Consider the following 57,671-nt stretch of genomic DNA (forward strand, 5'->3'; position numbering starts at 1 on the left):
AGGAATTTCCGTTTCATCTCGTGCCAAAACATGAGTTTGAACAAAGGAGGTGAATTGTCATGAATGTAAAAAATCTCGTTTTAAAAAATCATAGTTTTATGACCGAAGATCACCGATTGGACTCATTACATTACGCAGCGGGTTCTTGTTCTTGTTCTTGCTCTTGCTCCTGTTGTTGCTCATGTTCTTCATCTTCATAATGGTACTTACAAAAAAATGTGGGACGGTGCATTGGTCACCGTCTCATTTGTTAAAATGGGTTATTCGACATTTTCCGAGGTGATCTTTCCATGAATATAAAGCAAATATCGATTTCCTTTATTTTATCAATTGTTATCACGTTTATTTTTTTTACCCTTCTCATTACTTACGATTATTCGAAAATCGATCTGTCTTCATTAAAAGAATCACAAAGTTTTTCTTTATTCGGAATCGAATATTATCGGATTGAGGTTGTTGAAGGCAAAGATCCAAAAGGCATACCGAATAACTTTAATATGTCGTTGTTTGGAATTGTACTAGGAATTCTCCTATTTTTTGTTCTTGAAATGCTGAATAAAAAACGGGCGACCAAGAGGTGAAAAAATCATGCCAGTTAATAAAGGTTATGTGAATTTGCATAGCCTCATTTACGATGATCGATCGAATATTGCGAATTTATCAAATGAAAAACTTTATTCAAGTGTATTAAACGGGTATGTTCATTCCAATGCCTTTGATTATTTACTAAATGTGAATAGTATTCGTTTATCGGATATACGTTCCCTTGGTTTTTTCAATGAATCTGGGATTGCCAATAAAATGAATGATATTCGGGGTAAGGAGGAATTAATCGATCATAAGCATGTTTTTCATCTGCCTAAACCGAAAAAACTAAAAGCAAATCTCGTTGAAATCCTTGAAAATCGACAGAGTATCCGAAACTATGCAGAACAAAGGATGGAGCAAAAGGAACTATCTACCCTTTTAAAATATGCCATTGGAATAAAAGATTCGAAAAAAGGTAGAGAAAATTCCATTCACCGATATTATAGTTCAGGCGGTGCTCTCTATCCAATTTCGGTATTTGTATATATTCATAATGTCGAATATATGAAAAATGGTGTTTATTTATACCAACCATATTCCCATTCCCTTTTATTAAAAACGACCCATTTTACCGGAAAAGAATTTTTGGCAGATAATGTACTCGATACACAAAATTGTAATATCATTCTATTATTTCATTATGAAATCAATCGAAATTATCTCAAATATGGTGAGTTATCTTTGCTTTTGGCACTAATTGAAGCGGGAATTATGGCCCAAAATATTCATTTATTAGCAAATGCTTTACATTATTCATCCTGTGATGCGGCGGGATTTAATAAACGATATGCCGAAGAACAACTACAATTAGACGGGATCAACTCCCATATCATACATTCTTTAATTATCGGAAAGGAGCGATAGGGGTTGGCAGTTACTTTTGTAAAATCAGGGGATCTACTAGTGAATAGAACGGATCAAGAATTGATTTTAAAAAAGGGAGTCATTCATTCGTCTGAGATTACCATTGATTTAGAAAATAGTGCAGAAACATTTTTAAACATGTTAGAAGAGCTCATTTCAGGGAACGAGATAACTGTTGAACGAAACCATATTTATTATCAAGACTTTATGACTTTGTACAATTATGGATTTATTACCTCTGCGTTAAATAAAACGAAAAATATATTATTTTTGGTGGAAAATCATATATCAACGGAGAAATTAAATAACGCTTTCACAAGTTTTAATGCAGAAAAACGAAATGAGTATATTAGCGATGAGGACATAAAAAGTATTCAATCTAGCACGGACTTTATAAAAGAGACAGAAATTTTAAATAAATATAGAAATGCTTTCAAAGACTATGATTATATTTATTATCTTGCTTCATTAACCTCCCTTTATAAAATACGAGCAATCAATAAACTGATGTTGATGATTCAAAAGCCTTTCTTTTTAGGACTTGCTGATAATGAGAATATTTTTATTACAGGAATCGATCCGAAAATAACCGGTTGTTTCGAGTGCTTTGAGAAAAAAATATTGGCTAAATTCGATTTTCGTGAACTACATGTCCCAAATGAACATGGTTCAATCAGTCATTCTGAATTGTTTTTAATGGCTAGTATTTTGCATAAGAATATTGAGCAAACGGAAGTGAACGGAATTTCCATGTTAATGGGAAATGTTCTCTATTTTTATTTTCCAAATTTTGAGTATTCCTTTGATTTTAATAGAAGAACCATCCTCTGCAATACATGTGCTGGATTAAACCAAATCCATTTTGAGGAACAAAATATCAGATCCATCAATATTTTGAAGGAGTTCGAACAAATATGAAAACATTATTGACAAAGGAATATATTGATCTTCGTGTTGAACATTTTAAAGGGAAAGCTTTTGGTCTATGGAGGAAACCGGAATTTTTTCATCGATTAGGTTCTTATCCTTTACCTAAATTTAAATTTATCACCTCCCCCTTTCCTCGTTTTGAAAAAATGGTTTATCAAACGGACCATATTCACTTTACCTTTCATTTAAGCGGGTATGGGATGTTGCAAAACGAAACTCAAATGGCATTCCTCGGTGAATCGGCCGAACGATTTGCTTATGCTTCCCAATATTCAATATTAAAAAACCATATAATTTATGATTCGTATAACAATTTAATGGAAAAGAAAAAAGAAAATGAACTCGTCTGTTCCTTAGAATATATTAATATTCATTATAATCAAAATCACACTCATTATATCGAAGAAAACGACAAAATATCCTGGTTAAAACTCCATTCATTAATAAAAAAGGACGCCTATGTTTATATTCCTTTTCAAATGGTCGTATCCGGTGCGTCTAACATGCTACCTTCCGAAAAACATCCGATTAAGAATGCGGTTTCTACAGGTACAGCATCCCACGAAACTTTTCTCCAAAGTTTAGAAAATGCCATTATTGAATATATGCAATTAGATTCATTTAATATTCATTGGTACGGGGGTGTGAAAGGAAAAGATATTACAGATTTATCTAAAGATTTGATTGAAAATGTTTTTGGTAAGGACAGCGATTTTTTCGAACGATTTACTGTGACATTTACCGATATTTCATTTGATAAACCGATTTTTGTCGTCATGTGTGAAATTTTTTCCGATGAAGATTCTTTGCCTAGATATACGGTTGGCATTCAAGGAGCTTATTCCCTGCATAAAGCGATTTATCGGTCATTAATGGAAACATTGGCGATTTTAGAATACAACTTAAATATATGCTGGACAGAGCCCGAACGATTCAAAAATGTTATCTCATTAACTACTTTCGATAATCTCGATGATAATGTCATTTATTATTCTAGGGTTGGGAAACCGAAGTTGAAATCCATCCCATTCTCTTTTCAACCTGTGAATAAAGTGAATCATCTTCAAGATTTGTTACAATCGCTAATCGATTACAGCACTTATGCAGGCTGGATTGACATTACTCCAGTCGATTTTGTTGGATGTAATCAAGTGGTAACGAGAGTGGTGATTCCTGAGTTTTTACCCCTTTGTATTCCAAGTTTTCCGCAATCAAGGCATCCGAAGTATCTTCAATTATCCGGTGTTATGAATGATGATCCACACCCTCTTCCTTAAAATGATAAGTCTACTTAATTTTTTCCCTGGAATTATGTACTTGATTGTGGAAAAACTGTTAAAAAGGAAATTTGGAACGACAGATAAATATGTTTTGTCTTTATTAATTGTCTGTCTGATTAGTTCCATCGCATATATGGACGTCTATTTTTTCATCATAGTAGGGATCTCTCTATTGGCAGTTGTTCAAGTTTTCATTGAAACGAAATCATTAACATTCGTACACACGGAAATATTGAAGAAAAAGTTTTTAATTTCTTCATTAATTGTTATTCCAATATTAGAGGAATTTATTTTTCGATATATGATCTTTCATCTTCTTGTAGACCAAGGAGTACCGAATTATTTTTACATTTTACTTTCTTCGCTCACTTTTACATTTCTTCATTATTATAAATTAAAGGAAAAAAGTTTTTATAAATTCATTTTAGGCTTGATTTTATCCCTTGTTTTCCTTTGGACGGAAAATCTTTTTATTACAATCTATATCCATGTTTTATTTAATGTTCTAGTTTATTTAATTAAATATACAGAGTTTTATCGTGGGTTTGAATAGACAAGAAAATTAAAATTCAATTCAATGATTCTCATTTTTTGTCTCATCCATGTTTTTTGTATTTTTTGGAAATGAAAAAAGATACCAATACACTGAATTCCTTATTAACTAAGGAATGTCCGAAAAAGTTCAATCCTTTTCGTCCGTAAATGAATGATGGATCGTTCCGGTGATGGCTCATGCCAAAAGTCGTTTTAAGGGGATGAGCAAGAGAAGAATAAATCGTGTATAAAACACATATCTAATTTGATATAAATGTCATGAATGTAGTGTTATGTATCAAAACAATTTAAAAACAGATGAGGTGATAAAATGAAGAAATCTTATATATTGATTATCCTTGCATTGAGTATGACTTTCTTAAGTGGATGTGCTCTCTCAAAGGATAAAAAGCCCGCTCAAAATGAAGCCGTAGAAAAAAATGAAATAGAGGAAAACAATCAAACGGTAGAAGAAAACATGGAAGAAAATGAGTCAACTACGAAAGAAGCAGAATCAGCTGTAAAAATTCCCGTCACTTTAGAAAAAGCCACTTTTGAGGTACCGGAATATTTTTTGGAATTAACAAGTGATCAGGATTATGGACTGCCTTATGTTCGGTATATAATTGATGTAGGAGCTAGTTTTAATCTCGTTGTAGAAGACTTATCCAAATATCCAGGTATAACATTAGAACAATATATTGAGATTGCTCTCGCCAGTGCAAAATATGACTATAAAACGAATATATACAAGGAAATTAACGGATACAGAGTAAATGAACTAATAACATCCCCTGGGGATAACGGGACCATACTTCACCAAACGACCTTCCTTCATGATAACAAAGCATATATCTTCACCTATGGAAGCCTAGAAGAAAACTATGACGAATATCTTCCGGTTATTGAAGAAATCCTTCAAACCGTTTCATTTAACTGATTTCCATAAAAAAGACTCTTCTACTGAGGAGTTTTTTTCGTTATAATCTCATTCACTTTTCAAATAAAAAGCATTCTCTTCAAAAAAATAGATCGTTCCTTTTCCTTCTTTAGGAATATAGTCGAAAAAACTTTGTTTCTTACATAGTCAATAATCTGACAAAGGGGTAAGAAAGTTGGATAAACCCTTTTATATCAGTATTTTATCCGTCGTAAAGCGGGTGAAAATTAACGCGTTTTCAATAAGTTGATTCCAACGTATTTTTCTTAATCCTAGTTAGATTCTGTCTTAATTGAATCAATTCCGTTACGATGAGGTCTAAATTAAAAACTTGATACAAATCGCATTCTGGCCAAATGGTATGAACTCTCTCCTAATTTGAATATGAAATTAGAAACAGAAACGAATGAATTTATGACATATATTATATGATTATGACTCCAGTCACTAGGCATATCAGTTTGTTTTGATACTGATCGGATTCAATATTCATGCGGGCATCTTTTATCAAACATTAAGTGGGAGATGATCAACATTTTTTTATTACATCCTCCTTTCCTCTTCAAAAACCTTTCGTTGACGAATATATCACCTTAGGACAATATGGATTTCAGTTATTCAAACTTTGACATTGTCCGTTTATGAAAGATGATACCGTCAATCGATTCTTTAATTTTCTTATTTTTTTCATTCATACCATATTAAAAAGTTTAAAAAAAAATGAATAAAGTCATGACTACAGCCACTATTCAATTTCAACCCGTATCCTATACTGTAGGTAACTACTTAAAAATGAATGGAGGTTTTTAATGACGAGTCGGTAAAAATAACGACCCAGATCAGTTCGGTGACAAGACAAATAAAATCGCTACTTCTAGGAGGATTTTTGGGTTAGCTGGTTTTGAAATAGTAATGATGTATGTAAGAAAGAGGAGTACAGGTTTTGTTTAGCTACACCCATAGAATGACTGAATCCATACTTAGTATTAAATATGAGGTGGTATATTGTGAAAAAAAGTCAGATGTCCCAAGTGGTCGATGTAAAAAAAACAGAGGTGGTTAAAAAATATTTAGATCCAGAATGGGTGGAACTCATTAAAGAAGCGAAACGGTATGGAATCCCGATAAATGAAATTAGAAACTTTTTAAGAAAAGGGTCGTTATAAGTACGCTCTTTTTTTTTGGAATTTTTTCGTCAATAAATCATTCATAGGGATGTGAATAGGGTAGGAAAATCAGTTTTTGACAATATTGTTAAAAATTAGGATGTGATAGTTGAACAAAAAAAGTAATTAATGAAGGGAAGATTCGTGGAATTTCTTTAGTTATCGTGGAAGTAACCCGTAAAATTATATGACCGGGGTAACTAGTGATTTAATTGTTTTTTCTGATAATATAAATGATAGTAGTCTATTTTTTTGAATGGAATGGTCACAATCATTTTACTTTGTTTTCATTAGTTGCAATGTATTTTTGTGATGTTTAAATGATCATATTTTATAAGGTGAATATAAATGAAAATATTTCATAACAACGGACTGAAGTGGCTAGGATTATTGCTGTTCATCTCTATTCCTCTCATCTCGTTATTTTTAGTGGAACGACAGGTAAATCCTTTAGAAAATGCATTTAAAAGTACTTCTGGTGATTTTCAATATATGGATAACGACGGTGTGTGGCGTGATTACGATCCGGTTTTGTTTGAAGGAGTAAAAGTTACCGGCACATACTGGTTCAAAACGGTTTTGCCTGAAAATCGCTGGCGTGACCCGTATATGTATTTGCGATTTGTCCCAAACGCTGAAATTTATTTAGATAATGAACTGATCTATACTTTTTCACCACCCTTTGAATATTGGGAGCATCCGCACTTAATCAAACTTCCAGATGATTTTTCTAGTCAGACTTTAATGATTCGGATTGATTTCGATCGCCAATGGATGTATCCGGGTTTGATTATCATTGATTCGCCACTTAATATCATCATCCACCAACTGTTACAATCGGATGATCGTCTTTTGTTAGGATTTGTCAGTTTGCTTGTTGGCATAGGCGGATTCATTTTATATATTGGTAGGAGACAACCTAGTTATCTATATTTTTCCCTATTTGCCCTATATATTGTGCAGCTATGTTTGAGTCGGTCTTGGAATTTGTTAGGGCTCCTTACATCATCACCGGCATTTCCCTATTTTCAAGATGTGATTTTACCCATTGGAGGCTATTTCTTTTGGCGCTTTTATGAACACTTATTTGGAAAAAACGCTTCCCGTATTGGTTACTGGGTAGCCCATGTCACACTCGTTATATTTGTTCTTTGGCTTGTAATGTCTTTGTTTTTCCCTTCTTTTTATTCCTATGAGATGTCCGTATTGCTACAAAATATCATTATACCAGCATTGATCATAATTATTTTAATATCTGCCCTTCAAGCTTATCGAAATCGCCGGGATACGGAGACCTTTTGGTTGATGGCCGGAGTTGTAACCTTTGGCTTGGCCGTCTTGATGTATTTTCTGTTACCTTACATTGCATGGGTGACAGATAGCATAGTGCCTCAATGGTTTCGATTTTCGATCATATACAACATATTGTTTGAAGGTGATCGCTTTTTACACGGTCTTTTCATTTTACTATTTTCCATGGGGATGGTGTTGAATGCAAATATTCGTAGCGTGTATCAAAAGCTACAAAAAACAGCTAAAGAATTAACCCAATTGAGCAATTCCTTGGAACGGTTGGTTCAAGAACGTACGAAAGAGTTGGAACAGACGAATCGAAACCTACGTTCTTCCATGCAAAAAACGGCGGAAGCTTTAGCAGAGATTGCTGTTTTGGAGGATCGGAATCGGATTGCCCAAGATATGCACGATCGGACAGGTCATGCTTTAACGGCAGCTTTGATCCAGATCGAAGCGGCTAAGCGGTTGATGAAGAAGGATGTCGGTTTAGCCCTTGAGAAATTGGAAGCGACTCGTGAATCAGTAGCCAGTGGTTTAGATAGTATTCGTGAAACGGTACGGATGATGAAGCATGATTATGAGGAGCGATCCCTCGTTTTATCGATTCAAAAGTTAATTCAAGAAACGGAAACTGCAGTTGGTGTTCAAATCATATATGACCCGCAACCTTTACCCGAATTGGATCCGATTACGAAAAAAACATTATACCTCGCTCTGCAAGAAGGACTTACGAATGGAATCCGGCATGGGAATGCAACACAGTTTGATTTTTCGCTAAAGGTTGAAGGGGACATAATCAACTTTCAATTGGCCAATAATGGAGAAGTTTATAATGGTCAAGAATTTGGATTTGGTCTAAATTCGATGCGAGAGCGAATTGAACGATTGAACGGAACGATGCATCTAGAAGCGACCGATTTACACCCTTGTGTTCTTCGCATCACGTTGCCTATTGAGTCGAACGATGATGAAAAGGAGGGAACACAATGATCCGTATTCTTATCGCGGATGATCAGGCGTTAATTCGGGATGGTCTACAAACGATTATTGAAATGGAAGATGATATGGAAGTGGTGGGAGTCGCAGAAAATGGCCATCAAGCCTGTGAACTTACGGAAAAATTAAAGCCTGATTTGGTTTTAATGGATATTAAAATGCCGGGAATGGATGGAATTGAAAGTACGCGGTGGATTAAAGAACATGTACCGGACACTGTCGTCCTAATCTTAACGACATTTTCAGAGGAAAAGTACATTATTGATGGGCTGATTGGCGGAGCGGCTGGGTATTTAGTTAAAGATTTATCGGCTGATAAAATTATCAGTTCTATTCGCGATGCTGTACAGGGACAATTTATGCTGCCAGCTACGATTGCAGCGAAACTGTCAGCCCGACTTTCCTATTTATCTGGAAAAAATAATTTCTTTTTCCCGCTCCGTAAAATGAATCTCCCCAGGCTTAAATCGATCGGTATTGATTACAGATTCTTTATTGATGGTTGAGGGGAAAAATAATCATGAAATTGCCAGAACCTTGTTCATGAGTGTTGGAACGGTGAAAAACTATATTAGTATTATTTATCAGAAAATTGGTACAAACGATCGTGCGAAAGCAATCTTGCTTTTGAAAAAGATGATTGTATAATTCCCTTTTCACTTTTCCCACTATATGGATTTGTTCGACCGATTTATTACTGTTAAATGGACATGCAATAATGAGAACTGGAGAACCATTGATAGCCCCTTCTATGAGAAAGAAACACACACAATGGAAGGGATGATCGATGGTTTTCTTTATGTAATCAAAAATTTTTCCGTTTGCAAGGACTTATATTAAAGGTGGAGATAAATGGTACTTGTTATCCAATTTTAGTCGGAAAAATTAGTTCATTTGTTCTGATGATTAGAAAAACTACTATTTGCCTATCCAGTTATTGATTATAAAATCATCGATAGAATAAGAATTTAAAACAAGAAGGGGATAATCAATGCATGATAATAATATAAAAGTACAAGAAATAAAGGATCGTGTAAAAACATTTGTTGAACAAAGAAATTGGCAGGAAGCACATAACCCGAAAAATCTAGCGATGAGTATTGCCATCGAAAGTGCTGAACTAATGGAAATCTTTCAATGGCTTTCCATTCAAGAATCATGGGAAGTGAAAAATAGTGAACAATTTACCCATTTGAAAGAAGAGTTAGCCGATGTACTCATTTATTGCCTATCACTTTCGAATCGGCTTGATATTGATGTTACAACGATTATTGAGGAGAAATTGAAAAAGAATGAAAAGAAGTATCCTGTAAACGAAAAAAATGATTAGGACTGTTTTTGCAGAGATGTCGATTTTGTAAGGAATATGATGGAGGAACTGATGAATTGAATGAAATAAAAAGAGGTTGTTCAATAAGTCCATCTGTTGGGAAAAGTGGCGGCGACTCTAACGGGAACAGCACGAGCTGAAGATTCTCGCAGACGAGCTTGCGAGTCGAAAAGACTTGGACGTGTCTCCGTGAAATGAAATCAACTGCATTTTATGAAAGGATATGTACTTTTTGAACAGCCCTCTTTTTTTATAATCATTCAACTAGTAATACAATTCGTATTTCCCATCTTCATATACTCTATAGCGTCCGAGTGTTCCGGAACCTCCGCTTTCTCTAAATGATTTCGAGATAAGAATTATCATATAGTACGAACCATTTTCGTCCGTCTGTAAGTTTCCACCTAGATCATCAAATAGGATATCCTCATTGTTCGCCACTTTTAATTTCGTCTTTAAATAATCAATTGCTTCAGAACTACTAGTTATATGGATCACTTCTTCTTCGTTGTGATCAGTACTTGAATTTGTTTGTTCACTTGCATTGGTGCCTTGAGTGTTGGCTGTTGTCGAATTGGAATCGGTTGTATTCGTTGAATGATTTGAATTTATTTGTTCACTTGCATTGGTGCTTTGAGTGTTGGCTGTTGTCGAATTGGAATTGGAATCGGTTGTATTCGCTGAATGATCTGAATTTTGTTGTTTCATTGCTTCGTTTGTGTTACTTGTATTTTGACTTTCATTTTCATCATCTGTAGTTTCCGCTTCATCAGTATTTTGCGTTTGAACTTTCTTTTCCGTTTCTTCTTCAGTTGTTTCTTTCTCCGTTGAAGTCACCTCATACTTTGGTTTTTCTTCGTTGGATTTTTCAATCGCTTCATCACTACTACATGCGGTTATCATGGCAAGTATTAACGGGGTTATTCCTAGATGTAAAAATTTTTTCATTTCTTTTCCCGAAACTCCTTCCAATATTTTCCTTTTATAAAAATTATTTCAAAAGATAGTACAAAATTCAATCCAAAACAAATAAAAATTCGCGTTTCTGAAATGAAAAAAAACGATAAGGAGAATCCTCTTACCGTCTTTTTTAATAAAATGCAAGTAATTTTCGTTAGGTTTGTACGCTATGTATTGTTTCAAAGTGTCTATGTGAATGGGAATACTTATACAATTTTAAATGTTTATCTTTGTAATATTTCCAATCGATTTCCAAAAGAATCATCCACATAAAATCGGACGGCTCCTTCTAAAGACTCATCCTCTTCCGCAACAATTTAATCTTTTTCGAATAAGCCAAATTGTCGATACCCTTCCTTTTCAACGGCTTCTTTCACAAGACTCATGTAATCATTTTCATTTAAATGCGTTCTTAATTGATTAATCAAAGGAAAAGCAAGTAGCCGTTCTTTTTCAGAAACAAGTTCTTTATATTTTGTCATCCAGTAAACCTCCCTTTACAAACGTCTGTGGATCCTTGACACCCGATTGGTCCGCTCCTATTGATTCGATTTCTGTACGGGGAACCTGCTTTGCTTTTTTGGACGAAATTGATACACAACCAAACAGAGAAACGAATTTATTTGGTTTCCACACGAATGGTATTGTGAAAAGCTTTGTCAAATAAAAGTTTTAAAAATAAAGAAGAATGGTATAAAAAGGACAGTAATGATTGATTATTGCGAAAAATAAAATGATTGATTAAACTGTACAATGAACGTTTACTTACAAAAGATTCCAATGATGATACATAGTTTTTCGTTAGAAAGTGGTGTTTCCAATGAATCGTATAATATGTGTAAAAAATGTATCGAAAGTGTATCGGATTCCAAAGAGTGAAAAGGGATTTTTTAAGGGAATTAAAAGTCTCGTGAAACCAAATATCGTTGAAAAAGTTGCGTTAAAAGATGTTAGTTTCGAAATTTCGGAAGGAGAGGTTGTCGCTTATATTGGTCCAAACGGTGCCGGAAAGTCGACGACAATAAAACTATTGACAGGATTATTATTGCCGACAAGCGGCCATATTTCTGTAAAAGGTCAAGACCCGTTTCAATATCGAAAACAGCTTGCGCAAATGACAGGCGTTCTGATGGGGCAAAGAAGTAATTTGTGGTGGGATTTACCGTTACAAGATTCATATGATCTGTTACGAGTGATTTATAATTTGGACAAAAAAACATATATAGAGTGGTCTCGATATCTTATTGAAACAATGGGAATAGAAGATTTATTATCCCAGCCTGTCCGAATGCTTTCGTTAGGACAGCGGATGAAGGCGGAAATCGTTTCGATCTTTATTCCTAAACCAGAAATCGTCTATTTAGATGAGCCGACGATTGGATTGGATGTTGTAACAAAACAAAAGGTTATCGAGTTTCTCATGCATATCAATAAACAATTTCATACAACCATTATATTAACGACGCATGACTTACAAGATGTTGAAAAATTATGTAAGCGAATGATTTTAATTGATAAAAGTATTTTAAAATATGATGGGACAGTGTCGAACTTTATAAAAAAATACGGGAATATGAAAAGGGTCATGATAAAAAGTGATTCCGATAACGTTCCCCAATTACCGAACGATTTTACGTTATCGGAACAATTTATTGATGGATGGGAATTTATTTATGACCAAAGTAGATATGACAAACGGGATGTCTTAGCGATGATAGCGAAATTAGAAAATGTGACATCTGTTTCATTCAAGGACCCGGATTTATCCTTAATTATTAAGAATATGTTCAGAGAGGATTTTGAGCATGTTTGGGATCAGTAGAGGATTTGCCTATTTCCTCGCCTCATTTAAAATCTCTTTAAGATATAAAGTGAATGTTTGGTTACAGGTCCTTGGTGCAGTCATCCTTGTTTCCATCCAGTATTTTTTATGGAAAAACATAGGAAACAATAACGAATCGCTATTGAATGGGATAGAAGTAAATTCCATAATGCTTTACGTTATTTTTAGTCGACTTCTCGTATTTATTATTCCCGGGAATGGCACAACGAGCTTTATTTCCCAAAAAATATTAAAAGGGACGATTTCTGTCGATTTATTGAGACCTGTTCATATTCAAGTTTCGGCCCTTTGTTATGAATTTGGAAAGCTATTATTTAACAGCATTTTTATCCTAGTGCCAAGTATTTTACTTAGTATTCTATTTCTTGATATTCCGGTGATAAAAGTCAATATAGATCAATTTTTGTTATTTGGTTTATCATTTACCTTGTCCTATTTGATAGCTTTTCAGATGAGCTTTATGATCGGTGTTTTTTCCATTTGGTTTGGAAATGTTTGGGGGGTAAGGGAATTTTATGAAGCGTTGTTAATGATTTTCGGTGGAAGTTTAATTCCAGTCTCTTTATATCCGACGTTTTTTCAAATGATCGCTATATACAGTCCATTCCAAAGTATTTATTTTACCCCGTTAACATGGATTTCAAATATAGATCATTTCATCGATCATCCGATTTTGGTTCAAGTGTGTTGGCTATTCATTTTCAGTAGTCTGAATCATTTTTTGTTGAGATATGCATTAAGAAGAGCGGTCATTCAAGGGGGATAGTAAATGAAAAGATATATGACACTGTACTATCATTATGTAAAACTCGCATTTAAATCCCTTTTTGTATATCGAATGGATTTTCTAATCGGTTCTTTCGGTTTTATTTTGTCAACCGGGGCTTTATTCTTTTCCTTATTTATTCTATTTAACTATGTAGAGGAAATCGGTGGTTGGACGTATTGGGAAGTTGTGTTTTTGTTTGCTTATACTTCTTTAGCAAGAGCGATTTGGGATACATTTATGTTCAATATGATGTCTTTAAGCACAAAAGTGATTGATGGAAGTTTTGATCTTTATTTGACCCGACCAATTAGTGCATTGTTTCAACTTTTATTTGAAAAAATTGATCCGGACACAATCGGTGAACTATTATTTAGCTTCTTCCTTACGTTCGTTTGTTTATACAAATTTGAAATTTTATTCGACGTAAAAATGAGCCTATTGTTTTGCGGATTTTTATTTTCTAGTGTTTTAGCGTTTTCTGCTATTCATCTAGTTGTCAACGCATTATCTTTTTGGATAATGGAAACACGTACAGTGAATTTTATCATATGGCGATTAGATGAACTCATCCAATACCCGATATCGATTTATCCAAAATGGTTACAAAAAATATTAATCCTCATTCCATTTGCTTTTTGCGGATATTTTCCAGTAAGCCTGTTGATCAATGCCGAACATTCGTTGTATGTGTATATGACTTTGATAGCAGGGCCGGTTGCATTTTGTGTCGCATTACTCGTTTGGAATCAAGGTATGCGGAAATATCAAAGTACAGGATCTTAAACGAAACGGAAAATAGGATATGTTTATGATTCGAAAAAAAGATTCATGAAACGTGTTGGTAGACGTGGATAATTATCAAATCTTCAATTGGAGAAGTGTAAAGAGTGATCCTCCAAACCGATGCGAATAAACGATTCGTCTAAAAAAACTTGAATGATTTTGATTTTCCATGTATGTTAAGGAGACCTTTATTCCAAATTAAAAATAAAAGTGGGTGAGTGGCATGCTGGTGTATGCGATCATATTCATTTCCCTTGCACTGATTTTTTATTCCATCGGCGTTTGGAGTGAAAAGATCCAGGGAACGTTAAAAAAATGGCATTTAAGTATGTTTTGGATGGGGATTATTTTTGATACGCTTGGAACCGTGTTAATGGGTAAAATCGCAGGGGGCGGATTTTCGTTTCAATTTCATGCCGTCACGGGAATGATTGCACTTATGCTCATGCTCTTTCACGTAATCTGGGCTTCCATCGTTCTAGTACAAAACGATAGTGTGAAAAGAGATAATTTCCATAAATTCAGTATCATTGTTTGGATCATTTGGTTGATCCCGTATATTTCAGGTGCGATATTTGGTATGAAAATGTAGCCTGTTTTTTAAACGATTTACGGAAAAATCTTAGGAAAATGGGAAAAAGTTTTATGGAATTTCCATATTGGTACAAGCCATGAACCCGGCATGTCTACTGAAAATTGGAAAAATATCCCCAACAAACCATTCATCAACGGAACTGTCGATTTGCTTTTTCGGCAGTTTTTTATTTTGCTTAATCTATTTGATTTTGATTTTTAAATGACTGAATCAAGCATATTGATTAAAAGATTGACTGAAGGATTTACTTTTTTTATACTAAATTAAGTAAGTACTTAATTAATAATTGGAAGGAAGGATTTTCTTTGCATACATCCCATGAACTTGCTGAAAAGCCGATCGGAAGTCTACTCGTTCATTATTCAATACCGGCAATCATTGCGATGGTTGTTAACGCCATATATAATGTGGTTGACCGAATGTTTATTAGTCATTATGCAGGTGAAGCGGCCTTTGCCGGATTGACGGTAGCCTTTCCGTTAATGCTTATTTTATTTTCAATTACAAACCTAGTTGGTATTGGAGGAGCTTCTCTTTTTTCAATTGCCCTTGGTCAAAAAAATATAAAACGGGCATCCCATATATTTGCTGTAACGTTACAACTGGCCATGTTTTTTACACTTATTATTCTTTTCTTCGGTGTTATTTTTGCAAAACCATTACTCGTCCTATCTGGTGGTACAAATCCTGAAGTTTTGAATTATGCATTTTCATATTTTCAAATCATTTTATTTGGTAATGTGTTTCAAATGTTTTCTTTTACCTTATCAAGTTTTGTTCGCACGGAAAATCATCCGCGCCTGTCGTTAATTGCCATGTTAGTGAGTGCAGGAACGAATATCTTTTTGGATTATATTTTCATATCCATCTTGAAGCTCGGTGTAGAAGGTGCAGCCTATGCAACGATTATCGGGCAGGCTTCTGGTTGTTTGATCTTATTGTTCTTTTATTTACGCGGCAAGTCAGTGGTAAAACTAACAAAATCTAGTTTTTCCCTTGACATACCTTTAGTCGGTCATATGATTACCATTGGTTTCTCTGCCTTCGTTTCCGTTTTAGGGGCGAGTTTTTCTGCACTTCTTTTAAATAACGTTTTAGAAAAATATGGTGGAGATGCGGCAATTACTGCGATGGGGGCGATTAACAGCTTGTTTACATTTTTTATTATGCCGACCGATGGGATCACGCAAGCGGTACAACCTATTATTGGGTATAACTATGGTGCAAATCTTTATCATCGGGTATGTCAAACGTTGAAACTCGGGTTACTGGTAACGATTAGTTTTGCTTCGATCATTTTTATATTGTATGAATGTTTTCCTTCGTTTTTTATGGGCTTGTTTATAAAACAAAGCTCTAGTACGATGGAAGTAGCGATACCAGCTTTACGCCTATTCATGCTGTCAATCCCGATATTAGGAATAAATATTGTGGGTATCGGATATTTTCAAGCGATTGCAAAGGGGAAGATAGCATTTATTATCGGAATCCTTCGTCCTTTTGTCTTTTTGATTCCACTTGCGATGATTCTTCCATCCCATTATGGTTTAACAGGAGCATGGTTGGCACAACCGGTAACAGATATTTTGGCAGTGATCTGTTCTGTGATTCCATTATATCTAAGCTACACCCGTTTAAAATCATATGATGAGTCTTATTCACGTTCGTGATAGGGGGATCAGTTATGCTAAAAGACACGCGAACTCGGATTCTTAAAAGTGCGGCAAAATTGTTTGCCCAAAATGGATATGAAGGTGTTCGAACGAAACAAATTGCGGAAGCCTCTAACATAAGCGAAGTAACACTGTTTAAATATTTCCCCCAAAAAGAAATCTTATATCATACTTTACTCGATGAATTTTACCAAACATTGGATTTATCGCCGCTTGTGAAAAAGTTATCCTATACAAATATTTATGAAGATTGTTTACAAATCGCTAATGCCGTTGCAAATAATTTAGTTGAAAATATCGATATTATTTTAATGCGGCAAAAGGAAAAGGTGGATTTTTTAAAGGAAAGAAAATTTAATATATTGAAGGATCCTTCGTATCAAGCCATCGTGCCAGTGTTTCAAACTTATTACGATAACAATGAGATTTCTGTTTCACCAGAGAAAGCAGCCAATATTTTTTTAACCTCGATCACCGGAGCATTTCATTTATTAGCAGGAGGTAATTTTGAAAAAAAATATTTTCTTGAATATGTGGAGGAATTTGTTAATATTTTTTGCCGGGGAATCCAATAGAAAAACTGATTAGAACCAATTTTATTCCTTATTCTCAAGCTTTTTCGAAGGAAGGTCAAAAGATTGAAAAAAAGATGGTGGATGATGTTTTGTATTTTCATCTTATTAGGGTTTGCTTTTTATGTTTTGTATGAATGGGAATATATCCCCCACAAAAAATATACAAATGACGATTTCCACATCGAGACGTTTAACAGTCACGTCGACCAAGATGGCGATGGTGTTGATGATCAAACTGATATTCTAAAAAGTGTAAGGGAATATATCGAAACAAAACCGAAATATAAAAGTAAGTATTATGCAAGCGGATATCCGGATGATGAATACGGGGTTTGTACGGACGTCGTTGCATTCGGTCTATTGGGTGCCGGGTATGATTTGATGGAGCTTGTAAACGAAGATATTTTAGCAAACAAAGAGGATTACAATATTGATATCATCGATGAGCGGATCGATTTTCGAAGGGTGACTAATCTGAAAGTATTTTTTGAGCACAATGCGATTTCGTTAACAACGGATGTAAACGAGATAGAGGCGTGGCAAGGAGGAGATATCGTTATTTTTGAAAACCATATCGGAATTGTTTCGGATAAAAGAAATAAAAATGGTGTACCTTTTCTAATCCATCATGGAAGTCCCTATCAAAGATTTTATGAAGAAGATGTTTTGGAAAAAAGGGATGATATCGTTGGACATTTCAGGATAAGTGAATAATAAAATTAGTAGCATTTGTACATTTTTTGCGCGAATTCCTGAGAGAAAACCGTATTTTCTGGTTAATCTCTGGAATTCGGGCAATTTTTTTTGGAGATTTGTTATTTATTTTGAGCAAAACAGATTTGAAATTCCCGGAAAATTTCTTTGAATCCATAGAGATTCATTTAAAACTTGGAAAATTTCTATTGAATTGGGTAAATTTAGTTGTTGAATTTTGGGAAGGGCGCTGGAATTCGGGGGAAATGGGTTCGTATTTCGGGGAAAACGATCGGGAATTCGGGGGAATTGGTTCGTAAATCGGGGAAAACGATCGGTAATTCGAGGGAATTGGCCCGTAATTCGAAGAAAATGTAAAAGATTTCGAGGAAATGCAACTGAAATTCTGGGGAACGTTTTGGAATTTGAGTAAATTCGCTTGGAATTCGGGGAAATTGGTTCGTAATTCGGGGGAATTGTTCCGTGATTAGAGGAAAATATAAAAAATTCGAGAAAATGCAGCTAAAATTCTGGGGAACGTTTAGGAATTCGAGGAAAAGGGCTCGTAATTCGGGGAAACTTTTCAAGAATTCGAGGAAAAAGGATTGTAATTCGGGGAAAACTTTCAAGAATTCGAGGAAACCCTCAGGATTCCGATCGCACTTTCGTACATTATTTCGAAAAATCAAAAAACCTGCGTATTGGAAACGAATCGTCCAATTTGCAGGTTTATTTCTTCTGGAATTACGGTTTTACAACTACTTTTATTGCTTCCGGATTTCGTTGCATTTCCAATCCTTTATGAATGTTATCAATGGAAAATTCATGGGAAATTAACGGTTTTACTTGTACTTTTCCCGATGCGATTAAATCTAATGCTCGTTTTTGTGTAAACGGATTGATGAATGAACCTTTAATCGTTAATTCCTTTTGGAAAATTTCAAACGGTTTTACTTTTAATTCTGCATTGGGTGAAGGAACGCTGAATAAAACGATCGTTGCACCTTTTTTCGCAATTTTAATAGCACTTTCCATCGCAACGATTTTTCCTGCACATTCGATAACGACATCAAATGCATTTTCATCAATTTTTTCTTCAACTGGATGTACAGCTGCATCTGCTCCGAGTTCTAGGGCGAGTTCCCTTCTTTCTTTCGAAAACTCACTGACAAGAATATAGCTTGCGCCGCTAATTTTTGCCAATTGGGTCATCATTAAGCCGATGGCACCAGCACCAATGATAGCCACCTTATCCCCCGGTTTAATTTCTGCTAAGTCAGAACCGTGTAAACTACATGCTAAAGGTTCCGTTAACGCAGCCTCTTCAAAGGATACATGTTTTGGGAATTTATACGCTTGTGTTGTCGGAACGATGGAATATTCGGCAAAACCTCCATCTAAATTCACCCCTAAGGCAGTGAGATGATTGCATAAATAAGGTTTATCTGAACGGCAATATTCGCATGTACCACAAAACATATTCGGATCAACAGTTATGTAATCACCAACGGAAAAATCTTTTACACCGGGGCCGATCTCTACAACTTCCCCTGCATATTCATGTCCTAAAATAACAGGTGGTGTCACAGGGGCAGATCCTTGTTCCCCATGGTAAATATGAATATCCGTTCCGCAAATGCCACACGCTTTAACGCGAATGAGTAGCTCATTTTCTTTTAACGGACGAATTTCTTTTTCTTCAACCCGAATATCTTCTAAACCGTGGAAAATTGCAGCTTTCATTTTTGTTCCCCCTTAAAAATAAGTTTGTGAAATAATAAACATCCATATTTATAACTATCGTTAAAAAAGTACACTCATTAACATTGTTACTTATATGAATATTAAATCAGATAAAAATGACCGATTTTATTTTCCACTGTACATTCCATAGAAAAAATATTCAATATGTGTTTTAAGGAATGGGTACAGTTTCCATTTCCAAATTAGCAAATATTTGAAGAGTTTTAAAGAGATTCTTTTTCCTCAATAAAATGGAAAACAGGAAGGGAAAAAAGCAGAATGGATTGTGTTTAAGCTCAAAAAATAGGACAATCTTTCTTTCATTACCTCTTAAAAATGGATACACTCAAGCATTGTATAACTTCAAATGAGTGGTATACTCTCACCATCTAAGCCGATTCTTATAAAAATGGTGAAATAAAAATGGTTACATGCTGATTTTTTAAAATAGAACAAATGTACAATCATTCTTCCAATATACGTCGTAAGATATTGTATCAATACAAAGGAGGAATGTTTATGTGTAATTCAAGTTCATTTTGTTGTCCCGTAACTTGTGGCAGTGATTTTTTTGCCGAAAAAACAATTAATTGGGATTAAACGATGCACTCCGTTCCAATCGCTTTGTGATGGAACGACTGTAACTACTATATATACTAGCGCTTCCACCCCCACACAAGAATTGCCGAGTGGTATTATTACCGTCGTGAATACGTCTATCGATTGTACAATGGAGGTTACTGTTTCAGAGGATGGGACGGCACTTCCTAGCTATACGGTTACACCGCAATCTTCCATCACCATCGACGTTACTCGGTTATCTTCTGTAACGGTAGTTTGTACCGGAACAGATCCGACGGCCTTTTGTTCGGGCTCTTTTGAAGCAGATTTACAATACACTGCATATCAGTCATAAGGGAAAAATAAAAATGGGCGCCCGAATGCGGTGCCTTTTTTTAAAAGGGAGGAGAGCTCGAAATTATGAAAAAAAGGAAATGTTGTTGCAATTGTTGTAAAGATTGTCATCCACCAAAACCACCCGTTTCAGATTCAAGATGTGAGTTTGCTAAAAATGAAATTTGCGGAAATATTGAACAACCGTGTGATGGAAGCTGGGTTGAATATTGGAGTGCACTTGGGATTCCATCGAAATTAAGTGGTTCATTAGTTGTATTTAATGGAAGTGATTGTACAATCAATATTCGTGGGAAAATAAACGGCAGGTTAACCCCACTATTAACGGTCAACCAGTGGGGACAGTCAAAATCGGTAACGGTAAATGGGATTGAAACGATTGAAATTCAATGTATTCAGAGCGGGAAAAAGGAAACTTGTTCTGGTCGCTATTGTTTAACCATTCAATATCCTGTTTTATGCGAAGTGGAAAAAAATGGTTAAATCTCGGAATAGGAAGAGGTGTTGGGTATGGCTTTTGTAAATCGACATTCTGTAATAACTTGTGGTGCAATGACGTTTACAGGAAATACGCTCGGTTTAAGTCAGCTAGCTGATACAAATGAAGCGGGAACAAGTGGAAGTATCGGAGCTTTCACAACAACAAATAATTTACTTCAAGTTCCCACTTTCCCGCCAGGAACGACTTTGAGTTATCTATTGAATAGTTCCAGTGCCCAACTCGTTATTCCAAGTGGAAGTACGGTTTTATATGCAGAACTGATTTGGGGTGGGAATTTTCTTACAAGAGATCAGGACATCTCACTATTACTTGATACTCCCGTCACTTTAACAGATCCGACTTCAACGAGTACAGTTATTGCCCCGGATCCTGTAACAAGTAATCAGCCAACCTTCACCTTTGGCAATCCCCCAATCACAAGAGGTTTTTATATGCGATCCAATGAAGTAACATCGATCGTTCAAGCGGCCGGACCAGGAACCTATACTGTCTCTGGAGTGCCTGGACTAGTTGACCCTCTAGTAGCATCATCTGCAAATACAAATCATGCCGGTTGGACTTTAGCGGTTGTTTATGAAAATCCTTCCCTTCCGACCCGATCGATGAACTTATTTGTCGGAGCAGATGGAATTGTCATTAATCCATTAAATCCCATCATTGATATTACGGTTACTGGTTTTACGACACCACCTGCCGGAGATGTGGATGCACGTCTACTCATTTCCGCCCAGGAAGGGGACGCAAATATTCCTGCTGACCAAGTGCTATTTGGTCCGGACGTCTTTTCACTGACTCCGCTTTCCGGTCCAAATAATCCTGTGGGAAATTTCTTCGGTTCACAAATGAATGATGATTCTGGGAATCTGGACACGACCGGAACATTCGGTAATCGAAATCAAGATCCTTTTACGCAAACAAATATTGTAGCTGGACGCCAAGGGTGGGATATTACAAATGTAAGTGGAATGAATTTATTACCGAATAACCATTCAACGGCTACATTCCGGTTTACTTCAACGGGAGACGCCTATATGCCGAATGCTTTAGGTGTACAAATCGATGTCGGAGATGCTCTTCTTGACATCCAGAAATCGGTGGATAAAACCTTTGCCACAAAAGGGGATGTGCTCACCTTTACCATTACGATCACAAATAATGGAGTCACCCCGGCAGATCACGTCGTATTCTTTGACGATATCCCGGCAGGAAGCGAGTTTTTTCCCGATAGTCTATACATTGATAACGTTCATTTTCCAGGCGTCAATCCTAGATATGGTGTCTCACTACCCGATATTCCTGTAGGAGATACGGTGACGATTTCATTTAAAGTCATTGTAAAAAGAAAGGATTGCTTCGTTCGGAATGTAGCGAGAGTCGAATTCAGCTGTGGAAAAATTGCCTATAGTAACCCAGTCATCTCAACGGTATGTCAACAATGTCATAAAACCCGAATTTATTGTTAAAATGAGATTTCCCCTTTTAAGGAAAGTGAACAATTGAGATGGCAAGGATAGGGGAGGGACTCGTGTTTGTTTGGAATCGGTGGTGGGCCACACAAAAATTCATTTTGAAGACAATTTCCTTTTCATTCAACCGTTTAATTGGGTGTGTAACCAAAAGTGGAAAAAGATGGTATTAAAATGGATGGAAAATGCTTACTTGAAAATTGTCCCTTTTGTTGGAGTGGGGAATTCGAATTGTAAGGGATGTAAGCAAAACTTTGATTCATATTATGATTAACCTATGAATCTTTTCTTAAGAATTAAGGAAATAAAAATTTCCCCTCTCCACGCTCTATATTGAAGGGATTTGATACATATGTTTTCACGTATTCAACATGATCTTTGTATAAAATCTTCTTATAACTACCGATAAACATAGATGAGGCAAGTATCTTATCCAATGTAAACAGAAGGAAAAAGGTAAATAAATGAGCACATATTTTAGAAATTATGGGTGTACATTAGAAAAGAATGATTTCCAATTAGAAGAACCCATTAGAAAAAGCAGGAAAAGGAATTCCCTGCTTTATTTTCTACCATGGAATCATTCAATGATGATGATGTCCAGTAAATCCTTTTTTCGGGTTGGTAATAACAAATCCTTCCTCAGGAACGTAAAAGAATTGAATCCAAACGCCATCGAGATATTCCGCATCCCGTTTATCTAATAAGAGATCGATTCCTTTATCCGTTTTTACGATTTCATCATGTTCGGTTGGATGATCAAACTGCAGTGCATAATGGGCGTGATCTCCATGAACTTCTGTGACGATTACTCGGAGCATTTTTCCTTCCGATTCCTCATCATTTAGCATTTTCTTCATTATTTTTGCTGCGTTTCGGTTAATTTTCACTTGCATATAATAAACCTCCATTCTTTCCTGTTATTTTATCACAAAAAACGTGTGTCATTCGACAATGTTTTTTTGAAAATAAAAGTTGATTCATTTCATCCAAAACTATAAGATTTCCTTCAATCGTATATTTGAAAAATCATGCAAAAAGATTTTCCGCTTCCAATTGAAAGGAATGTGCTATTTTCATAGAGATTACGTAGAAAAATTAGGTTTTGTCTCTCTTGAAATTTGAGAGAAGAAAATAGGTTTCTGAAAAGATGAATAATTTATAAAAAACATTTTGTATTTCAAATCATTTTTTGAAATAATAGAATCAGTTAGCTGAAAAAGGAGGATTCAAAAATGCACCAAGAAAATTTAAGAAAATATGCTAAGTTGGCGATTCAAGTCGGTGTGAACATTCAAAAGGGACAACCGTTAATCATTAATTGCCCGATTGAAGGAGCGGAATTCGCCCATTTATTAGTGGAAGAAGCTTATAATGCTGGAGCGGAAGATGTTCGCGTCGAGTGGAATGACGAGGTTCTAACTCGAATGAAATTTGAACGGGAACCGATGCATGTTTTAGAAAATTTTCCAGAGTGGAGAGTGCAAATGTTAAATAGCCACGTGGAAAAGGGCGGGGCTGTTTTATCGGTATATGCACCAAATCCTGAATTATTGAAAGGCATCGATCCAAAACGGGTAGCTACAGCCAACAAAGCAGCCGGGGAAGCATTAAAAACGTATCGAAGTTATATGATGAATGACCGTGTACAGTGGTCCCTTGTTTCTATACCGACAAAATCGTGGGCAGCAAAAATCTTCCCGGATCATTCGGAAGAAGAAGCCGTAGAGAAGCTTTGGGAACAAATTTTCCGGATAACTCGTGTCGATAAAGAGGATCCAATCGAAGCATGGAATAAACATAATGCAAGCCTCCGTAAAGCACAGGACATATTAAATAAAAAACAGTATAAAAAACTTGTTTATAAGGCACCGGGAACAAACTTGGAGATTGAACTTCCGGAAAACCATATTTGGAGCGGGGGTTCGGCTAAAGCTGAAACTGGTGCGGTATTTAATCCGAATATTCCGACTGAAGAAGTGTATACGGCACCTCACAGAGATGGCGTAAATGGAACGGTTACAAATACGAAACCGTTAAATTATAACGGAAATTTAATCGATCGTTTTTCTTTAACATTTAAAGATGGCGTCGTAGTCGATTTTCAAGCGGAAGTAGGATACGAAACATTAAAGCATTTACTCGAAACAGATGAAGGTTCGAAACGGCTCGGGGAAGTGGCACTCGTTCCTCATAATTCTCCAATTTCCGAATCGGGTCTAATTTTCTACAATACTTTATATGATGAAAATGCATCTTGCCATTTGGCATTAGGAGAAGCATATCCGACAACTGTTGAAGGCTGTGCGAACTTGTCGGAAGAAGAACTAAAGGAAAGAGGACTTAATGTAAGTATTACCCATGAAGACTTTATGGTGGGGTCCGCTGATTTAGATATTGATGGTATTACAAAAGATGGAAAGACGGAGCCGATTATGCGTAAAGGAAATTGGGCATTTGATATGGAATAATTGATTATACAACTCTCCTATTGGTAAACGGACAATCATCTGAATACCAAAGGGGAGTTTTCTTTTCCAAAAATTTCATTCCATGACGATTGTTATCGAAAGAAAATAAACCGATTTCGAGATTACAAAATCATTGAAAAGGATATATTAAACGAATTCTATTTATTTGGTTATAAATAGAATGATAACTGTCAAATGAACAGGTAAGTTTGAGAGAAAAGTTATAAAATACCATTCTCGTATATTCCTATATCTTATACAATGTGCATAGTAAACAATTTTACAGGGATTAAAACCTTAATTTGTCCGAAAATATGATTTCAAATGGTGGGAGTGTGTATTTTATTTCGGAATGGAGGGCTGGAAAAATTGAAAGGAGAATGGTATGAGCGGGGTTCAAGTTGATTTTATTGTTTTGGGAATCATCTATTTCTTGATCTTTTTTCGAAAATGGAAAGATCGGGGAATGGATCACCTTATCGTAAATACCCTGATGTACGTATATATTTCCCTCGTATTGTATGTGACACTTATGCCGATTGTCGTATCGTTACCATATATATTCAATCATTCGTATACATCGATGCATATGCGCATTTTCGAGGATTTAATTTTAGGGCGGGGCGATGCACTCCGGCAAATCGTTCTTAATGTGGTAATGATGATCCCATTTGGTTTTTTATTGCCCATTGTAAAAAAACAAAATATATGGTCATGTATTTTATGGACGTTCTTATTTAGTTTAAGTATTGAATTATTCCAACCGTTGATCAATGGTTATCGATCAAGTGATGCAACGGATTTAGTGACGAATACAACTGGAGGAATGATCGGATATTTGTTGTACGTTTTTTTCAAACCGTTCATTGAGACGACTATAGAAACGTTAAAAGGAATTCGTGCGATTCGTTAACTATTTTGCAAAGAAGGTGAATTTTTTGGACAAAAAATATACGGAAATCAATGCAAAAGTCATTGACCGATGGGTGGAAGATGGCTGGGAATGGGGTCAACCGATCAGCCACGAAGTTTTTGAGAAGGTGAAAAGAAACGATTGGTTCGTTCTATTAACGCCAACAAAGCCGGTCCCGAAAGAATGGTTTTGTGAAATGAAAGGGGCAACTATTTTAGGTCTCGCATCCGGTGGGGGGCAACAAATGCCAATTTTTACTGCATTAGGTGCGAATTGTACCGTAATGGATTATTCTGAAAAACAGTTGTTAAGGGAAAAGGAAGTGGCAGAAAGGGAAAATTACGATATAAAAATCGTTCGAGGGGATATGACAGATCCCTTTCCATTTGAAGATGAGTCCTTTGATTTGATTTTTCATCCTGTGTCCAATTGTTATATTGAAGATGTGTACCACGTATGGAAAGAATGTTATCGAGTTTTGAAAAAGGGCGGGATTTTGCTTGCTGGGTTAGATAATGGGATTAATTTTATTTTTGATGAGGATGAAACAAGGGTCGTTACTCCATTACCATTTAACCCATTAAAAAATAAGCAACAATTTGAACAGTCGATGAAAAATGATTGGGGGATTCAATTTTCCCATACAATTGAAGAACAAATCGGTGGGCAAATAAAAGCGGGATTCGTGTTAACGGATATTTACGAAGATACGAATGGAACAGGTCTACTGCACGAATATAATGTACCGACATTTTATGCAACACGGGCGGTGAAAAAAGGGTAACCATCTATCGATATTTATTAAAGTGTCAAGGATAAAAACCTTGATGCTTTTTTAATCTTGTCCGTAAATTTGACGGATCCAAAATTTCCATTAGAAACTGCATCGGATAATCACAGAGAACTGATGAAAATTAGTTAGGATATTTTACATATATTCAAAATTTTACGCTATACTTGAATTAGATTTGATTTTAAACGAATGGAAGCGTAGAAAAGTGAAGTTTGATTGGATTCAAAAAAATCGAGTAGATTGAGGGGAAGTCATGAGTAAAAGAAAAAGAAAAACATACGGGAAATACATACCGGAATTTCATGACTGGAAAATTCATAACCCTAGTCGTCTATTCCGTATGTTATTACAAAATCAAGAAAAAATTTGCCGTGATCCATCATTGTATTATAATCCCGTTAAAGACGAGCGAGATATCCACCTATATTACAAACCGATCAAGAAAATAGAGAAAAAAGGGAAGGTTACATTTTCCCATTATCATAAATTGGTTAAAAAAACCCATAAAAATCAACTACCTTACTATATAAGTAAAGATCAATATTTATATGCTTGGGTAGATTTGCAGCCGGATGGAACGGTCAAAAGCATCTATTCAAATGAAAAGAACGATCCGAATCAATTAATTGAAAAAGACTATCATATTTTACAAAAACGATATGAACAGTTTCAAAATTTATTTGAAAGGAGGGACAGGGAGGAATCGTCTTTACTAGAAACAATAAAGACCATTGACTATCGTTTAAAATATAATACGGAGCATATCGTTCCCCAATCTTGGTTTCATGCGCAACAACCGATGAAAAGCGATTTGCACCATTTATTTGTATGCCATCCAGAATGTAATGTAAGGAGGGCCAATTACCCTTATACGGATTTTTCCTTTTATCAACCGGAGTCGCCGGATGAGATTATTCGTAATCGTTGTGGGGTCGTAAAAGACGAACGCTTTGAACCGGAATATGGAAAGGGTGCGGTGGCAAGGGCAACGTTTTATTTTTTACTTCGCTATCCGAAGGCGATAAGAAAAAAATATTTAAAACAAATTGATTTTCCGATTTTGGTGAATTGGCATGATCAATTTCCTGTTGATCTTTATGAAAAACATCGAAATCAAGCAATTTATGAAATTCAAGGTAATCGGAACCCGTTTATCGACTTTCCCAATTTAATCCATCAGCTGGAGTTTCCGAATATCAAAAGGTAGTTGCGATATTTATGAAGAAACAAAGATTGTTTTTCTATCTAGAAATTATATTACGCTAATATAATTTAACAAAAGGTTATTTGAACAAGTGATGAAAAAATATTGAAAACGATATGTACTAAAAAAAGTAGAAAAAAATAGTAGAATATTTCAGTAAAATTTGAAACGTATAATTTAATGGACAGGGGAATATTTGAGAAAGTTACATGTATTCTTATCCGTTGAACAAATAAGTGTTCATGAAAAAAATAAATATTTAAAATAGTTGGATGAATAATATCAAATCAAGGATATTTTTTTCACTATTCATGATCATTATACGAAAACCAAGTTTTCTTTTATTGGATACGTAATGAAAAACTGCCTATCCAATCTGCGGAGAAGAAAACAATGTAACGGTATTTCTAGATGAATATATTTTCATACAAAGGGAGTAATGATTACTTGAAAATTCTGCTCTTTATTTTTGCTTCTAAACTTGTAAGTGGATTACAGAAATTCATTTTTACAGTCTGCTTCCCCGAATGTTATTCACAAATATACTTAGGAAAGAAATTCTATATATCTATTCATGATGCCTAGTTTTTTGTAGGAACTCATATTTTTTAAAAATCTAAATGGATTTATATCACAATGCAAAGACAAATAGACGATTGTTAACCGACTTGAAATTCCTTACTAACTATCGTTTTTAATAAATTAGTGAATAGCCGAAATTGATGATATAGGTTTTCATTGTGAAAAGGATTTTGAATTTTTCCGTCTACATAGTAAAATAGTTCGACATTTTTCGAACGGATATGGAAAGAGTGATAAACAAGTGTTGGTTTGATAAACTATTCTTGTATACTATGGAAAGGGGTGGGAAAATTTTGAGGTTGCATTTTTCATATTTTTATTAAGTTTTTAAGGGGGGACTGTTGTTTTGTTTTTTATTTGCTTTTAACATCTTTCCGAAAGAAGTCTCTCACCTCTAAACGAAGCGTAAGTGGTGGGAGTATGTCACATAACGGATTAACCGCTTTTTAACGTAAACATCATGAAACAGCATAGGAGGGTCTTAAGATGAGAAAATACATAGCCCGTTTCGTTTTACTTTTCACCACGATCTTTATTGTTGGATGTGCGAATGTAGAAGATGCATCCATTATGAGTGAAAAAACAGAATCCGATGAAGTCACAACAGTTCACACAAATGAAAATGATGGGGAAAAATCGATTTCGACGGATGAATCAACAGGAGAGGAAACAGTACAGGAATCGATTAATGACTTGTTCGAGGGGTATACATTAATTGAAGTTGATGGTGGGGAATTATCTGGTCATCGTGAACCGAATGTCGTTGTTGATATTGGTTACGGTGACCGTGAATATTGGGCATTTACAAATGAATATGGGCAACTCGTACGGGTAGTTGCGGACAAAATTATTTTACAAGATGAAGAGAACGAACCTGTATTACCATCTGGCAGATACTACCCCGATGAGGCAAAGGTTCCGGGTGTTGAAAGGGAGGATTTAGACGAGGGGCATATCATTGCTGATTCCCTTGGTGGCGTATCAAATGCGTATAATATTACACCACAAAATAGTACACTTAATCGACACGGGGATCAAGCTTATATGGAGGATGCAATCCGAAAAGCAGGTGGCGCAACGAATTTCGAAGCCATTATTACATATCCAAATACGGAAACGCAAATTCCTTCCAGTTATCAGTATACATATACGATAAATGGAAATACAATCGTCGATATTTTTGAAAATGTGGATCCTGATAAAGTGAACGCATCCCTCAACTTAACGGGAAATACGTCAACTGATTCCTCGAATTTAAACACGAATGGTGATCTTTCTCGAGTTGATACTAATGGGGATGGGAAGGTGACAATTAAAGAAGCGAAAGAAGCAGGTTTCAGTATGCCAATCACTAGTGACCATTGGTTATACCCTTATATGTACGATGCGGATCAGGATGGGATGGTCGGTGAGTAACCATCCTGAATGGCAACGGAAATAATTCTATGAAAGTATAAGGCACTAAAACATGGGAAATGGAGAATGTTGCAATCGCAATGTACTCAATCGTTCACCTAAACAATAGAAAGAAAGCATTTTTGACTTAGATAACGTTCAAGATGGTTCAGTTTTTGAATGAAAGATAGAAAAAGGGGTATCTTTTCGTTTACAATAAAAATCAGTTAAAGATGAAAGGATTAACGGGAACTTGAGGAGGTAGGAAACGTTGGCAGATCTTCAGTTTGAAATTATCGAACATATTGCGGTTCTTTCGGAATCGGCGAAAGGATGGACAAAGGAAATAAATCTAATCTCATGGAACGGTCGCCAGCCAAAATATGATATTCGGGATTGGGCACCGAATCACGAAAAAATGGGAAAAGGAATTACGTTGACGGGAGCAGAAATGAATCAATTGAAAAAGGCACTGTTGGAATTGAAATAAACCGGACTGTTTTGGCTAAAAATCCGAACGCCTTTACATAGCCGTTTGGATATGATTCAACCAATATATTATTTGGAGATACGAGGAGGACCAGATGCATTCGTATACGAAACCAAATATTATTTTGCCCATTAGTTTGCATGATGCAATTGTGACGAAATTAAGGGTACAACCGGCCACATCAAAATTAATCGATGGGGTGCTGATTTTTGAATTTCAAGATGGATTTATAAATGTGGAAAAAAACGATTCATACTGGACGGGAAAAGCAACGGTGACCATTTCTGGAATTGATTTTGATTTTAGTCATGTATACTATTACCTAGGGGAGGAAAGAAAAGATGTCCCGTTTTCGAAACTTGCCGAGGATATAAAAATGAATCGATTGGAAATCATCGATGAAACGTATGGGTATAATCAAACAAAGTTCAGTTGTATCATGTTTGAAGATGATGAATACTACGATGTGGAAATTGAGATTTATCATTTCCAAGAGACCGTTTATCATTGGGAAGATCCTGTCGAAATGGAAAGACGATGAATACAGTTACAACGCAACATGACTACACGCACCTAAGATTCAACATTTTAGGTGTTTTCTTTTTGATGCTTTTTTGTTCATGGGGGTTGGAAAAATAAGATTAAGTGAAATTCATCCGATCATCTATCATACGAGAATCGCTCAAAAGCGTCTGTTTCGAGGTATCATGAATTGGAAAGATCGAAAAAAATTTGCAAAAGACGTTATTTCAGATACACTTCCTTATCGATGTAAAAAGCACCAGTCATTGTTACGAAGGAAATTAGGTGACAGCGATCCGAAATTGCAAGAAAATAAGATTACCAATTTAAAAATTGCCGTTCAACAAATCGATGGAATAGTTATTCGACCTGGGCAAATGTGTTCCTTTTGGAAGTTAGTTGGAAAAACAACTAGGAAAAAGGGGGTATATCGAAGGAATGTTGTTATCGAAAGGGGAAGTCATTACCGGGGTTGGTGGTGGGATTTGTCAGTTAGCAAATTTGCTATATTGGATGGCCCTTCACACACCCCTTGAAGTGATTGAACGGCATCATCATAGTTTTGATCCCTTTCCAGATTCAGGTCGTGTTCTCCCCTTTGGTAGCGGTGCTAGCGTATTTTACAATTACGTTGACTTACGATTTTATAATCCTACAAATCAAGATTTCCAAATCAAAGTTTGGGTTTCGGATCAACATTTAAAGGGAGCGATTTATACGAATAAAGAGTGGCCGTATTCCTATCATATCGAAGAAAGAAACCATAAATTTTTAAAAGAAAATGACAAATTTTTTCGACAAAATGAAATATGGAGAAAAACATACGATAAAAAAACAGGTAAACAAATAAATGAAGAACGGATCATCGAAAACTTTTCGGAAGTAAAGTATGAGATTCCAATTGAAAAACTTGAAGAGTATTAAACAACGATTAAAACAAATCTAGGAATTTGTTTAACATTTTTCCGAAAGAAGTCTCCCACTTTTGAACGACATGAAAGTGGGAGATGAATTTCGGTTCGGCGTAGGTATGTGTTGTCTCTTTTTTGCATCATAAGATGGGATGACCTGAGAAGCCCCCACCTCTAAGCGAATCGAAGATGGTGGGAGTATGTCACTTTGTTATTCCTCTATAACATCGAATACCAATATTTCCAAATCTTTTTTTTGCCCCAGTTCTTTTAAAACCGCTTGAATAACAGCTTTTCTCGGAACCGGTGATTGTAATTCTTCCTTAAGAAACAAAAGTAGTTCCTTTTGTTTACCATTGGCATTGGATAAAAGGATGTCAATTTTGTGGAATAGTTTTTCTATTTTTTGCCTTCGCTTTGATAACGTTTTCGAATTTAACCTTGTTAAAAGTTGGATATCAAATAATTGTTCCTTTGAAGCAATGACAGAAGGAACCATATTGTCAATTCGATTCAACATATAGGTGATGATTTTATCAATCTCTATTTTTACATCGGCATTGGTGGAAAAGTGAAGGGCATTGTGCAACATTCCGTAAAATAAAACGGCTAAGTCCAACGAATACGGTTGTACATGTTGTCCAAAAATATCGACGATCCGCTGTTGTAACCATTTTAGTTCATCTAAATGGTACCTTTGGACAATTTTTTTTAACTCTTCATCCTCAGAAAGGAGTACGCTATTAAATAAAGCGAAGAGTTTATTTTCCATGCCGACTTCCATCTTGACTTGAATTTGTTTTATGAAGGCATTTTTATCGCTTTTTTTCTTACCCGCCAATACTTCGATTCGTCTTCTTTCCGTTTCCGCTTGAATCTTTTCGAAAATGTTGATGAGCAGTTCTTTTTTAGAAGGGAAATAATTGTAAAATGTCCCCTTTGAAATCCCACTTTTTTCCAATATCTCTTGTACAGATGTTTCCATAAATCCCTTTTCTACAAACAGAGTATGCGCAATTTCCATTACATGTTTTTTTCGATCATTCAAATGAATGCACACCTTTTTCGATTCAACATTTATTGTTGATTTTTTTACAATATCAGTATATATTATTATAGTATTTATAACAATAGTATAAAAAAATATACACTAGGTATAACTAGGAGGCGCATATTTTGACTCAACAAAAAATTATGGATAAACCACCCTATGGGATGATCGCGATATTATTTATTGGTGCCTTTGTATCCTTTATGAATGAAACGTTTTTAAATATCGCTTTGCCATCAATCATGAAGGATTTTGAGGTTTCCGCATCAACGGTTCAATGGTTATCAACGGGCTATATGCTCGTAAATGGTATTTTAATTCCTGCAAGTGCCTTTCTCATGCAAAAATTTACGAATCGTCAACTGTATATTACAGCAATGTCTGTGTTTACAATCGGATCTGTTTTAGCATCCGTTTCACCGACTTTTGCCGTTTTATTAATTGCAAGATTGTTGCAAGCTTCAGGAGCAGCCATTATGGCACCACTATTAATGAATGTAATGCTCGTATCCTTTCCAGTTGAAAAAAGGGGAGCAGCGATGGGGGTTTTTGGTCTTGTCATGATTACTGCCCCAGCCATTGGGCCGACCCTTTCCGGTTGGATCGTCGAGCATTATTCATGGCGGACGTTGTTTGATATTATATTTCCGATCGCCATTTTAACGCTTTTGCTCGCCATTTTTAAATTAAAAAATGTTTTGCCACAAAAGGAAATATCGTTAGACGTATTATCGCTAATTTTATCGAGTATCGGTTTTGGCGGTATTTTATACGGTTTTAGTTCTGCAGGAGAAAAAGGTTGGGATTCGGTGTACGTGTATGGAACAATCGTTGTCGGAATCATTAGCCTTACCCTCTTTATCGTCCGCCAATTAACTTTAAAAGAACCACTATTGGAATTTCGCATTTATAAATATCCGATGTATGCTTTATCGTCAGCAATTTCCATTGTGATTTCGATGGCGATGTTTTCCGCCATGCTTCTTATGCCGATCTATATTCAAACGATCCGGGGGATTTCTCCCTTCGACTCAGGATTGTTGATGCTTCCTGGGGCAATTATTATGGGTATTATGTCGCCGATCACTGGGCGATTATTCGATAAATATGGTGCACGAATGCTCGCCGTCATTGGACTATCGATCACAATTTATACGACGTATTTATTTAGCAATTTAACGATGGATACTTCTTACGGATTTATTATGTTCATATATTGTATGCGGATGTTTGGAATGTCGATGGTGATGATGCCAGTCATGACAAACGGACTGAATCAATTGCCACAGCGTATGAATCCCCATGCAACAGCGATGAACAATACACTACAACAAGTATCTGGTGCCATCGGATCCGCCTTTTTAGTAACGCTTATGCAAAATAAAACAGAAGCGGAAATGGAAAGCTTAGCCATGTCAACAGGCGGAGATCCTGCGAAAATGGCAGAAGCGGCGAATACGGCGATGTTAGAAGGAATAAATTTCTCCTTCCAAGTTTCCGTCTATATTGCCCTCGTCGCCCTCGTACTTACCTTCTTTGTCAAACGGGTAAGGCCTGAAGAAGACGAGTTTATGGAAAAGTCCGCTTAAAAAAATACAAGAAAATGTTGATGAAGGTTGCCACCACATTTTTGGTGGCATTTTTTATTTCCTCCACCTAAGCCATTTGAAAGAATTTCGTTGGTTTGGTATTTAAGAATAACGAGAAGGTTTGACTTAAAAGCGAATATACTTAAATGATCTATTGAAAATTGTTGAAAGTATTTTTTGATGAAACTCTATCTGTATTTTTCAAATCAAAATTATGTAGTTGCCAAAGATTGGACATTTGGAACGATGATCGTATGAAATAGTGTAATCGTCCAAAATTAAATGGTATGAAACTGGTGTTTATCGAAATTAAATAAAAAATTATTGAAAAACGATAAATTACGTACTATAATAAGTTTGAAAATAAAAGTTGGGGTGTTGAGAAAATGAAAATCGCGAGGAAAATTAATTTTTTAAAAGTTACCGTTTATGGAATTGGTACTGTCGTTTTGCTTCTGTCTGCTTTTGTATTACCATATTTAGCAAATAAAGTGGCCCATGATTTTCCAGAGTATGCTTATTTAAAATACCCGGTATTGATTGGTATGTATTTGACGACCGTTCCGTTTTACCTTGCGTTGTACCAGGCATACAACCTATTAAATTTAATCAAACAAAATAATGCCTTTTCTGAAGGGGCAGTGATTGCATTACGATTCATTAAATATTGTGCAGCAACGATCGGTGTGATGTACATTTTGGGCATGATTTTTCTAGGCACTCAAAATGCATTGCATCCTAGTATTTTCATCTTAGGCGTCGTCATTCTTTTTACATGCATCGTTATTTCGGTGTTTGCTGCTGTTTTACAAGAACTTTTACATAATGCAATAAAAATAAAAACGGAAAATGAATTAACGATTTGAGGTGGGAATGTGGCGATTATTGTAAATATTGATGTGATGTTAGCGAAACGAAAAATGAGTGTAACGGAGCTGTCGGAAAAAGTCGGAATTACGATGGCGAACCTTTCGATTTTAAAAAACGGAAAAGCAAGGGCGATTCGTTTTTCCACTTTAGAGAAGCTATGTGAAGTGTTAGATTGTCAACCGGGAGATTTATTGGAATATCGAAGTGACAAGGAAGTAGAAGAAAAGACCGGAAAATAGAAAATGCTCAAAGGAAGACGGGATTAAATCGTAATTTGGATAAAAATTCCATCAATGAAACGTGCTACCTACTCATTTTTTCTATTTCATGTGAAAGTGAGTGATTGTGATGAAAAAAATATTTCGGATGCTTCTTTTAATGAGTCTTATTAGTTTTACATTAGGCTGTAGTAACATGTACAATAAGCCTCCAATGGCATTATATATAAAAAACAATTCAGCCTTTGATTTTTACAGTGTGGAATTAACGTGGCATAAAAGCAGGAATGATATCCGAACGCAAGTTGTGGTGAACGCAGATGGAACAGCAATGAAAAAAGGGGAATTGATTCCATTTTATTTTAATTCATCGGATTTCGTGTCCGGGCAAAAAACGACCTTTGAAATCGCGGTTTTTGTTGACCCAAGTCAAAGAAACAAAATCACAATTGATCCTCCCATCTCCCTGTATTATACAAATGATGAAAAATATTACTTATCCATTAGTGGAAATACAATCGATCATCTTGTAATTCAATTAGATGAACAATCAGATGTTGAAAGAAATCATTAATCAATTGTGTTAAATTAATTGTTCATTAAATCTAGTAGTAAAAATCAAATCCTTCATCACCACAAGAAAATAATTGTTTTCAGCGTGTAAAATATGTCCACCCATTTACAAAGGGAAACATGAGGGGATATTATTAGGCTTTTCAATAACCTCGATGATGTGGGCATAATTTTTTTTGTCCTCCAATACCGATTTGTCCAATCATATACAATCTGTCCCCTCTCATTTCTTCTAAATTATTAGGCTGCTTACATGAATAAAAGCATTCGTAAAAGGGAATGATTGCCCCTTTTTATGTGAAATATATCACAAAATAGGATCAATAAGAATCAAAATAGAAGAAGTAAAAGGGAAAAGCAAAGGAGGTTCATCACATTTTTGTAAATTCATAAAACAATAATTGGGATGAAACCGCATACAAATTCGAAATGAAAGGGTTTATACTAAAACTAAAGGGAGGTGATGGATCATTGATACTTCTCGATGACAGAAGTTTACAAATTTTGAAGGAATTGCTTGTTTCAAAATATACAAAAGTAAACGATTTAGAAAAAAAATTCAATTTAACGAGAAGGCAGGTCAATTACACGATTGAGAAAATAAATGACTGGCTGACTGATAATCATCTTCCTAAAATAAAAAACAAACGAAATATCGGGCTGATCATTGATTCTAGTGTGTTGGAGGAATTTCCAGAGTTACTTGAAATGCAGTCTTCCTTTTCATATTTTCCAACGAAAAAGGAAAGGAAAAACCTCATTTTATTAATGATATTAACAAGTAAGGAAGATTTGTCCTTATTCCATTTTTCTTCAACTTTTAAAATTAGTAAAAATACGGTTTTACATGATTTAGAAAAATTAAAGCAGTTCTTATTACAGAGGAATCTTCAGTTGCAGTACAGTCGACGGGAAGGATATTTCATAGAAGGAGAAGAGTTGGCACAAAGAAAGTTAATCGTTGATATAATTAACAAAATTCTCCAAATGTCAGAAGGATTGAAATGGATTCGCACAATTACTGGAATCACTGAAGATGAACTAAATAAAACAGAGCAAATGTTAGATATCATTGAAAAACGCTTAAATAAACAATTTACGGATCAAAGGCATCAAGCATTAGCAATTATTTTACTGATTCTCAAAAGAAGAATGAATGAAGGAAAACATCCTGGACCTTTTCCTATTAGTTATAGAGATATTTCCAATACAAAGGAATATGAAGTTGTAGAAGATGTTTTCGGTCGTGATGAAAATTTAAATGATCAAGAAAAACTTTATATTGCGATGCATATTCTGTCGTCCAGTGTCGTTACGACTGAAATGGATCATGAAGCTTTTAGAGAGAAACTATACAGTGCGATTGAACGTTTCGTTACAAATTTTGAGAAGGTTGCGTGTGTCAATTTTCAAAATAAACAACTCCTTTATCAAAAGTTATACCAACATTTAAAACCGGCATTTTACCGTGTAACTTACGAATTATCATTGGAAAATCCATTACTGAATTTGATTAAACAGGAATATGGAGATATTCATCTTCTTGTAAAACAAAATATTGATCCTTTAGAAACGCTGTTTTCCGCACCGATTCCAGAAGATGAATTGTCTTACTTAACGTTACTCATTAAAAGTGCACTGTCTCAACAAGGTGATGATCAACTGAAAAAACCGAGGGCCATCGTCGTTTGCCCGAGTGGAATTTCCGTATCAAGGCTCCTTTTTGAAGAATTAAGAGAAATGTTTCCTGAATTTATTTTTCTCGATCACATTTCTGTTAGACAATTTGCGACGTTTGAGGCAGATTACGATATTGTGTTTTCTACAGTATTTTTAAATACAGAGAAAAAATTATTTTTAATCCCTTCGGTGTTTACTGATCAAAAAAAGCAAAACTTAAAAATTGAAGTTGAACAAGAATTTAAGCAAACGACTCCAACCTTTATTAATTATGATAAGTTGATTCATATTATCGAAAAGCATGCAGACATTAAACGAGAATCCTCTCTTAAAGAAGATTTAAAGTCCTTCTTTTACTATACACAATTTTCAAATGCTAACCATGGGGAAGATTATAAACCGAATTTAAGCGAACTCATTTCTTTTGACTATATTCAATTAAATGAAGATGCAAAAGATTGGAAGGAAGCGATTTTACTAGCTTCTCAACCACTTTTGGAAAACGCCATTATTGAAAATAATTATGTCGATGCAATGATCAATGTTATTCAAGAGTATGGGACATATCTGATTGTTCCCAAAGTCGTTGTTCCTCATGCGAGACCGGAAGAAGGGGCATTTAAATTAAATATAAGTTTACTTACGTTAAATCAGGCAATTCGTTTTCCAAAAAATAATGAAATCCAAATTTTAATCGTTATTTCCATTGTAGATAAAAAATCCCACATAAAAGCTTTAACACAGCTTTATGACTTGTTGACAGAAAAAAATAATATAGATGCAATCATTTCAGCAAAGAACCCGGTAGAAATTATGAAGTTGTTTCAAAAGTATTCAGTGAATTAAAACTTAAAGGAGGTGATGAAGTTTTATAATTAGGCAACAGTTATTCAAAAGGAGGCATACACATGGATACGACAAAAAAATTATTAATGGAAAAAGAAAGAAAAGAAATTGTCAAGTACGGAAAAAAATTAATTGAAGTAGGATTGACGACTGGAACAGGTGGTAATTTAAGTATTTATGATCCAACCACTGGTTACATGGCCATTAAACCATCAGGCATTGACTATTTCGAAATAACACCAAAGGATGTTGTCATAACGGATCTTTATGGGAACATCATCGATGGAGATTTAAAACCATCCAGTGAATATGAAATGCACGCCATTGTGTACCGAAATCGTGATGATGCACGGGCGATGATTCACACCCATGCTTTGTATTCAACAACAATCGCATGCCTACGTTGGGACTTGCCTGCCGTTGATTATTTGGTTGCACATGCAGGTGGGAAAAATATTCGTTGTGCTGAATATGCCACATACGGCACAAAGGAACTTGCAGAAAATGCGTTAAAAGCGATGGAAGGACGGAAGGCAGTTCTTTTGGCTAATCATGGGATTAATGTTATTGGTGATACAATGGAACAAACCTTTGCGATTTTAGAACAACTTGAGTTTTGTGCAAAATTATTCTGGCAAGCAAAAGCAATCGGAGACCCGGTTATTTTACCGGATGAAGAAATGGAAATGATGGTTTCTAGATTTAAAGGCTATGGACAACAAAAGAAGTCTCCCGAAAGTAGGGACGAAAATGGGGGTGTTTAGTGAATTATTTAACGAAGAACTTGTGTTTCTCGATTACTCATTTCGAGATCAACACGATTTTTTTCAAAAAATTTCTTCTATGCTTTATGAAAAGGGGTATGTAAAATCTAGTTTTTATAAAGCTATTTCACAAAGGGAAGAAAAGTATCCGACAGGCTTACGTATAGAACCATTTCATGTAGCCATTCCTCATACGGATCCATCGAATATCGTTCGTCCATTTATTGCAGTGGTTCGACCAGATCATACGATAGAATTCAATGAAATGGGAATGGCAAATGGAAAGGTAGAGGCTCAATTTCTATTTGTATTAGGTTTAAATAAAGGGGAAGGACAAGCCGAACTACTTTCGAAGTTGGTCAACCTTTTCAGTAATAAAGAAGTGATGAGCCGGTTAATGGAGGAAAAAGAAGAAAACCAGATCATTCAACTAATAAAGGAAAATATTGATTGATACTTTAAATTTTGGGAGGTATTTAAAATGAAAAAAATTATTGTTGCTTGTGGATCAGGTGTAGCTACTTCACAAACGGTGGCCTCTAAAATCCAAAGCTTACTACGGGATCGAAATATTCAAGCTCAAGTAGAAGCGGTGGATATTAAATCATTAGATACGCATATTCGGTCATCAGTCGCATATGTGGCAATAACGAACCCGGAAAAGGAATATCCAATCCCGGTAATTAATGGAATTGCGTTTTTAACTGGCATAGGAATGGAAGAGGAACTAGAAAAAATAATCCAAGCATTAAAATAATCCAATTGAAAGGAGAATGAGCTAATGGATGCCATTCAATCAATATTTCAGTTTATTTTGGATATGGGTGCTTCTGTATTTGTTCCGTTAATTTTGTTGATTATGGGTCTCATTGTTCGCATGAAGTTTAAGGATGCTTTTGTCAGTGCATTAACTCTCGGTGTTGCATTCGTAGGTATGAACCTTGTCGTTGGATTTATGATGGATTCGATTGGTCCAGCAGCACAACAATTTGTTGAAAACACGGGTATACAATTAAATGCCATTGACGGTGGTTGGACTTCGATGGCAACACTAGCATGGGCATGGCCACTGGCATTCTTAATGTTTCCATTCCAAATCGGGGTTAATCTATTAATGTTATTTACTCGCCAAACGAATACTTTGAATGTGGACCTGTGGAATGTTTGGGGTAAAATTTTCACCGCTGTACTTGTTATTGGTGTTACCGGAAGTACGACAGCTGCTTTTGCAGTAGCGGTAATCCAAATGTTTATTGAACTAAAAATAGCAGATGTGAACCAAAAACAAATCGAAAAGTTGACAAATATCCCTGGTGTTACAACAACACATAGCATGAACATCATTGCAGTTCTTTTATATCCATTAAATCGATTGATGGATTTTATTCCTGGATTAAACAAACAAATCAATGCCAACTGGTTAAAGGAAAAGATCGGTGTTTTTGCAGAAAATCATGTTATGGGATTTATTATCGCAGTTTTACTTGGTATTTTCGCGAGATATTCTGTTCAAGAAACATTAATTCTCGGTGTTCAAGGTGCAACAGCTTTAACATTATTCCCAATGGTAGCGAAACTATTCATGCAAGCTTTAGCACCACTTTCTGATGCAACAAGTGACTTCATGAAAAAACGATTTAAAGGAAGAAAGTTCTTTATAGGATTGGATTGGCCGATTCTTGCAGGTTGTAATGAAGTTTGGGTAACGACGATTCTCTTAGTTCCTATTACACTCGTATTAGCAGTTATTTTACCTGGCAACAATATTTTGCCTTTTGCTGGAATTATCAACTTGTCCATTGCCGTACCTGCACTTTTAGTAACAGGCGGAAACTTACTTCGCATGATCATAATAGGAACATTGGGAACGCCCCTATTCCTTTACATGGCAACTGAGTTCACACCAACGATTACACAACTAGCACTTGATACAAAAGCTATAGAACTTTCAGCAGGTCAAATGATTTCTTGGAGTACAATTGAATACCCAGCTTTCCGGTATATATTCGCCCATGCTGCCAACATTATTAACGGTGAATTTATCGGAATTATATTAGCGGTTCTCTGGTTAGGATTATTTGCTTGGTATATTAAAGGGATGAAAGAAAGAACAAAAGCTCTCGAAGCAGAAGAAAAATCCGCTTAAATCCCGGACTTAAGCGGACTTAAAAAGAAAATGAATATAAATCATTTTTGCCATTAGTATTTTAACTTTTATCGATTAAAGAATCAAGGTTATTGATTAAAGTTTATGGATTTAAAAAAATCAATTTTATTAAAATGTTTCCATTTGCAAAGGAAAACGTACAAACAGTGATTAAAAAACTAATTTATTGATTCTTTATGATTTTCTCCAAGGTATAATAAAAAGACACGGTTTTTAGAAAAATAAAGATAAAAATGCTTGGAGGAATACTATGAATAAATGGCTTTGGTACTTTCTCGTTCTTATTGCATTGTCACTTTTAGTTTTCTCTTTCATAAAAGGAAACGCTATTTTAGCGATTATTGCTTTCCTACTGGCCATGTTTTTAAAGAGGTACTATCAGTCGATTCCGCTTCCCAGATCGATTCAGGAGCGAATTGATTATAGTCAGGAGCAAAAAAGTAAATCGCATAAATAAATTTCCTATCAAACCATTCCGAGGTGGAAGGAATGTCCTGCCAACTCACAATGAAAAGGAACATGGAATGATTTCTTTTACGATCCATTAAACCAAAAGGAATACAGTTTTTACGCCGCCATATTTTTGGCGGTTTTTTTATGAACAAAATCTCATATTATGAAAAGAATTCCTAGAAGATGTCAATTAAGCAACTTTGTAAAAAAACAAATCTTTCATCGAATTGAAGATTTAACAATAAAAGCAAGAGATAATTATGAATAATTTGTAAAAATAGGACAAAAAATGAAGGGATTTATAGTGGAATATAAAGATTTATATTGATTGTAGTTATTCACAAAAAATGTTCTACCCAAGTGTAGTGATCTGTTTTGAAAGATGGAGGAAAACTTGATGGGTCTTTCATTGTTAAAACTTTTATGAGGAAAAAATGTGGCGGATTTGTTGAATTTGTAAAGAAAAAGACTGCCAACAAAGTAAATTGTTTCTTTGCTGGCAGTCGATCGTTCTATTCTACAATGCATTCAATATTGCCTCGGATGTTTCTTTTGCATCCCCGAAGCACATATAAGCATTTTCTTTAAAGAATAATGGATTTTGGACGCCTGCATATCCTGTACTCATGGAACGTTTCATGATGATCACGTTTTTCGCCTTCCAAACTTCCAAAACCGGCATTCCACCGATCGGACCGGTTGGATTTTCTATGGCTGCTGGATTAACGGTATCATTTGCACCGATGACAAGAACCGTGTCTGTTTCAGGGAAGTCATCATTAATCTCTTCCATATCTAAAACAATATCATAAGGTACTTTGGCTTCAGCGAGTAATACATTCATATGCCCCGGGAGTCGTCCAGCAACTGGATGAATTCCGAAACGGACATTGATTCCTTTGTCGCGTAGCTTTTTCGTTATTTCTGCAATCGGATATTGGGCTTGGGCAACCGCCATTCCGTATCCCGGTGTAATAATGACAGAATCGGATTGTTTCAACATTTCTGCCACATCTTCTGGGTTAATTTGTTTGTACTCACCCATTTCCTCCGTTGCCCCAGATGCACCTTCATTACCGAAACCTCCTGTAATTACTGAGAAAAAGTTTCGGTTCATTCCTTGGCACATAATATAGGATAAAATCGCACCTGATGACCCGACTAACGCACCTGTAATAATTAATAAATCATTCGATAACATAAATCCAGAAGCAGCTGCTGCCCAACCGGATAAGGAATTTAGGAAGGATATAACAACCGGCATATCAGCTCCACCAATAGCCATAACCATATGCCATCCTAAAAATAGGGCGATGGCAGTCATCACGCCAAGATATATAAAACCAGATTGTGCACCTTCTTCAACAATAAAGAAGATCATTAAGATTAACGATACGATTAGTAGAACGACATTCAATGCATCCTTAAACGGTAAAATGAGAGGATTGGACCGAATTTTACCATGTAATTTCCCAAAGGCGACAACCGATCCAGTAAAGGTAATGGCCCCAATAAAAATGCCAAGGTAAATTTCGACTAAATGGATAGTTAACATCGTACCGAAAAAAGAGGTGTCTGATAGCAAAGTAATAAAACTGTTGTAGCCAACGAATACAGCTGCCAAGCCAACAAAGCTATGCAATGCAGCAATTAATTCGGGCATTTCAGTCATATCTACTTTTCTAGCTAACAATATGCCGATGAATGCTCCAATTAAAACAGCCACTAAAATATAAGTTATACTTGTCGAATCGTGTTCGATGCTAAAGATGGTTGCTATTAAAGCAATGGTCATTCCGATCATGCCAAAGTAGTTTCCTTTTTTTGCTGTTTCTTGATTTGATAGACCGGCTAAGCTCATAATAAAGAATAATCCAGCAATAATATAGGCTGCACTTACCATCCTTTACACCTCCTCGCTTTTCATAAACATCTTTAACATTCTTTGGGTGACGGTAAATCCGCCGAATATGTTAATTGACGCAATTAAGATTCCAAGGAAAGAGATAATCTGAACCACGGTAATTGAACTAATAATCTGCAATAATGCGCCTACGATAATAATTCCGGAGATCGCATTTGTTACAGACATTAATGGAGTGTGTAAAGCATGGGTCACATTCCAAACAACGTAATATCCAGCCACGATGGCAAGGGCAAAAACCGTTAAATGGGATAAAAATTCAGGTGGTGAAACTTGTCCTAACCAAAGGATGAAAGCGATAGCTAGAATGCCAAATGTGAATTTTAATTTTGTTCGACTCTTTTTTTTCGAAGGAGGCGTGGTTGGCTCTTCTTTTTTCTCTTCTTTCTTTTCTGCCTTTACAGAGACGCTAATGGCAGGTGGTGGATACGTGATGTTTCCTTCTTTTAACACACACATGTGTCGCAAAATTTCATCGTTAAAATCAATATCGATTTCTCCATTTTTTTCTTTAGAGAGTAATTTTGTTAAATTGACGAGGTTGGTCGCATACATTTCAGATGATTGTGCCGGTAGTCGCGCAGGTAAATCGGTGTATCCTAAAACCTTTACCCCATTATCGGTGACGATTTTTTTCCCAGGTGCCGTATATTCACAGTTACCTCCAGCTGATGCGGCCATATCAACAATGACCGAACCAGGCTTCATACTATCGACCATTTCTTTCGTAATTAATATAGGTGCTTTTTTTCCTTGAACGAGTGCCGTTGTGATAATAATGTCAACTTCCTTCGCTTGTTCGAAGAAAAGTTTTTTCTCTGCTTCTAGAAATTCCTTCGACATAACTTTTGCATATCCAGTAGAGGTGGAAGCATCTTCTTGCTCAGCAAACTCTAATTTTAAAAATTCTCCACCCATTGATTCAATTTGTTCCGCCACTTCTAGACGGGTATCAAAGGCACGAACTATCGCACCTAAGGACTTGCTCATACCAATTGCTGCTAATCCGGCGACACCTGCACCGATCACCAGTACTTTCGCTGGAGGAACCTTCCCTGCGGCGGTAATTTGTCCATTGAGAAATCGACCAAATTCATGAAGGGCCTCGGTAACGGCTCTGTATCCGCCAATATTTGCCATGGAGGATAATGCATCCATCGATTGGGCCCGGGAGATTCGTGGAACCATGTCCATTGCCAGAACATTGATGTTTCTTTCAGCAAGTTTTTCGACGAGTTCTTTGTTTTGAGCAGGATATAAAAAGCTGACTAAAGTTGATCCCTCTTTTAATTTCGTTATTTCTTCTTCTAAAGGTGGATTCACCTTATATATAACATCGCATTGATACACTTCATCCGCTTGAACAATTTCCGCTCCCGATGCTATATATTGGTCGTCGTTAAAACTTGCCTCCTTCCCTGCACCCGACTCAACGGCTACATCGAAGCCGAGTTTTTTTAGTTTGCTAACGGATTTCGGAGTTGCTGCAACGCGGGTTTCTCCTTCAATCCGTTCCTTCGGGATCCCTATTCTCATACTGATTCTCCCTTCCTTAAAAGGATTTTGAAAGCTTTTCATCCTGTCGATTCATCGGAAGTAAATTGCATATAATTTTCCTATAATTATATTATATGGAATTTTTTCGCTCATTTCGTGGCAAATAAGTGACTAAAATTTTGAAATCATGTTTTATCTCTATTTTCCGCATATTTTTCATAATCATTTACATTTTGTGAACAATAATTTAATGGGATAAAAAAGATGTGTTAGTATGTGAAATAAAGCACATAAACAAATGGTATTTTTTCAGGAAATAATCGTCCATAGTAAGGATGTACTATGTTCAAGGAAAAGGTGTTCTACAATCTGATGGATTGTTTCTAAATCCAATTTTATGACCTTTCCAAATAAAAGCCCCAAGAATGTTGAAATTGAACATTCCTGGGTCTTGTAATTGTTAGGAGATAAAGGAAAAAAATCAATTATTTGTAAAATCCGATCGGTTTTTCGTTTAAGTTAATAAAAATGTTTTTCGTTTGTGTATATGCATTAAGGATAGAAGGGGAAGTTCCAAGGTATAATTTGTCCTACAACGCCAATAGGTTCTTTTAAATTAATGGTTAATGTATGTTCGTCCAATTGTTTGGCTGTTCCTTCTTCAGAACGGATGACACCAGCGAAATATCGGAAATGATTTGCAGCAAGGGGTACGTCGACTTTGCTTGTTTCTCGGATTGGTTTTCCATTATCTAACGTTTCAACGGTTGCTAAATAATCGGTATTTTCGTCGATTAAATCGGCTATTTTTAGCAGGATATTGCTACGTTCAACAATGCTTGTTTTCCTCCAAGTTTCCAATGCTTTTGTTGCAGCGGCTACAGCCCGATCCACATCTTCATTACTAGCATCCACGATTTGAGCAAGTGCTTCACCGTTTCCCGGATTGTAGCTCGTCATTGTTTTTTCGCTTGTTTCTTTCTACCCATTGACCGTCGATATACAACTTATAACTCGAATTCATTCTCGCTTTAACTTGTTGGACATCCATGCTCATTTTTAAGCCCTCTTAAAATTTACCCCATGATTTAAGCGTTTCAATATTTCTATTTTACAATAATTTTAAACTTAAGGATGAATCTTCACTTATTGTCCTAATAAATGTAAGTAAATTTGATTTTTAGTTAGAAAGCAAAGAAAAAAATGGGTTTAACATTATACTAAAATATTTTTATTTAAATATTTTTATAAATTGATGTCATTTTTCCATGAAATGGAAATCCGCCTTACCAGTAAAGTTTCTATTTAGGGTTAAAAACAGGATTGTTATGATACTCTGTTTTATTTTAAAAAAGGAGGTTGACTGTATCTTTGTATTAGTGTACTATGTAATTAGTACACTAAACTAAGTTAGGGGGTTGAAGTATGACTCCATGGATTCATTTGACAAAAAAGGAATTGAGACTCGGTTTTCCTGCGTTTCTTTTTTCCATGATTGGATCATTCGGGGTTTTTGTGCTGTGGTTTGTCCTTGGTATCGAATCTGGTTTTATTTGGGAAGGAATGATGATGTGGTCGGTACTTGCTATTTTGTTTAATTTTTTCTACTTAGTTTTTTATATGAGCTATAGTTTAAATGCTGAACGGAAACGAATGCACCTATGGCTTCATAATCCGCTGCCGACATACAAATTGTTGCTTGCCAAATTCGTTTCTGGTCTTTTTTATATGTTCATTTTCCTTTTTACCATCATCATTGTAATAGGGGTCTCCTATGGGAATGTGAATTTTTCCATGCAAATGGATGATTGGAAAATGACTTTTTACCTATCGGTTGCTTACTATTTAATTTTCATTGTCTCAAATGGGTGGGGATTTACGTTCCTTTGGACGGTTTATATGTCTTTTATAAAATTCATTCATCCCTTTTTTAGTTTTGTATTGACGATTGTAATTCTTATGTTCCTATTTTGGATGATTGATTTATCATCCGTTCTATTTCAATGGGGTGAAATCGAAAGTCATTTAATTACAGGTTTTGAGTTTACAGCTACAGAGGAAACATTTCATTTGAATTTTGGAGAAATACCGACAACATTTTATATCGGCCACTTTATCGGGGCTTTGTTATTAATCCTGTTCTTCTTTATCGGAAGTGCTTGGATTCTTGATCGTAAAGTTGAGGTGTAGCCAATGAAATACACATTCCATTCACAAGAACCAATCTATGTGCAATTGGCTGAAATCATTAAGCGGAAAATCGTTCGTGGTGAATTGGAACCTGGTGTGAAGTTACCATCCGTTCGGGATATGGCGATTAATGCTGGTGTAAACCCGAATACCGTGCAGCGAACATATCGGGAATTAGAAGGAACGAAAATTGTAGAATCCAAGAGAGGCCAAGGAACATTTGTAACTGAAAATGAAAAAATCTTACATGAAATTCGAGAAGAAATGAAGACAAAGGAAGTATCTCGTTTTGTACGGAGTATGAGAGAAATGGGGTATTCGGAAATGGAAATGAAAGCAGGATTAGAAGCATATTTAGCGAAGAAATGGGGAGCGGATTATGATTGAACTGAGACAAGTAACGAAACGATATCGTAGAAAGATAGCATTAAATGAAGTGAACATAACTTTAACGCCAAGAAAAATTTACGGTTTGGTTGGTGAAAATGGAAGCGGTAAGTCCACGATGCTGAAACTAATTGCTGGTCTGATTTACCCGACGCGAGGGGAAGTACTCGTTGACGGAAATCGGGTAGATCGCCGGGTATCTTCCGTCGTTTCCTTTTTGTCGGAGCTGGATGAATATTATTCATTTTTCAATGTAGAACAGACGATTGCTTTTTATCATAGCCAATTTCCGGATTTCGATCTAGAAAAGGCGAATGAAATGGTCAAATTTATGAAACTTGATCGGAAAGCGAAATTGAAAGAGTTGTCCAAAGGGAATCGGGGACGTTTAAAGCTTGTGTTGTCCCTTTCTCGAAACGCCCCGATTATTTTGATGGATGAACCGTTATCCGGACTCGATCCGATGGTTCGAAATTCGATCGTTAAAGGATTGATTTCTTTTATCGATATTGACAAGCAGCTCGTTCTGATTACGACCCATGAAATTCAAGAAATCGAAAATATTTTAGATGAAGTCATTGCAATCAAAGATGGAAAAATTATCGGACGCAAAGTCGTGGAACAACTTCGCGAACAAGAAAACGTTGGAATTGTCGATTGGTTGACGTCGATTTACGAATAAGTATAAAAAAACTTGCCGCTCCCTTTCACTCGGATGCGGCAAGTTTTGATTATTCATCGTATTTACATCGCTTAACGAATGATTTCCATCACTTGTTCATGGGTTGCTTTCCGCGGATTTGTTGCTGCTGTGGCATCTTTCATTGCATTTTTCGTTGATATAAAAATGATGTGATATTGTTCACAGTAAATCGATGGATCGAATATGGTAATAAATGAGGTAATTAGGTGGAAAATTCATTAAAGATGGAAAGAAATTTTTGATCTTTCATTAATAATAATCCTAAATGCCTGTTTAACTACTATCAATACATACAAGCCCATTTATTTGATTTCAACGAAATAATGATTTATATTAGTTGACGGGTCAATTATTTTCCGATTACTGAGTGGCAAAGGGAGGGTATTTATATAAAACTCGGTGAAGAAGAGCAAATCACCCAATATTTATTTGAACTAAACAAACGGTATATGGCAAAATTTGAGCAGTGTACAGGAATTAGCAAAACTCGACTAGAAATTCTTCGATTGCTGTTGGAAGAAGAAAATGTTATCCAACGAGAACTGCAAAAAAAGGTAAACATTGATCCCGCAGCAATCACCAGGCATCTAAAACAATTGGAAGATCAAGGGATGATTATTCGAAGGAAAAATCCCGATGACCACCGTTTTTCTCTTGTCCATTTAACCGAAAAAGGGAAAGGGAGTATAGGTGCGTATTGTGAAGATAAAAAACGAGTCGTTTCCACTATCTTAAATGGTTTTACAGAACAAGAGAAAACCTTACTAGCTAATATGCTGAAACGTCTCTTAGACAATGTAAATCAATTATAGCGAATTCATTAAGAAAAGGAGAATGCATCATGAATAAAACTTTAGTCAATGATTTCAACAAGATTGTAACGGGACGCCGATCCATTCGAAAATATGATCCAACCGTGAAAATTAGTCGAACAGAAATGAAGGAAATTCTAGAAAAAGCAACGTTGGCTCCTTCCTCTTTAAATATGCAGCCTTGGCGATTTGTCGTCATTGATACGGAGGAAGGAAAGGAAAAACTGGCATCCCTTGCCCCGGGAAATCTCACACAAGTACAAACGTCCGCTGCCGTAATTGCAGTTTTTGTTGATATGAAAAACGAAGAGTATATTGAAACGATTTTTGATACGGCGGTGGAAAAAGGATATATGCCTGTTGATGTTCGGAACAGACAAGTAACAGGGATCAAAGGGTATATGGAAAACATGACCTTTGAACAAAAAAAGGCGATGAACCTTATTGATGCTGGACTCGTTTCGATGCAACTAATGCTTGTAGCCCGTGCATACGGTTATGATACGAATCCAATCGGCGGTTATGATAAGGAAAATATTGCAGAAACATTTGGTATAGATAAAGAAAGATATTATCCTGTTATGCTCATTTCAATTGGAAAAGCAGCTGAGGAAGGACACAAATCCGTCCGCCTCCCAGTCGATACAATTACCGAATGGAAATAATAAAAGCGGGTCGAGGTTCCGGTTCCCTCGACCCGCTTTTTTGTTATCCTATTGGGTCAAAGGAACCGGAACCTTGCCCCATTTTTAATGATTCCGTTCCTTTTTGGTTATTCTAATGAAAAAAGGAGTCGGGTATGATTTATGAATAATGAAAATGTCATTAAAGAGCTAAACGAATTTTTACGAGGAATTTATATCGCTATTCACGGGTATGAACGATATATCCAACATGTGGAAGATCAAAAAATAAAAGACTTGTTACAACAAATCCAACAAGATCATAAACAACATGCCATTCGGATTGCCGAACGGATACAAGATCTCGGCGGCGTTCCGGTAGAAGATGGTGGGATGAAAGGGATGATGGCCGATTGGATGATGCGGATGAAAGGCGCGGCGGATGACCCGAATTTTATTTTAAAAGATGCGATTCGTGGGGAAGAAAATGGAATTCAAATGTCGGAAAAATTAGTTCGAGGCGATCTCGATAATCAATCTTTACAAATTGTTAAACAAGTTCTTGAAAGGGATCGGAAACATCTCCAGCAGTTACAACAGCATATTCAACCATAAAGGTACGATAATCAGGCCCGGGCTGGGTCGAAGGAACCGGAACCTCGACCCTGAGTGGGTCAAAGGAACCGGAACCTCGACCCTGGGAACCTCGACCCTGGGAACCTCGACCCTGACCCTTTCGCTGGAAAATAAGAGACGGTTTTCGTCCATTTCTATGGATGGAAACCGTTTTTGTGTTTGTAAGTAAATCGTGACAAGTGACTGTGATAAACCGTACTATGTATGTTTACAAAGACATATATATTATAAGTCGATTATGTTATTTACCATGTTCCGCTAAATCCTTTTGTCAATTGGTTTATGGCTATGTTTGATCATTTATGCAAGCTTTGCCGAGATGAAGCGCCTCGTGTTAAAAAAGGAGCGAAAATGGTATAAAACGGAACGCTATCGAGAGGTTAGTTAAAAAATCATTAAAAATAGAATGGATGTATAATCGTCAGTCGAATCGTCGATTGACTTTTTTATGTTCTTACAAAAATAGAAAGAACTGGTACAAATTTGGTAAAATCAAAAAACCAAGAGGATCAAACATCATTTACCATCGGATACGTCTAAAGGACCATATCATAATATGACTATTGGACCTTGAAGCTTTGCGAAGGTAATTGTATAAAGATTGGGAAATACGAGAAAGGGGAGAGAATGAATTGAAAAAGATTAAAATCATACTTGGGGCGATTTTTGCCATTTTGTTTGTCGGTTTATTGTTTGGAGGAAACTATTTTTATGGGGAAGCGGTGAAGCGAGGAGTGGATGTGGAGCTACATAGAGAGGCTACCTCGGTGAACGCTGATGCATCTCCAGAAGATCATGCGATATTGGAAGAAGCAAAAAATTGGTTTAATAACCGGGATAAGGAAATATTAACGATCACTTCTTACGATGGGTTAAAACTGAAAGCCCAGTTTATAAAAAATGAGGCTGAAAACAAGAAAGTGGTCCTTTTAGCCCACGGGTACCGAAATGTGGGAAATGATATGGGAAAATACGCAAAAATGTACTATGATGAAGGTTTTGATATATTAATTCCTGACCATCGTGGACATGGAGAAAGCGAAGGGGATTATATTGGTTACGGCTGGCATGATCGATTCGATTTTTTACGTTGGATCGATGAAATGATTAAAAGAGGAACGGAATCGGTTATTCTACATGGAAATTCGATGGGTGCTGCATTAGTTTTAATGACAAGTGGTGAAGAATTGCCAGATGAAGTAAAAGGAATTATTGCAGATAGTTCTTATACGACCGTAAAAGAAGAATTGAAACATCAGTTAAAACATTTATACGGTCTTCCATCCTTTCCAATTTTAGATGTGACAAGTATGATTACAAAAATTCGAGCTGGGTATTTCTTTGGAGAAGGATCCGCCATTGACCAGGTGAAGAAAAATACCCGTCCGCTACTACTCATTCATGGTGATGCAGACGACCTAGTGCCGACGTGGATGGGAGAGGCTTTATATGAAGCTGCTGGTGGAGAAAAGGAATTATGGATGCCGGAAAATGTCGGTCATACGAAGGCCTTCGATGTATATACGAAAGAATTTATCGAACGAGTGATGGATTTCGTCAACCGGGTGATTGAAAATTAAGAAATAGAAAGCTTAATCTGTCCCATTGGATATTTTTTTGGAAAAAGATAATCGTAATAGTGTTTCAAGGATCATGATTTTTAAGTAAAAACAACATACATCCACACCTTCCCGAATGTTTCCTTTCACATAATCACACCTGATGTAATCGCCCATATTATATAGAAAGTTCATTCGAGGAGGAGTGGAGGATACACTTGTACAAAATAAATAGTTGGCCCGTTCCGAAAATCGTTGCCTTTTCAACGGGTGATGTTACTGGAGATGGGATTTGTGATTACGTGTATGTAACAGGTGTTAAAACGACTGAAAGTCCATTTTTACAAAAGATTATGCTGATCGTTCAAAATGGAAAAACCGGAATGCTTACCCCCGTGTCACTAAAAAATGATGCCGGATACAATCCGTCTTTGTTTTTAGGGGATTTTACTGGAAATGGTGTTCAAGATATTTTGATCGGTATTGCCACAGGAGGAAGCGGAGGAATCATGAACTACTATTTGTATTCCTTCCTTGGGAACTACCCGCAGTTACTTTTTGACGATGATTCATACAATGATGTTTCACAATTTGAGGTGAATTATTTAGACGATTATAAAGTTAAAGTTTTTAGTAAATGGAATGAAGAAACGTATTTGATCGACTTAACATTACGGGATGAAAGTTATTTAAATGAAATCTATGATTCGAACGGAAATTTGAAACAACCTATTCAAGGTTTTGTCAATCCGTTAAGCGGGTTGTATCCAGTGGATTTTGATTCGAATCGCGTATATGAACTATTGGCATATCAAAAAATTGCAGGAAGATACAATGCGGACACAATCGGTTTCGTATTGAATACATTAGGATGGAACGGCAAAAGATTTACATTGGAAAATCAATTTGTCGCAATTATCGGATCGAAGGATGAATGATCTTTTTACTATGGAAGTAATCATCCCGTTGATACGGTTAGGAAGGCTTTTGTTTCATTTTCGAAACGAAAGCTTTTTCTTTTTGTAAAAACATAACAGGGATCTGTGTCCTTTTTTTAAATCGATAGATAAAAAGAATATGAAAAGATTTCTGCATCCAATTAAAAATTCAACACGGGAACAGTCAGTAGAATCAAAAGGAAGATTATGTTTTGATTTTCCTCAAAACAGCATGTGAAAAAACCATTCAAATTCACCCTTTGCATATTTCTAAAGGGATTAGGAAATAGCTAAATTATAGCATCATGGATATGAGGAGGGAACAAAATGCGCCGAATAAAAAGGAAGAGAAAACAAAAGCAATCCGTTTCTAGTAATCGAAATGCACATCCGTCAACTAATCAAGAAACGGGAAGGAATCGGTTACTGTTAAGTCCCTCCATAAAGGACAATATCGAACAGATCCAAAGAAGTATTGGACCTAGTTCGGATGTTACCATTCGGCAATTTTGTTCGCAAAAAGGTGGCGACGCAGATATTGCCATTATTTTTATAGATGGAATGGTGAACGAAAACATAATAAGTGACTTTATTATTACACCGATTATGGGGAAAGTAGAACTTCTTAGACACTCCTTATCACCACTTTTCGATTTGGAACAAAAGATTTTACAGGTGGGAAATGTAAAAAGGATATCGGAATTTGAATCCTTGTATACATCCATTCTTTCTGGAGATACGGTCATCTTACTAGATAAGATAACGGAAGGAATTGTCATCGATACGAAATCATGGGAAGGAAGAGGTGTTACAGAAGCTCAAGCACAAACGGTCATCCGTGGACCCCATGAGGGATTTACGGAGGCACTACGAGTGAATACGTCCCTTATTCGGCGAAGGATTAAAGATAAAAACCTATGTATAGAAACGAAGCAAATCGGGACGCGAACGAAAACGGAAGTAGCAATTATATATATAAAGGATATTGCAGATGAAAAAATAGTGCAGGAAGTGCGAAATCGTTTAGAACATATTCAATTGGACGGTATATTGGATAGTGGGAATATTGAAGAATTGATACAAGATAATACCTTTACTCCCTTTCCAACGATTCAAAATTCCGAAAGGCCTGATTCTACCTCTGCCGGTATACTTGAAGGAAGAGTGGCGATTATTGTAGATGGATCTCCTTACGCCTTACTTGTTCCTGCACTATTTATCCAATTCCTTCAGTCACCTGAAGACTATTATCAGCGTCTCGGTTACGGATTTATTCGATTTCTTCGATACGTTTCCGTTTTTATTTCTTTATTAGCTCCTTCCCTATATATTGCTATTACGACTTTTCATCAGGAAATGTTAAAAACGACCTTGTTAATTAGTATTGCTGCACAGAGGGAAGGAATTCCATTTCCTGCCTTTGTTGAAGCACTAATTATGGAAATCACTTTTGAATTGTTACGGGAAGCTGGTATTCGAATGCCCCGTGCAATCGGTCCAGCCATTTCCATTGTTGGGGCACTCGTTTTAGGAGAAGCTGCCGTTGGTGCAAGCCTCGTGTCACCAGCTATGGTGATTGTTGTATCCATAACGGCTATTGCTGGATTCACCTTTCCAACGTTTTCCATAGGGATTCCCTTTCGTATTTTACGATTTGGCCTGATGGTACTTGCTGCTACATTTGGCCTATTCGGCATCATTGTTGGGCTTATTGCTGTGATTCTCCATTTATGTAGTCTTCAGTCCTTTGGTGTTCCATACATGTATCCATTTGCACCGCTGGAAATGAACGATCAAAAGGATGCAGTTATTCGTTTCCCTAAATGGATGATGAAAAGCAGACCAAAACCATTTACGAAATGGAACCAAGTTCGAATGGGTAATTCCTATGCTTTGAATAACAGAAAGAATAAGAGGTGATCCGATTGTGTTTTCGATTCAAAATAAGCATTCTCTTTCTCCTTGTTATCACGGTTTTAACCGGTTGTTGGAGTCGAAGGGAATTAAATGATTTGGCAATCGTCGTTGCAATCGGTATTGATCAAGCAGAAAATGGACAATATCTTGTTTCTGCACAAGTTGTTAATCCTGCTGAAATCGCCTCACAAAGTGGCAGTGGCGCAGGAACGATTAACTATTCACCGATTACAACTTATCAAGCAAAGGCAGATACAATCGTTGAAGCATTGCGTAAAATAACGACGGTCAGTCCCCGGAAAATATATGTTTCTCATATACGTATGCTCGTTATTGGAGAAGAAGTCGCAAAAAATGGAATAGCAAATGTATTGGATTTTTTTTCTCGGGACCATGAATTTCGAACAGACTTTTTCATTACCGTAACAAAGGATACAACTGCTGAAAAAGTATTAAGTGTTTATACAGAGTTAGAAAAAATACCTGCAAATAAACTATTTAATTCTTTAGAAATGTCGGAACGGTATTGGGCACCGACCCGAGGAGTTTTTCTAGATGAATTACTTAGCGATTTAATCCTTGAGGGGAAAGAACCTGTATTAACCGCGATTACAATTACAGGAGATTATGAAACAGGGGAAGAAGAAACAAATGTTCAAGAAATCATTCAAGATGCCCAATTGAAATATGAGAATATCGGTGTATTTAAAAAAGACAAACTCGTTGGATGGTTGAATACTGAAGAAAGCAAAGGATTCAATTATATAACTGGTACAGTAAACAATACGGTAGGACACATGTCTTGTCCGGACGGGGGAAAATTTTCAAAGGAACAGATTGTTGCTAAATCGAAAATAACTCCAAAAATCGTAAATGGGAAACCGGAAATATTCGTTCATATTTGGACAGAATCGAATATAGCAGAAGTGAATTGCCAAATTGATTTATCAAAGATGGAGACGATAAAGCAACTGGAAAAACTAGCAAGTGGGGAAATTGAAAAACATGCCAATTTAGCCATTGAAAAAGCACAAAAGGAATTTCAATCGGATATTTTTGGGTTCGGAGATCTTATTTATCGAAAAAATCCAAAAACTTGGAAAAAATTAAAAGACCATTGGGACGAAGCATTTTCAGCCATGCCAGTTCATGTAAAAGTAGATGTTCACATCCGACGCTTCGGTACGATTGAAAATTCATTTTTGGAGGAATTGAATTCAACAAGTGAGGAAAAAGAGAGTGAGTAAGGGGGAGTATGATGTGGGCAATATTTGGAATTCTGATTGTTACAGCACTGATTATTTGGATTGAAGTGCCTAGCCTTTTAAAAAATCATGAGCGGAAGGAACTGATCGGTTTTTCCATAATCCTTCTCCTAGCTTTCGGATTAAGTGTTTTGGAGAAATCATCCGTTCCATTACCGAATCCGTTAGATGTTATTGTATATATTTATCGGCCCATTAGCGATTGGGTCTTTGGAATGTTGAAATAAATAAAAGGATCGCCCATTTTCAATCGGTTTTTCAGTAAATGGGCGGTCCATTTTTTTCTTAGCTAATTAGAAAGTTGTAAAGAAAATAGGGATAAATTACCGTTTTCAATGGATTTTATGATGATGGAGATTTGTTATTTGGTTGGCGTTTTTTCCATTTTATCATAATTAATAACAATACGGGTAGGAGAAATCCAAAGGTAGCTGAATAAAAGAACCAAATTCGAGAAATAAAATAATAGGTGTAAGAGATATTTGGATAAATAATAAAAGCGAGAACAATAATTATCATGCCTAAAGGAAAGAGAAGAAATTCGTATCGTTTAAATTGGAATAGCTGTTTCAAGCTTTCAGCAGATGCATAATATAAAATGGAAAGTTTAACAAAGATTGTAATCATCCATATGATTGCGATTAATGCCTCAATTCGTTCAATAAATTTCCCAATGCTTATTTTTTTCCCTAAAATATAACTCGGATAATTGTTTCGTTCGGTTAGATCCGCACCAAGTACTAAAATGGATATAATTGTAATCAATGAAATCATTAATCCGCCGATAACAATTCCTGATAAAAAGGAGCGGTCCACTTGTTGATTCTTATTGGCTTTATTTAAAACCATTAAAAAAATTACGACCTCTAGAAAGGGAAAGCCAATATACGGTAAGGTGGCACGAATAATTGGTTTGATACCAACATCGAAAATGGGTTGAATATTTTCAAATCGTAATTGGGGCGTCAGAAATAGGACAAAAAAGAAATACATAAAAAAGAAAAAGAAGGATAGAATTTCAGCAGAGCGCCCGATGACATGTATACCGTAACGAACGCCTTGAATGACGGCTAATAAAACTAATATATGAACATAAAGAATCGGTGTTTCTGGTAAAATTTCTGTAATGATAAATTCCCCTAAATTTCGTAGAACAAGGGAAGCTAGTAAAAAGGAAAATAGAAAGAACGTGAATCCGACGATTTTTCCAAGCCATTTTCCAAGTAAATGTTCAATGATTTCAATCATTGTGAGATTTGGAAAAACCTTGTACAGTTTTAAAATGAT

At 35.9% G+C, this 57,671-nt stretch carries 59 protein-coding genes and 2 pseudogenes (2 of these 61 running past the window's edge); 51 read left to right on the forward strand and 10 right to left on the reverse strand.

Annotated features, from left to right (window positions below):
- The 12 genes and pseudogenes from OE105_RS00480 to OE105_RS00530 all read left to right on the forward strand — a co-directional run.
- Window positions 1-53, forward strand: partial view of an ABC transporter permease gene (locus OE105_RS00480; protein ID WP_275420785.1) — the 3' portion only. 766 nt of this gene lie to the left of the window's left edge; the window shows 53 of its 819 coding nt (coding positions 767-819); its start codon lies off the left edge, out of view; it ends in the stop codon at window positions 51-53.
- Window positions 54-98: 45 nt separating this feature from the next.
- Window positions 99-200, forward strand: coding sequence for a listeriolysin S family TOMM bacteriocin (locus OE105_RS13985; protein ID WP_476729662.1), 102 nt, complete (start codon window positions 99-101; stop codon window positions 198-200).
- A 90-nt stretch (window positions 201-290) separates the two neighbouring features.
- On the forward strand, window positions 291-581 hold the full coding sequence (locus OE105_RS00485; RefSeq protein ID WP_275420786.1) for an LlsX family protein: 291 nt from the start codon (window positions 291-293) through the stop codon (window positions 579-581).
- 7 nt (window positions 582-588) lie between these two features.
- Window positions 589-1,452: a SagB family peptide dehydrogenase gene (locus tag OE105_RS00490; RefSeq protein WP_275420787.1), complete on the forward strand. Its 864-nt coding sequence runs from the start codon at window positions 589-591 to the stop codon at window positions 1,450-1,452.
- Between the two features lie 3 nt (window positions 1,453-1,455).
- Complete coding sequence (locus OE105_RS00495) at window positions 1,456-2,370, forward strand: hypothetical protein (protein WP_275420788.1); 915 nt, start codon at window positions 1,456-1,458, stop codon at window positions 2,368-2,370.
- A complete protein-coding gene (locus OE105_RS00500; protein WP_275420789.1) occupies window positions 2,367-3,659 on the forward strand; it encodes a YcaO-like family protein in 1,293 nt (430 codons plus the stop codon). Before OE105_RS00495 ends, OE105_RS00500 begins: the two co-directional genes overlap by 4 nt.
- A 46-nt stretch (window positions 3,660-3,705) precedes the next feature.
- On the forward strand, window positions 3,706-4,215 hold the full coding sequence (locus tag OE105_RS00505; RefSeq protein ID WP_275422057.1) for a CPBP family intramembrane glutamic endopeptidase: 510 nt from the start codon (window positions 3,706-3,708) through the stop codon (window positions 4,213-4,215).
- A gap of 312 nt (window positions 4,216-4,527) precedes the next feature.
- Complete coding sequence (locus OE105_RS00510) at window positions 4,528-5,136, forward strand: hypothetical protein (RefSeq protein WP_275420790.1); 609 nt, start codon at window positions 4,528-4,530, stop codon at window positions 5,134-5,136.
- A 1,007-nt stretch (window positions 5,137-6,143) separates the two neighbouring features.
- On the forward strand, window positions 6,144-6,302 hold the full coding sequence (locus OE105_RS00515) for an anti-repressor SinI family protein (protein ID WP_275420791.1): 159 nt from the start codon (window positions 6,144-6,146) through the stop codon (window positions 6,300-6,302).
- Between the two features lie 348 nt (window positions 6,303-6,650).
- The gene (locus OE105_RS00520; RefSeq protein WP_275420792.1) at window positions 6,651-8,588 is read left to right on the forward strand and encodes a sensor histidine kinase; all 1,938 of its coding nucleotides are present in this window, start codon (window positions 6,651-6,653) and stop codon (window positions 8,586-8,588) included.
- Window positions 8,585-9,242: pseudogene (locus OE105_RS00525) on the forward strand (response regulator transcription factor). The gene OE105_RS00520 and the pseudogene OE105_RS00525 overlap by 4 nt, the downstream one beginning before the upstream one ends.
- Before the next feature lie 343 nt (window positions 9,243-9,585).
- Window positions 9,586-9,924, forward strand: a complete 339-nt coding sequence (locus OE105_RS00530; RefSeq protein WP_275420793.1) for a nucleotide pyrophosphohydrolase — start codon at window positions 9,586-9,588, stop codon at window positions 9,922-9,924.
- Window positions 9,925-10,188: 264 nt separating this feature from the next.
- Here OE105_RS00530 and OE105_RS00535 read toward each other — a convergent pair whose 3' ends face one another.
- The gene (locus OE105_RS00535) at window positions 10,189-10,872 is read right to left on the reverse strand and encodes a hypothetical protein (protein WP_275420794.1); all 684 of its coding nucleotides are present in this window, start codon (window positions 10,870-10,872) and stop codon (window positions 10,189-10,191) included.
- Between the two features lie 329 nt (window positions 10,873-11,201).
- Window positions 11,202-11,366 carry a hypothetical protein gene (locus tag OE105_RS00540; protein ID WP_275420795.1) on the reverse strand — a complete coding sequence of 55 codons (165 nt, stop codon included), beginning with the start codon at window positions 11,364-11,366 and terminating at the stop codon, window positions 11,202-11,204.
- A gap of 338 nt (window positions 11,367-11,704) precedes the next feature.
- Between OE105_RS00540 and OE105_RS00545 the strand changes: the two genes are divergently transcribed.
- The 7 genes from OE105_RS00545 to OE105_RS00575 all read left to right on the forward strand — a co-directional run bounded on the left by OE105_RS00545 (window position 11,705) and on the right by OE105_RS00575 (window position 17,836).
- A complete protein-coding gene (locus OE105_RS00545; protein WP_275420796.1) occupies window positions 11,705-12,706 on the forward strand; it encodes an ABC transporter ATP-binding protein in 1,002 nt (333 codons plus the stop codon).
- A complete protein-coding gene (locus tag OE105_RS00550) occupies window positions 12,690-13,493 on the forward strand; it encodes an ABC transporter permease (RefSeq protein WP_275420797.1) in 804 nt (267 codons plus the stop codon). The genes OE105_RS00545 and OE105_RS00550 overlap by 17 nt, the downstream gene beginning before the upstream one ends.
- 3 nt (window positions 13,494-13,496) lie before the next feature.
- Window positions 13,497-14,279 (forward strand): ABC transporter permease, encoded by a 783-nt coding sequence (locus tag OE105_RS00555; protein ID WP_275420798.1) that lies wholly within the window; start codon window positions 13,497-13,499, stop codon window positions 14,277-14,279.
- A gap of 223 nt (window positions 14,280-14,502) precedes the next feature.
- Entirely contained in the window at window positions 14,503-14,871 is a 369-nt protein-coding gene (locus OE105_RS00560) for an HsmA family protein (RefSeq protein ID WP_275420799.1), read from the forward strand.
- Between the two features lie 308 nt (window positions 14,872-15,179).
- Window positions 15,180-16,544 carry an MATE family efflux transporter gene (locus tag OE105_RS00565; protein ID WP_275420800.1) on the forward strand — a complete coding sequence of 455 codons (1,365 nt, stop codon included), beginning with the start codon at window positions 15,180-15,182 and terminating at the stop codon, window positions 16,542-16,544.
- A 14-nt stretch (window positions 16,545-16,558) separates the two neighbouring features.
- Window positions 16,559-17,122, forward strand: a complete 564-nt coding sequence (locus OE105_RS00570) for a TetR/AcrR family transcriptional regulator (protein WP_275420801.1) — start codon at window positions 16,559-16,561, stop codon at window positions 17,120-17,122.
- Between the two features lie 63 nt (window positions 17,123-17,185).
- On the forward strand, window positions 17,186-17,836 hold the full coding sequence (locus tag OE105_RS00575) for a DUF1287 domain-containing protein (protein ID WP_275420802.1): 651 nt from the start codon (window positions 17,186-17,188) through the stop codon (window positions 17,834-17,836).
- A 723-nt stretch (window positions 17,837-18,559) separates the two neighbouring features.
- On the opposite strand, the gene OE105_RS00580 is transcribed toward OE105_RS00575, so the two are convergent.
- A complete protein-coding gene (locus OE105_RS00580; RefSeq protein ID WP_275420803.1) occupies window positions 18,560-19,558 on the reverse strand; it encodes a zinc-dependent alcohol dehydrogenase family protein in 999 nt (332 codons plus the stop codon).
- A 571-nt stretch (window positions 19,559-20,129) separates the two neighbouring features.
- On the opposite strand from OE105_RS00580, the gene OE105_RS00585 reads away from it, so the two are divergent.
- The 3 genes from OE105_RS00585 to OE105_RS00595 all read left to right on the forward strand — a co-directional run bounded on the left by OE105_RS00585 (window position 20,130) and on the right by OE105_RS00595 (window position 22,438).
- Entirely contained in the window at window positions 20,130-20,474 is a 345-nt protein-coding gene (locus OE105_RS00585) for an S-Ena type endospore appendage (protein ID WP_275420804.1), read from the forward strand.
- 65 nt (window positions 20,475-20,539) lie between these two features.
- Window positions 20,540-20,956: an S-Ena type endospore appendage gene (locus OE105_RS00590; protein WP_275420805.1), complete on the forward strand. Its 417-nt coding sequence runs from the start codon at window positions 20,540-20,542 to the stop codon at window positions 20,954-20,956.
- Between the two features lie 27 nt (window positions 20,957-20,983).
- Window positions 20,984-22,438, forward strand: a complete 1,455-nt coding sequence (locus tag OE105_RS00595; protein ID WP_275420806.1) for a DUF11 domain-containing protein — start codon at window positions 20,984-20,986, stop codon at window positions 22,436-22,438.
- A 587-nt stretch (window positions 22,439-23,025) separates the two neighbouring features.
- On the opposite strand, the gene OE105_RS00600 is transcribed toward OE105_RS00595, so the two are convergent.
- On the reverse strand, window positions 23,026-23,337 hold the full coding sequence (locus OE105_RS00600; RefSeq protein ID WP_275420807.1) for an iron-sulfur cluster assembly accessory protein: 312 nt from the start codon (window positions 23,335-23,337) through the stop codon (window positions 23,026-23,028).
- Window positions 23,338-23,676: 339 nt separating this feature from the next.
- Between OE105_RS00600 and OE105_RS00605 the strand changes: the two genes are divergently transcribed.
- From OE105_RS00605 to OE105_RS00640, 8 genes and pseudogenes are all read left to right on the forward strand, one after another.
- Entirely contained in the window at window positions 23,677-24,912 is a 1,236-nt protein-coding gene (locus tag OE105_RS00605) for an aminopeptidase (RefSeq protein ID WP_275420808.1), read from the forward strand.
- 385 nt (window positions 24,913-25,297) lie between these two features.
- Entirely contained in the window at window positions 25,298-25,825 is a 528-nt protein-coding gene (locus tag OE105_RS00610; protein WP_275420809.1) for a VanZ family protein, read from the forward strand.
- A 25-nt stretch (window positions 25,826-25,850) separates the two neighbouring features.
- Window positions 25,851-26,609 carry a class I SAM-dependent methyltransferase gene (locus OE105_RS00615; protein ID WP_275420810.1) on the forward strand — a complete coding sequence of 253 codons (759 nt, stop codon included), beginning with the start codon at window positions 25,851-25,853 and terminating at the stop codon, window positions 26,607-26,609.
- A gap of 262 nt (window positions 26,610-26,871) precedes the next feature.
- Window positions 26,872-27,825, forward strand: a complete 954-nt coding sequence (locus tag OE105_RS00620; protein WP_275420811.1) for an endonuclease I family protein — start codon at window positions 26,872-26,874, stop codon at window positions 27,823-27,825.
- Window positions 27,826-28,890: 1,065 nt separating this feature from the next.
- On the forward strand, window positions 28,891-29,820 hold the full coding sequence (locus OE105_RS00625) for a DNA/RNA non-specific endonuclease (RefSeq protein WP_275420812.1): 930 nt from the start codon (window positions 28,891-28,893) through the stop codon (window positions 29,818-29,820).
- A gap of 250 nt (window positions 29,821-30,070) precedes the next feature.
- The gene (locus tag OE105_RS00630; RefSeq protein ID WP_275420813.1) at window positions 30,071-30,289 is read left to right on the forward strand and encodes a YdbC family protein; all 219 of its coding nucleotides are present in this window, start codon (window positions 30,071-30,073) and stop codon (window positions 30,287-30,289) included.
- Window positions 30,290-30,383: 94 nt separating this feature from the next.
- Window positions 30,384-30,830 (forward strand): hypothetical protein, encoded by a 447-nt coding sequence (locus OE105_RS00635; RefSeq protein WP_275420814.1) that lies wholly within the window; start codon window positions 30,384-30,386, stop codon window positions 30,828-30,830.
- Window positions 30,831-30,996: 166 nt separating this feature from the next.
- Window positions 30,997-31,735 (forward strand): annotated as a pseudogene (locus OE105_RS00640) (VanW family protein).
- 198 nt (window positions 31,736-31,933) lie between these two features.
- On the opposite strand, the gene OE105_RS00645 reads toward OE105_RS00640, so the two are convergent.
- Window positions 31,934-32,770 (reverse strand): TetR/AcrR family transcriptional regulator, encoded by an 837-nt coding sequence (locus OE105_RS00645; protein WP_275420815.1) that lies wholly within the window; start codon window positions 32,768-32,770, stop codon window positions 31,934-31,936.
- A 146-nt stretch (window positions 32,771-32,916) separates the two neighbouring features.
- On the opposite strand from OE105_RS00645, the gene OE105_RS00650 reads away from it, so the two are divergent.
- From OE105_RS00650 to OE105_RS00695, 10 genes are all read left to right on the forward strand, one after another.
- Window positions 32,917-34,362: a DHA2 family efflux MFS transporter permease subunit gene (locus tag OE105_RS00650; RefSeq protein WP_275422058.1), complete on the forward strand. Its 1,446-nt coding sequence runs from the start codon at window positions 32,917-32,919 to the stop codon at window positions 34,360-34,362.
- 386 nt (window positions 34,363-34,748) lie between these two features.
- Window positions 34,749-35,228, forward strand: a complete 480-nt coding sequence (locus tag OE105_RS00655) for a DUF2975 domain-containing protein (protein ID WP_275420816.1) — start codon at window positions 34,749-34,751, stop codon at window positions 35,226-35,228.
- A 9-nt stretch (window positions 35,229-35,237) separates the two neighbouring features.
- Complete coding sequence (locus OE105_RS00660; RefSeq protein WP_275420817.1) at window positions 35,238-35,471, forward strand: helix-turn-helix domain-containing protein; 234 nt, start codon at window positions 35,238-35,240, stop codon at window positions 35,469-35,471.
- Between the two features lie 109 nt (window positions 35,472-35,580).
- Window positions 35,581-36,024, forward strand: a complete 444-nt coding sequence (locus OE105_RS00665) for a hypothetical protein (RefSeq protein WP_275420818.1) — start codon at window positions 35,581-35,583, stop codon at window positions 36,022-36,024.
- Between the two features lie 470 nt (window positions 36,025-36,494).
- Entirely contained in the window at window positions 36,495-38,549 is a 2,055-nt protein-coding gene (locus tag OE105_RS00670; RefSeq protein WP_275420819.1) for a BglG family transcription antiterminator, read from the forward strand.
- A 62-nt stretch (window positions 38,550-38,611) separates the two neighbouring features.
- Window positions 38,612-39,313, forward strand: coding sequence for an L-fuculose-phosphate aldolase (locus OE105_RS00675; protein WP_275420820.1), 702 nt, complete (start codon window positions 38,612-38,614; stop codon window positions 39,311-39,313).
- Window positions 39,300-39,767 carry a PTS sugar transporter subunit IIA gene (locus OE105_RS00680; RefSeq protein WP_275420821.1) on the forward strand — a complete coding sequence of 156 codons (468 nt, stop codon included), beginning with the start codon at window positions 39,300-39,302 and terminating at the stop codon, window positions 39,765-39,767. Before OE105_RS00675 ends, OE105_RS00680 begins: the two co-directional genes overlap by 14 nt.
- Before the next feature lie 27 nt (window positions 39,768-39,794).
- Window positions 39,795-40,070 carry a PTS sugar transporter subunit IIB gene (locus OE105_RS00685; RefSeq protein ID WP_275420822.1) on the forward strand — a complete coding sequence of 92 codons (276 nt, stop codon included), beginning with the start codon at window positions 39,795-39,797 and terminating at the stop codon, window positions 40,068-40,070.
- A 24-nt stretch (window positions 40,071-40,094) separates the two neighbouring features.
- Entirely contained in the window at window positions 40,095-41,459 is a 1,365-nt protein-coding gene (locus tag OE105_RS00690) for a PTS galactitol transporter subunit IIC (protein ID WP_275420823.1), read from the forward strand.
- Between the two features lie 271 nt (window positions 41,460-41,730).
- Window positions 41,731-41,937: a hypothetical protein gene (locus OE105_RS00695; RefSeq protein WP_275420824.1), complete on the forward strand. Its 207-nt coding sequence runs from the start codon at window positions 41,731-41,733 to the stop codon at window positions 41,935-41,937.
- Between the two features lie 513 nt (window positions 41,938-42,450).
- On the opposite strand, the gene pntB is transcribed toward OE105_RS00695, so the two are convergent.
- The 4 genes from pntB to OE105_RS00715 form a co-directional block, all read right to left on the reverse strand.
- Window positions 42,451-43,836 carry a Re/Si-specific NAD(P)(+) transhydrogenase subunit beta gene (pntB, locus tag OE105_RS00700; protein ID WP_275420825.1) on the reverse strand — a complete coding sequence of 462 codons (1,386 nt, stop codon included), beginning with the start codon at window positions 43,834-43,836 and terminating at the stop codon, window positions 42,451-42,453.
- 3 nt (window positions 43,837-43,839) lie between these two features.
- On the reverse strand, window positions 43,840-45,393 hold the full coding sequence (locus OE105_RS00705; protein WP_275420826.1) for a Re/Si-specific NAD(P)(+) transhydrogenase subunit alpha: 1,554 nt from the start codon (window positions 45,391-45,393) through the stop codon (window positions 43,840-43,842).
- Window positions 45,394-45,906: 513 nt separating this feature from the next.
- On the reverse strand, window positions 45,907-46,314 hold the full coding sequence (locus tag OE105_RS00710; protein WP_275420827.1) for an aldehyde dehydrogenase family protein: 408 nt from the start codon (window positions 46,312-46,314) through the stop codon (window positions 45,907-45,909).
- Window positions 46,286-46,411 (reverse strand): hypothetical protein, encoded by a 126-nt coding sequence (locus OE105_RS00715; protein ID WP_275420828.1) that lies wholly within the window; start codon window positions 46,409-46,411, stop codon window positions 46,286-46,288. Before OE105_RS00715 ends, OE105_RS00710 begins: the two co-directional genes overlap by 29 nt.
- A 368-nt stretch (window positions 46,412-46,779) precedes the next feature.
- On the opposite strand from OE105_RS00715, the gene OE105_RS00720 reads away from it, so the two are divergent.
- From OE105_RS00720 to OE105_RS00770, 11 genes are all read left to right on the forward strand, one after another.
- Window positions 46,780-47,544: a hypothetical protein gene (locus OE105_RS00720; RefSeq protein ID WP_275420829.1), complete on the forward strand. Its 765-nt coding sequence runs from the start codon at window positions 46,780-46,782 to the stop codon at window positions 47,542-47,544.
- Between the two features lie 3 nt (window positions 47,545-47,547).
- Entirely contained in the window at window positions 47,548-47,931 is a 384-nt protein-coding gene (locus OE105_RS00725; protein ID WP_275420830.1) for a GntR family transcriptional regulator, read from the forward strand.
- The gene (locus tag OE105_RS00730; RefSeq protein ID WP_275420831.1) at window positions 47,924-48,613 is read left to right on the forward strand and encodes an ATP-binding cassette domain-containing protein; all 690 of its coding nucleotides are present in this window, start codon (window positions 47,924-47,926) and stop codon (window positions 48,611-48,613) included. Before OE105_RS00725 ends, OE105_RS00730 begins: the two co-directional genes overlap by 8 nt.
- Before the next feature lie 470 nt (window positions 48,614-49,083).
- Window positions 49,084-49,446, forward strand: a complete 363-nt coding sequence (locus tag OE105_RS00735) for a MarR family winged helix-turn-helix transcriptional regulator (protein ID WP_275420832.1) — start codon at window positions 49,084-49,086, stop codon at window positions 49,444-49,446.
- A gap of 29 nt (window positions 49,447-49,475) precedes the next feature.
- On the forward strand, window positions 49,476-50,111 hold the full coding sequence (locus tag OE105_RS00740; protein ID WP_275420833.1) for a nitroreductase family protein: 636 nt from the start codon (window positions 49,476-49,478) through the stop codon (window positions 50,109-50,111).
- Window positions 50,112-50,252: 141 nt separating this feature from the next.
- The gene (locus OE105_RS00745) at window positions 50,253-50,684 is read left to right on the forward strand and encodes a ferritin-like domain-containing protein (protein WP_275420834.1); all 432 of its coding nucleotides are present in this window, start codon (window positions 50,253-50,255) and stop codon (window positions 50,682-50,684) included.
- Between the two features lie 653 nt (window positions 50,685-51,337).
- Window positions 51,338-52,285: an alpha/beta hydrolase gene (locus tag OE105_RS00750; protein ID WP_275420835.1), complete on the forward strand. Its 948-nt coding sequence runs from the start codon at window positions 51,338-51,340 to the stop codon at window positions 52,283-52,285.
- A 197-nt stretch (window positions 52,286-52,482) separates the two neighbouring features.
- Window positions 52,483-53,202, forward strand: a complete 720-nt coding sequence (locus tag OE105_RS00755; protein ID WP_275420836.1) for a VCBS repeat-containing protein — start codon at window positions 52,483-52,485, stop codon at window positions 53,200-53,202.
- Between the two features lie 327 nt (window positions 53,203-53,529).
- The gene (locus tag OE105_RS00760) at window positions 53,530-55,122 is read left to right on the forward strand and encodes a spore germination protein (protein WP_275420837.1); all 1,593 of its coding nucleotides are present in this window, start codon (window positions 53,530-53,532) and stop codon (window positions 55,120-55,122) included.
- 5 nt (window positions 55,123-55,127) lie between these two features.
- Window positions 55,128-56,366 carry a Ger(x)C family spore germination protein gene (locus OE105_RS00765; protein WP_275420838.1) on the forward strand — a complete coding sequence of 413 codons (1,239 nt, stop codon included), beginning with the start codon at window positions 55,128-55,130 and terminating at the stop codon, window positions 56,364-56,366.
- A gap of 11 nt (window positions 56,367-56,377) precedes the next feature.
- Entirely contained in the window at window positions 56,378-56,611 is a 234-nt protein-coding gene (locus OE105_RS00770) for a hypothetical protein (protein WP_275420839.1), read from the forward strand.
- Window positions 56,612-56,726: 115 nt separating this feature from the next.
- Here OE105_RS00770 and OE105_RS00775 read toward each other — a convergent pair whose 3' ends face one another.
- Window positions 56,727-57,671, reverse strand: partial view of a GerAB/ArcD/ProY family transporter gene (locus OE105_RS00775; protein WP_275420840.1) — the 3' portion only. The gene runs 162 nt beyond the window's last position; only the last 945 of its 1,107 coding nucleotides appear in the window; its start codon lies beyond the right edge, outside the window; its stop codon occupies window positions 56,727-56,729.

The organism is Fervidibacillus halotolerans, assembly GCF_026547205.1.
Taxonomy (GTDB): Bacteria; Bacillota; Bacilli; order Bacillales; family Caldibacillaceae; genus Fervidibacillus; species Fervidibacillus halotolerans.

Bases quoted from the DNA above. Each gene is read 5' to 3' on its own strand.
- OE105_RS00710 (WP_275420827.1), bottom strand. From the start codon at position 46,314: ATGACGAGCTACAATCCGGGAAACGGTGAAGCACTTGCTCAAATCGTG.
- OE105_RS00540 (WP_275420795.1), bottom strand. From the start codon at position 11,366: ATGACAAAATATAAAGAACTTGTTTCTGAAAAAGAACGGCTACTTGCT.
- OE105_RS00745 (WP_275420834.1), top strand. From the start codon at position 50,253: ATGAATAATGAAAATGTCATTAAAGAGCTAAACGAATTTTTACGAGGA.
- OE105_RS00625 (WP_275420812.1), top strand. From the start codon at position 28,891: ATGAGAAAATACATAGCCCGTTTCGTTTTACTTTTCACCACGATCTTT.
- OE105_RS13985 (WP_476729662.1), top strand. From the start codon at position 99: ATGACCGAAGATCACCGATTGGACTCATTACATTACGCAGCGGGTTCT.
- OE105_RS00725 (WP_275420830.1), top strand. From the start codon at position 47,548: ATGAAATACACATTCCATTCACAAGAACCAATCTATGTGCAATTGGCT.
- OE105_RS00620 (WP_275420811.1), top strand. From the start codon at position 26,872: ATGAGTAAAAGAAAAAGAAAAACATACGGGAAATACATACCGGAATTT.
- OE105_RS00680 (WP_275420821.1), top strand. From the start codon at position 39,300: ATGGGGGTGTTTAGTGAATTATTTAACGAAGAACTTGTGTTTCTCGAT.
- OE105_RS00695 (WP_275420824.1), top strand. From the start codon at position 41,731: ATGAATAAATGGCTTTGGTACTTTCTCGTTCTTATTGCATTGTCACTT.
- OE105_RS00655 (WP_275420816.1), top strand. From the start codon at position 34,749: ATGAAAATCGCGAGGAAAATTAATTTTTTAAAAGTTACCGTTTATGGA.
- OE105_RS00690 (WP_275420823.1), top strand. From the start codon at position 40,095: ATGGATGCCATTCAATCAATATTTCAGTTTATTTTGGATATGGGTGCT.
- OE105_RS00590 (WP_275420805.1), top strand. From the start codon at position 20,540: ATGAAAAAAAGGAAATGTTGTTGCAATTGTTGTAAAGATTGTCATCCA.
- OE105_RS00610 (WP_275420809.1), top strand. From the start codon at position 25,298: ATGAGCGGGGTTCAAGTTGATTTTATTGTTTTGGGAATCATCTATTTC.
- OE105_RS00510 (WP_275420790.1), top strand. From the start codon at position 4,528: ATGAAGAAATCTTATATATTGATTATCCTTGCATTGAGTATGACTTTC.
- OE105_RS00675 (WP_275420820.1), top strand. From the start codon at position 38,612: ATGGATACGACAAAAAAATTATTAATGGAAAAAGAAAGAAAAGAAATT.
- OE105_RS00685 (WP_275420822.1), top strand. From the start codon at position 39,795: ATGAAAAAAATTATTGTTGCTTGTGGATCAGGTGTAGCTACTTCACAA.
- OE105_RS00550 (WP_275420797.1), top strand. From the start codon at position 12,690: ATGTTTGGGATCAGTAGAGGATTTGCCTATTTCCTCGCCTCATTTAAA.
- OE105_RS00490 (WP_275420787.1), top strand. From the start codon at position 589: ATGCCAGTTAATAAAGGTTATGTGAATTTGCATAGCCTCATTTACGAT.
- OE105_RS00715 (WP_275420828.1), bottom strand. From the start codon at position 46,411: ATGAGCATGGATGTCCAACAAGTTAAAGCGAGAATGAATTCGAGTTAT.
- OE105_RS00760 (WP_275420837.1), top strand. From the start codon at position 53,530: ATGCGCCGAATAAAAAGGAAGAGAAAACAAAAGCAATCCGTTTCTAGT.
- OE105_RS00735 (WP_275420832.1), top strand. From the start codon at position 49,084: ATGGCAAAATTTGAGCAGTGTACAGGAATTAGCAAAACTCGACTAGAA.
- OE105_RS00580 (WP_275420803.1), bottom strand. From the start codon at position 19,558: ATGAAAGCTGCAATTTTCCACGGTTTAGAAGATATTCGGGTTGAAGAA.
- OE105_RS00530 (WP_275420793.1), top strand. From the start codon at position 9,586: ATGCATGATAATAATATAAAAGTACAAGAAATAAAGGATCGTGTAAAA.
- OE105_RS00605 (WP_275420808.1), top strand. From the start codon at position 23,677: ATGCACCAAGAAAATTTAAGAAAATATGCTAAGTTGGCGATTCAAGTC.
- OE105_RS00555 (WP_275420798.1), top strand. From the start codon at position 13,497: ATGAAAAGATATATGACACTGTACTATCATTATGTAAAACTCGCATTT.
- OE105_RS00730 (WP_275420831.1), top strand. From the start codon at position 47,924: ATGATTGAACTGAGACAAGTAACGAAACGATATCGTAGAAAGATAGCA.
- OE105_RS00570 (WP_275420801.1), top strand. From the start codon at position 16,559: ATGCTAAAAGACACGCGAACTCGGATTCTTAAAAGTGCGGCAAAATTG.
- OE105_RS00595 (WP_275420806.1), top strand. From the start codon at position 20,984: ATGGCTTTTGTAAATCGACATTCTGTAATAACTTGTGGTGCAATGACG.
- OE105_RS00535 (WP_275420794.1), bottom strand. From the start codon at position 10,872: ATGAAAAAATTTTTACATCTAGGAATAACCCCGTTAATACTTGCCATG.
- OE105_RS00485 (WP_275420786.1), top strand. From the start codon at position 291: ATGAATATAAAGCAAATATCGATTTCCTTTATTTTATCAATTGTTATC.
- OE105_RS00635 (WP_275420814.1), top strand. From the start codon at position 30,384: ATGCATTCGTATACGAAACCAAATATTATTTTGCCCATTAGTTTGCAT.
- OE105_RS00560 (WP_275420799.1), top strand. From the start codon at position 14,503: ATGCTGGTGTATGCGATCATATTCATTTCCCTTGCACTGATTTTTTAT.
- OE105_RS00520 (WP_275420792.1), top strand. From the start codon at position 6,651: ATGAAAATATTTCATAACAACGGACTGAAGTGGCTAGGATTATTGCTG.
- OE105_RS00500 (WP_275420789.1), top strand. From the start codon at position 2,367: ATGAAAACATTATTGACAAAGGAATATATTGATCTTCGTGTTGAACAT.
- OE105_RS00740 (WP_275420833.1), top strand. From the start codon at position 49,476: ATGAATAAAACTTTAGTCAATGATTTCAACAAGATTGTAACGGGACGC.
- OE105_RS00600 (WP_275420807.1), bottom strand. From the start codon at position 23,337: ATGCAAGTGAAAATTAACCGAAACGCAGCAAAAATAATGAAGAAAATG.
- OE105_RS00705 (WP_275420826.1), bottom strand. From the start codon at position 45,393: ATGAGAATAGGGATCCCGAAGGAACGGATTGAAGGAGAAACCCGCGTT.
- OE105_RS00650 (WP_275422058.1), top strand. From the start codon at position 32,917: ATGGATAAACCACCCTATGGGATGATCGCGATATTATTTATTGGTGCC.
- OE105_RS00720 (WP_275420829.1), top strand. From the start codon at position 46,780: ATGACTCCATGGATTCATTTGACAAAAAAGGAATTGAGACTCGGTTTT.
- pntB (WP_275420825.1), bottom strand. From the start codon at position 43,836: ATGGTAAGTGCAGCCTATATTATTGCTGGATTATTCTTTATTATGAGC.
- OE105_RS00665 (WP_275420818.1), top strand. From the start codon at position 35,581: ATGAAAAAAATATTTCGGATGCTTCTTTTAATGAGTCTTATTAGTTTT.
- OE105_RS00770 (WP_275420839.1), top strand. From the start codon at position 56,378: ATGTGGGCAATATTTGGAATTCTGATTGTTACAGCACTGATTATTTGG.
- OE105_RS00545 (WP_275420796.1), top strand. From the start codon at position 11,705: ATGAATCGTATAATATGTGTAAAAAATGTATCGAAAGTGTATCGGATT.